The organism is Streptomyces beihaiensis (assembly GCF_026274175.1).
Classification (GTDB): Bacteria; Actinomycetota; Actinomycetes; order Streptomycetales; family Streptomycetaceae; genus Streptomyces; species Streptomyces beihaiensis.
On sequence record NZ_JAPHNL010000273.1, the window covers coordinates 1 to 43,902 of the forward strand.

Annotated in this window: 38 protein-coding genes, 7 tRNA genes and 2 pseudogenes; 23 read left to right on the forward strand and 24 right to left on the reverse strand. The window is 71.3% G+C overall.

Translation table 11 applies throughout. The annotated features are described in order from the left end of the window. A partial coding sequence (locus OFY01_RS22325; RefSeq protein ID WP_407700403.1) for a DEAD/DEAH box helicase occupies positions 1-1,991 on the reverse strand: 1,991 nt, incomplete at its 3' end. Between the two features lie 533 nt (positions 1,992-2,524). On the opposite strand from OFY01_RS22325, the gene OFY01_RS22330 reads away from it, so the two are divergent. From OFY01_RS22330 to OFY01_RS22355, 6 genes are all read left to right on the forward strand, one after another. Then, a complete protein-coding gene (locus OFY01_RS22330; protein ID WP_266602698.1) occupies positions 2,525-2,758 on the forward strand; it encodes a hypothetical protein in 234 nt (77 codons plus the stop codon). Between the two features lie 322 nt (positions 2,759-3,080). Continuing rightward, a complete protein-coding gene (locus OFY01_RS22335; RefSeq protein WP_266602700.1) occupies positions 3,081-3,431 on the forward strand; it encodes a metallopeptidase family protein in 351 nt (116 codons plus the stop codon). Between the two features lie 222 nt (positions 3,432-3,653). Continuing rightward, complete coding sequence (locus tag OFY01_RS22340) at positions 3,654-5,303, forward strand: metallophosphoesterase family protein (protein WP_266602701.1); 1,650 nt, start codon at positions 3,654-3,656, stop codon at positions 5,301-5,303. 80 nt (positions 5,304-5,383) lie between these two features. Further along, positions 5,384-5,456: transfer RNA gene (locus tag OFY01_RS22345), tRNA-Glu, on the forward strand. A 15-nt stretch (positions 5,457-5,471) separates the two neighbouring features. Further along, positions 5,472-5,546 (forward strand) — tRNA-Asp (locus tag OFY01_RS22350). A 27-nt stretch (positions 5,547-5,573) separates the two neighbouring features. After that, a tRNA-Phe gene (locus tag OFY01_RS22355) sits at positions 5,574-5,650 on the forward strand. 322 nt (positions 5,651-5,972) lie between these two features. On the opposite strand, the gene OFY01_RS22365 is transcribed toward OFY01_RS22355, so the two are convergent. Further along, complete coding sequence (locus tag OFY01_RS22365; RefSeq protein WP_266602702.1) at positions 5,973-6,581, reverse strand: rhomboid family intramembrane serine protease; 609 nt, start codon at positions 6,579-6,581, stop codon at positions 5,973-5,975. A gap of 121 nt (positions 6,582-6,702) precedes the next feature. Next, positions 6,703-7,257, reverse strand: coding sequence for an SAM-dependent methyltransferase (locus OFY01_RS22370; RefSeq protein ID WP_323135545.1), 555 nt, complete (start codon positions 7,255-7,257; stop codon positions 6,703-6,705). A 107-nt stretch (positions 7,258-7,364) separates the two neighbouring features. Here OFY01_RS22370 and OFY01_RS22375 point away from each other — a divergent pair. Beyond that, positions 7,365-7,721 (forward strand): annotated as a pseudogene (locus OFY01_RS22375) (NDP-hexose 2,3-dehydratase family protein); the annotation flags it as partial. On the opposite strand, the gene OFY01_RS22380 reads toward OFY01_RS22375, so the two are convergent. The 3 genes from OFY01_RS22380 to OFY01_RS22390 are packed head-to-tail and all read right to left on the reverse strand — an operon-like array spanning position 7,681 to position 9,859. Further along, on the reverse strand, positions 7,681-8,667 hold the full coding sequence (locus OFY01_RS22380) for an aldo/keto reductase (protein WP_266602703.1): 987 nt from the start codon (positions 8,665-8,667) through the stop codon (positions 7,681-7,683). The pseudogene OFY01_RS22375 and the gene OFY01_RS22380 overlap by 41 nt on opposite strands. Positions 8,668-8,684: 17 nt before the next feature. Further along, on the reverse strand, positions 8,685-9,491 hold the full coding sequence (locus OFY01_RS22385) for a thioesterase II family protein (RefSeq protein WP_266602704.1): 807 nt from the start codon (positions 9,489-9,491) through the stop codon (positions 8,685-8,687). Beyond that, positions 9,488-9,859, reverse strand: coding sequence for a hypothetical protein (locus OFY01_RS22390; protein WP_266602705.1), 372 nt, complete (start codon positions 9,857-9,859; stop codon positions 9,488-9,490). The genes OFY01_RS22385 and OFY01_RS22390 overlap by 4 nt, the downstream gene beginning before the upstream one ends. A 377-nt stretch (positions 9,860-10,236) precedes the next feature. Here OFY01_RS22390 and hrpA point away from each other — a divergent pair, with 377 nt between their 5' ends. The 3 genes from hrpA to OFY01_RS22405 all read left to right on the forward strand — a co-directional run bounded on the left by hrpA (position 10,237) and on the right by OFY01_RS22405 (position 14,778). Beyond that, the gene (gene hrpA / locus OFY01_RS22395) at positions 10,237-14,265 is read left to right on the forward strand and encodes an ATP-dependent RNA helicase HrpA (RefSeq protein WP_266602706.1); all 4,029 of its coding nucleotides are present in this window, start codon (positions 10,237-10,239) and stop codon (positions 14,263-14,265) included. Positions 14,266-14,361: 96 nt separating this feature from the next. Further along, positions 14,362-14,436: transfer RNA gene (locus OFY01_RS22400), tRNA-Asp, on the forward strand. Positions 14,437-14,550: 114 nt separating this feature from the next. Continuing rightward, a complete protein-coding gene (locus tag OFY01_RS22405) occupies positions 14,551-14,778 on the forward strand; it encodes a DUF6274 family protein (RefSeq protein WP_266602708.1) in 228 nt (75 codons plus the stop codon). 507 nt (positions 14,779-15,285) lie between these two features. Here the strand turns inward: OFY01_RS22405 and bldC are convergent. Further along, positions 15,286-15,492, reverse strand: coding sequence for a developmental transcriptional regulator BldC (gene bldC / locus OFY01_RS22410; protein WP_003949541.1), 207 nt, complete (start codon positions 15,490-15,492; stop codon positions 15,286-15,288). Positions 15,493-16,055: 563 nt separating this feature from the next. Beyond that, the gene (locus tag OFY01_RS22415; RefSeq protein WP_266602710.1) at positions 16,056-16,898 is read right to left on the reverse strand and encodes a hypothetical protein; all 843 of its coding nucleotides are present in this window, start codon (positions 16,896-16,898) and stop codon (positions 16,056-16,058) included. A gap of 285 nt (positions 16,899-17,183) precedes the next feature. On the opposite strand from OFY01_RS22415, the gene OFY01_RS22420 reads away from it, so the two are divergent. Both OFY01_RS22420 and OFY01_RS22425 read left to right on the forward strand, forming a co-directional pair. After that, positions 17,184-18,293: a Leu/Phe/Val dehydrogenase gene (locus OFY01_RS22420; RefSeq protein WP_266602712.1), complete on the forward strand. Its 1,110-nt coding sequence runs from the start codon at positions 17,184-17,186 to the stop codon at positions 18,291-18,293. A gap of 296 nt (positions 18,294-18,589) precedes the next feature. Further along, positions 18,590-18,847 carry a DUF3073 domain-containing protein gene (locus OFY01_RS22425; RefSeq protein WP_266602714.1) on the forward strand — a complete coding sequence of 86 codons (258 nt, stop codon included), beginning with the start codon at positions 18,590-18,592 and terminating at the stop codon, positions 18,845-18,847. A gap of 299 nt (positions 18,848-19,146) precedes the next feature. On the opposite strand, the gene purM is transcribed toward OFY01_RS22425, so the two are convergent. From purM to OFY01_RS22460, 7 genes are all read right to left on the reverse strand, one after another. Further along, positions 19,147-20,211: a phosphoribosylformylglycinamidine cyclo-ligase gene (gene purM, locus OFY01_RS22430; RefSeq protein ID WP_266602716.1), complete on the reverse strand. Its 1,065-nt coding sequence runs from the start codon at positions 20,209-20,211 to the stop codon at positions 19,147-19,149. A gap of 69 nt (positions 20,212-20,280) precedes the next feature. Continuing rightward, the gene (gene purF / locus OFY01_RS22435) at positions 20,281-21,807 is read right to left on the reverse strand and encodes an amidophosphoribosyltransferase (protein ID WP_266602717.1); all 1,527 of its coding nucleotides are present in this window, start codon (positions 21,805-21,807) and stop codon (positions 20,281-20,283) included. Between the two features lie 164 nt (positions 21,808-21,971). Beyond that, positions 21,972-22,856, reverse strand: a complete 885-nt coding sequence (locus tag OFY01_RS22440) for an META domain-containing protein (protein WP_266602719.1) — start codon at positions 22,854-22,856, stop codon at positions 21,972-21,974. A gap of 65 nt (positions 22,857-22,921) precedes the next feature. Continuing rightward, positions 22,922-23,722, reverse strand: a complete 801-nt coding sequence (locus tag OFY01_RS22445; RefSeq protein WP_266602721.1) for a maleylpyruvate isomerase family mycothiol-dependent enzyme — start codon at positions 23,720-23,722, stop codon at positions 22,922-22,924. A 9-nt stretch (positions 23,723-23,731) separates the two neighbouring features. Then, a complete protein-coding gene (locus OFY01_RS22450; protein ID WP_266602723.1) occupies positions 23,732-24,247 on the reverse strand; it encodes a GNAT family N-acetyltransferase in 516 nt (171 codons plus the stop codon). Positions 24,248-24,276: 29 nt separating this feature from the next. Next, the gene (locus OFY01_RS22455; protein ID WP_266602725.1) at positions 24,277-24,540 is read right to left on the reverse strand and encodes a DUF397 domain-containing protein; all 264 of its coding nucleotides are present in this window, start codon (positions 24,538-24,540) and stop codon (positions 24,277-24,279) included. After that, the gene (locus OFY01_RS22460; RefSeq protein WP_266602727.1) at positions 24,537-25,433 is read right to left on the reverse strand and encodes a helix-turn-helix domain-containing protein; all 897 of its coding nucleotides are present in this window, start codon (positions 25,431-25,433) and stop codon (positions 24,537-24,539) included. The genes OFY01_RS22455 and OFY01_RS22460 overlap by 4 nt, the downstream gene beginning before the upstream one ends. A gap of 67 nt (positions 25,434-25,500) precedes the next feature. Here OFY01_RS22460 and OFY01_RS22465 point away from each other — a divergent pair, with 67 nt between their 5' ends. The 3 genes from OFY01_RS22465 to OFY01_RS22475 all read left to right on the forward strand — a co-directional run bounded on the left by OFY01_RS22465 (position 25,501) and on the right by OFY01_RS22475 (position 26,735). Beyond that, complete coding sequence (locus OFY01_RS22465; protein WP_266602729.1) at positions 25,501-25,659, forward strand: hypothetical protein; 159 nt, start codon at positions 25,501-25,503, stop codon at positions 25,657-25,659. A 165-nt stretch (positions 25,660-25,824) separates the two neighbouring features. Further along, positions 25,825-26,079, forward strand: coding sequence for a hypothetical protein (locus OFY01_RS22470; protein ID WP_266602731.1), 255 nt, complete (start codon positions 25,825-25,827; stop codon positions 26,077-26,079). A gap of 71 nt (positions 26,080-26,150) precedes the next feature. Further along, on the forward strand, positions 26,151-26,735 hold the full coding sequence (locus OFY01_RS22475) for a Uma2 family endonuclease (RefSeq protein ID WP_266602733.1): 585 nt from the start codon (positions 26,151-26,153) through the stop codon (positions 26,733-26,735). A 126-nt stretch (positions 26,736-26,861) separates the two neighbouring features. On the opposite strand, the gene OFY01_RS22480 is transcribed toward OFY01_RS22475, so the two are convergent. The 4 genes from OFY01_RS22480 to purS all read right to left on the reverse strand — a co-directional run bounded on the left by OFY01_RS22480 (position 26,862) and on the right by purS (position 31,658). Beyond that, positions 26,862-28,241, reverse strand: a complete 1,380-nt coding sequence (locus OFY01_RS22480) for an FAD-binding oxidoreductase (RefSeq protein WP_266602734.1) — start codon at positions 28,239-28,241, stop codon at positions 26,862-26,864. 242 nt (positions 28,242-28,483) lie between these two features. Then, positions 28,484-30,733: a phosphoribosylformylglycinamidine synthase subunit PurL gene (gene purL / locus OFY01_RS22485; RefSeq protein WP_266602736.1), complete on the reverse strand. Its 2,250-nt coding sequence runs from the start codon at positions 30,731-30,733 to the stop codon at positions 28,484-28,486. After that, complete coding sequence (gene purQ, locus OFY01_RS22490) at positions 30,730-31,413, reverse strand: phosphoribosylformylglycinamidine synthase subunit PurQ (protein WP_266602738.1); 684 nt, start codon at positions 31,411-31,413, stop codon at positions 30,730-30,732. Before purQ ends, purL begins: the two co-directional genes overlap by 4 nt. After that, positions 31,410-31,658 carry a phosphoribosylformylglycinamidine synthase subunit PurS gene (gene purS / locus OFY01_RS22495; protein WP_266602740.1) on the reverse strand — a complete coding sequence of 83 codons (249 nt, stop codon included), beginning with the start codon at positions 31,656-31,658 and terminating at the stop codon, positions 31,410-31,412. Before purS ends, purQ begins: the two co-directional genes overlap by 4 nt. A 315-nt stretch (positions 31,659-31,973) precedes the next feature. Between purS and OFY01_RS22500 the strand changes: the two genes are divergently transcribed. From OFY01_RS22500 to OFY01_RS22535, 8 genes are all read left to right on the forward strand, one after another. Further along, the gene (locus OFY01_RS22500) at positions 31,974-32,294 is read left to right on the forward strand and encodes a histone-like nucleoid-structuring protein Lsr2 (RefSeq protein WP_266602742.1); all 321 of its coding nucleotides are present in this window, start codon (positions 31,974-31,976) and stop codon (positions 32,292-32,294) included. 119 nt (positions 32,295-32,413) lie between these two features. Continuing rightward, positions 32,414-32,485 (forward strand) — tRNA-Gly (locus tag OFY01_RS22505). A 30-nt stretch (positions 32,486-32,515) separates the two neighbouring features. Continuing rightward, a tRNA-Gly gene (locus OFY01_RS22510) sits at positions 32,516-32,591 on the forward strand. A gap of 140 nt (positions 32,592-32,731) precedes the next feature. Further along, positions 32,732-33,766, forward strand: a complete 1,035-nt coding sequence (locus tag OFY01_RS22515) for an ABC transporter ATP-binding protein (protein ID WP_266602744.1) — start codon at positions 32,732-32,734, stop codon at positions 33,764-33,766. A gap of 11 nt (positions 33,767-33,777) precedes the next feature. Continuing rightward, positions 33,778-34,593 carry an ABC transporter permease gene (locus OFY01_RS22520; protein ID WP_266602760.1) on the forward strand — a complete coding sequence of 272 codons (816 nt, stop codon included), beginning with the start codon at positions 33,778-33,780 and terminating at the stop codon, positions 34,591-34,593. Positions 34,594-34,770: 177 nt separating this feature from the next. Beyond that, entirely contained in the window at positions 34,771-36,141 is a 1,371-nt protein-coding gene (locus OFY01_RS22525) for a sensor histidine kinase (protein ID WP_266602746.1), read from the forward strand. Then, entirely contained in the window at positions 36,116-36,724 is a 609-nt protein-coding gene (locus OFY01_RS22530) for a response regulator transcription factor (RefSeq protein WP_266602748.1), read from the forward strand. Before OFY01_RS22525 ends, OFY01_RS22530 begins: the two co-directional genes overlap by 26 nt. A 41-nt stretch (positions 36,725-36,765) precedes the next feature. Then, positions 36,766-36,841, forward strand: a tRNA-Gly gene (locus OFY01_RS22535). A gap of 78 nt (positions 36,842-36,919) precedes the next feature. On the opposite strand, the gene OFY01_RS22540 is transcribed toward OFY01_RS22535, so the two are convergent. The 5 genes and pseudogenes from OFY01_RS22540 to OFY01_RS22560 all read right to left on the reverse strand — a co-directional run. Further along, on the reverse strand, positions 36,920-37,825 hold the full coding sequence (locus OFY01_RS22540) for a phosphoribosylaminoimidazolesuccinocarboxamide synthase (protein WP_266602750.1): 906 nt from the start codon (positions 37,823-37,825) through the stop codon (positions 36,920-36,922). Between the two features lie 295 nt (positions 37,826-38,120). After that, a complete protein-coding gene (locus tag OFY01_RS22545; RefSeq protein WP_407700404.1) occupies positions 38,121-39,710 on the reverse strand; it encodes a N,N-dimethylformamidase beta subunit family domain-containing protein in 1,590 nt (529 codons plus the stop codon). A gap of 374 nt (positions 39,711-40,084) precedes the next feature. Further along, positions 40,085-41,893, reverse strand: coding sequence for a hypothetical protein (locus OFY01_RS22550; RefSeq protein ID WP_266602762.1), 1,809 nt, complete (start codon positions 41,891-41,893; stop codon positions 40,085-40,087). A gap of 393 nt (positions 41,894-42,286) precedes the next feature. Next, positions 42,287-43,552 (reverse strand): phosphoribosylamine--glycine ligase, encoded by a 1,266-nt coding sequence (gene purD, locus OFY01_RS22555; RefSeq protein WP_266602754.1) that lies wholly within the window; start codon positions 43,550-43,552, stop codon positions 42,287-42,289. A 99-nt stretch (positions 43,553-43,651) separates the two neighbouring features. After that, positions 43,652-43,902: pseudogene (locus tag OFY01_RS22560) on the reverse strand (DNA polymerase III subunit gamma and tau); the annotation flags it as partial.

Consider the following 43,902-nt stretch of genomic DNA (forward strand, 5'->3'; position numbering starts at 1 on the left):
GAGCGGCCACCACGGTCGCCGTCCCGACGGAAACCACCACGGTCGTTGTCACGGCGGAAACCACCACGGTCACGGTCGCGGTCCCGGTCCCGGTTGAAGCCGCCCTCGCGGCGGTCGAAGGAGCGGCCACCACGGTCGTTGTCCCGGCGGTCGAACCCGCGGTCGCGGTCGCGGTCGCGGTTGAAGCCGCCACGGTCGTTGTCGCGGCGGTCGTCGCGGCGCTCGAAGGAGCGGCCACCACGGTCGCCGTCCCGACGGAAACCACCACGGTCGTTGTCACGGCGGAAACCACCACGGTCACGGTCCCGGTCGCGGTCCCGGTCCCGGTTGAAGCCGCCCTCGCGGCGGTCACGGCGCTCGTAGTTGCCCCGGTCGTCCCGGCGCTGGCGCGGCTCACCCGCCGACGGGCGGTCCGTGCTCTCGGCCCGCTCCTGGCTCCGCGGCGCCGCCTCGACGGCGGCCTGCTCGGCGGCGGCCTCCGCGGCGGCGGTGACCGCGGCGGCCACGCCCTCCTCGTCCTCGCCCCGCTCACGCGCGGCACGGGCGACCAGGCGGTCGGCCTCTTCGCGCAGCTCGGCGGCGCGGCGCGTGGCCCGCTCCAACTGCTTGGTCAGCTGGGTGACTTCACGCTCGGCCTGCTGCGCCGCGTTGCCGGCCGACTCGGCCTGCACCTCGGTCATGGACCGGGCTCCGGTGATCTCGGCGACCTCCGGGTCGAACGCCGCACCGCCCTGGATGACGTGGCGCGTGGCGTCGACGCCCGCGTCCTCCATCAGGCGGAAGATCTGACGGCGCTGGTGCGGCAGGGAGAGGGAGACGACGGTGCCGGTGCGGCCCGCGCGCGCCGTGCGGCCCGCACGGTGCAGGTAGTCCTTGTGGTCGCCCGCCGGGTCCACGTTCAGGACCAGGTCGATGCCGTCGACGTGGATGCCGCGCGCGGCGACGTCGGTGGCGACGAGGACGTTGACGTAACCGTCCTTGAAGTCGGCGAGGGTGCGGGTGCGCGCGCCCTGCGTCATGCCGCCGTGCAGCGCGTCGGCCTTCGCACCGGCGTCGCGCAGCTGCTCGGCGACGCGGTCGGCGCCCAGCTGCGTACGGACGAAGATGATGGTGCGGCCCTTGCGGGACGCGATGGCCGCGGTGACCGGCGCCTTGTCCTTCGGCTTCACGACGAGGATGTGGTGCGACATGGTCGTCACCGCGCCCTGGGCGGCGTCGACCTCGTGCGAGACCGGGTCGTTGAGGTAGCGGTCGACGAGCGTCTTGATCTCGTTCTCCATCGTGGCGGAGAACAGCATCCGCTGGCCGCCCGCCGGGACCTGGTCGAGCAGTTCCGTCACCTCGGGCAGGAAGCCCAGGTCGGACATCTGGTCGGCCTCGTCGAGGACCGCGACCTCGACGTCCTCCAGGGAGCAGGCGCCGCGGTTGATGATGTCGCGCAGACGGCCCGGCGTGGCGACGAGGATGTCGACGCCGCGCTCCAGGGCGTAGATCTGGTTGCCCATCGACGTACCGCCGCAGACGACCTTCATCTTCAGGCCGACCTGGTCGCCGTACGGCTGGAGCGCGTCCGCGACCTGCATCGCCAGCTCACGGGTCGGGGTGAGGATGACGGCGCGCGGGCGGTGCTTGGCGGTGCGGCCACCGGCCAGGCGGGCCATCGTCGGCAGGCCGAACGAGAGCGTCTTGCCGGAGCCGGTACGGCCGCGGCCCAGGATGTCCTTGCCGGCCAGGGCGTCCGGGATGGTCGCGGCCTGGATCGGGAACGGGGTCGTCACACCGTTCTGCGCGAGCTTGCGCACGACGGGGTCGGGCAGGCCGAGGTCGGCGAAGGTGATGGTGGGCTCGGCCGTTTCAGCCATGTCGGCCGTTTCAGCCATGTCGGCGACGTCGGCCGTCACGGCCGTTTCGGTCACCTCGGTCGCCTCGGTCTGCTCGGAGGCAGCCTGGTCGACATCGGAGATGGCCTGGTCAGCAGGGAAAATGGACATGCGAAATGCGAAACCTTCCGGAGTCTCGGCACGCGCCCGTCAACTCCGTGTATTCGCAAACTCGCAAATCGACCGCCTCAATGCGGTCCAGCCACGGCAAGGGAGAGTACGCGCCACACGGCACCCTCTTCAGCGGTGCCGGGCAAATGGGATCAAACGATCTACCACCATACGCACCCATCGCCCCTCAAGGCAAACCGACCCCGAACGGGGCCCGGCACGGGGCCCGGCACGGCCACCCCGGAGGGGCGGAGAGTGCCCGAAGACTCCGACCGGACAGAGCCCGCGGAAGCCCGGGAAACACACTCCGGGTAAGCCCGGGGCGGAGGACCCTGAACAGCCCGATGCCCTGGCCGGCCCGATGCCCTGGCCGGACCCCTGAGCCCCCACACCCCGCCCCCCACCCGCACAACCCCTGCGCCCCCCGCCACGCTCACCCCGCCGGCGCCCCGGCCTGCGGCTCCGGTTCCGGCTGCGCCGCCGACTGCGGGGCGAGCTTCTGCTCGTGCGCGGACGACGACGGCTCGGCGACCGTGGGCGACGGCGTGGGCGACGGCGTGGCGGGAGGCGGCGTCGCGGGCGCGCTCTGCGGCGGCGTGGACGGCGCCGTACTGCTCGGCGTCGGGTCGTCCGGGGTCGGCGACTGCCGGGCGCGCGAGGCCGACGGTGACGGCCCGGCCGCCTTCGCCCCGGTCGGCGAGGGCGATGCCGACGGCGTCGCCGACTCCGACGCCGACGGCGAGTCCCCCGGGCTCGCCGACTCGTGACCACGCGCCCCCGCTCCACGGCCCCCGCCGTCCGGCACCACGGCCGCCCCCTCCGGCGCCGCACCCCGGCCGTGCTCGGACACGGAGTGGCCGGGGGCGGGCGGCTTGCCGTCGTCGGCCACGCTCATACAACCGGCGGCCGCTGCGACGGCGACCGTGGTCACGGCCACGCCGCCCAGTCGGCCGCCCAAGCGAAGGGCACGAAGCGGTACGGACAACTGGCGCACGGGCGAGCACCTCCGGGCACGTGACAGGGTCACCGTCTCCAACTCCCGCGCACCACGGGAGGACACGCACGGCGCGCTCCCCCGACAATGGCGGTGTGCTGGAGATGACGCGCGAGACCTTCGAAGAGCTGGTGAGCGACGCCCTCGACCGGATCCCGCCCGAACTGACCCGGGTCATGGACAACGTGGCCGTCTTCGTGGAGGACGAGCCGCCGGCCCAGGGCCCCGAACTCCTCGGCCTCTACGAAGGCACGCCCCTCACCGAGCGCGGCGAGTGGTACGCCGGTGTCCTGCCCGACCGCATCACCGTCTACATGGGCCCCACGCTCCGCCACTGCCAGAGCCCGGACGACGTCGTCCACGAGGTGGCCGTCACGGTCGTCCACGAGGTGGCCCACCACTTCGGCATCGAGGACGCCCGCCTCCACGAACTGGGCTGGGGCTGAGGCCGAGACCAAGGCCAAGACCGAGAGCGGCCCCGAGGCCGAGACCACGCCCAAGACCGAGACCAGGCCCAAGACCAAGACCGAGACCACGCCCAAGACCAAGACCGGGGCGAAAGCCGAGCTGGGGCGAGACCGGAGCGAAGGCCGCACCATCACGTCACGCCCCTGCCTCTCTCCCCTCCTCGCCGCATATCCACCACCATTGACGGGCATACGCGCCCAATGGCCCGCCCACCCGCCGCCATACGCCGAGTCGCCCACCGCCTACGGGGCATACGCATCGCCCCGCCCGCCTTCCTGCCCGGCCGCCGACGGCCGCCGGGCCCCGGCCCCGCCCTGGAACTCGCGCGCACGTCCCGCTCCCACCCCTGGGCCCGCGCCCTCGCCCTCGTCGCCGTCGTCCTGCTCGGCGCCTGGCTCGGGCTGCTGGTCGTCGGCAGCGTGCGCGCGCCCGTCGGACCGATGGACACCCGGATGACGCTGCGCCCCTCCCTCACCGGCGGCACGAAGATCAACGTGTCGCCGCTCGGCGCCCTCGCACTCGACTCCCACACCGGCCCGCTCCGCCTCGACGTCGACGTGGACCGCCTCGACCCGGTCCGCTCCCAGGAACTGGTCGCCCACCCCGAACGCATCTCCGGCCTGCAGACCGAGATCACCCACGACGTCGAGCACGGCACCCTCGACCTGGCCGTCCGCTCCTGCGTGGCCGTCGTCTCCGGCGCCACCGCCCTCGGCCTGGTCGTCTACCGGCGTCCCCGCCGCGCCCTCGCCGCGGGCGGACTCGCCCTCACCCTGCTCATCGCCTCGGGCGCCACCGCGTACGCGACCTGGAACCCGAAGTCCGTCCTGGAACCGAAGTACTCGGGACTGCTCACCTCGGCTCCCGCGGTCGTCGGCAGCGCGCGCTCCATCGTCACCGAGTTCGACGTCTACCAGCAGGAACTGGCTCGCCTGGTCACCAACGTCACCAAGCTCTACGACGTGACCTCCACGCTCCCCGCGTACCGCCCGGACCCGTCCACCATCCGCGTCCTGCACGTCTCCGACATCCACCTCAACCCGGCGGCATGGAAGATCATCGAATCGCTCGTCGCGCAGTACAAGATCTCCGTCGTCGTCGACACCGGCGACACGATGGACCACGGCTCGGCCGCCGAGAACCGCTTCCTCGACCCGATCAAGGACCTGGGCGCACCCTACGTATGGGTCCGCGGCAACCACGACTCGAAGAACGCCACGCAGAAGTACCTCACCTCACGTACGGCCTCCGGCAAACGCTTCCCGAACGTCCACGTCCTCGACAACGGCGCCGCCGCCACCGTCGCGGGCCTGCGCTTCGCGGGGATCGGCGACCCCCAGTTCACCCCGGACCGCTCGGTCAAGGCGGAGGGCGACCCGGCCGAACGCCTGGCGGGCACCCGGCTGGCCTCGGCCGTCACCGCCCAGCGCGCCGCGGGCACCCCGGTCGACATCGCCCTCACCCACAACCCGGTCGCGGCCCGTGAGACGGACGGCACGGTGCCACTGGTCCTGGCGGGCCACATCCACCACGAGCGGATGGAGGTGCTCCCCCGGGGGACCCGCCTGCGGATCGAGGGCTCGACGGGCGGCAGCGGCCTGCGCGCGGTCGACGACAAGAACCCCGACCCCGTCGAGGCGTCGGTCCTCTACCTGGACCGTTCGACCAAGCGGCTCCAGGCCTGGGACGAGATCCACCTGGGCGGCCTCGGACTGACCACGGCCGAGGTCAGCCGCCATCTCCCCAAGGAGAACCAGCCCGGCGCGACCCCGTCCCCAAGCCTGCCCCCACTCCCTTCCCATTCGCCTTCCCAGCCGTCTTCCTCGCCCCCGCCCACGAGCCGCCACTAAACCGTTTTGGCGATACCTCCCCGCATCCCATATGCTTCTCACGTCCCCGACGCGCTGAGAAGCGCCCAGGCGGGCCGATAGCCCTCATCGTCTAGCGGCCTAGGACGCCGCCCTTTCAAGGCGGTAGCACGGGTTCGAATCCCGTTGGGGGCACGCGTTGAAAAGCTTGGTCCTGTGGAGCAGTTTGGAGTGCTCGCCACCCTGTCAAGGTGGAGGCCGCGGGTTCAAATCCCGTCAGGACCGCTTGCAGTCCACTTCGGTGGACTGCGTGGCTGGGTAGCTCAGTTGGTACGAGCGATCGCCTGAAAAGCGATAGGTCGCCGGTTCGATCCCGGCCCCAGCCACCACAAGGAAGAGCCCCGGACGGTCTGCCGCCGGGGCTCTTTCGCGTACTCCAGCCCACCGAGCCGCGCCGCGACGGAGGCGTCGGCGAGGTGGTTCCACACCGTTTCGCATCGGGGCCTGCCGCGCAGGCCGAAGCCGCGCGGTCCCCACGACTGGCCCCCCCGGACACGGCCGGATCGAGCACCACCCGGACCGCAGGCCACGCGCGCCGGCCTGTTTGTCCTGGACGAGGGGGGACACCGGGGCCGGGAGAACGGGCCGGTACCGCACAGCCCTACGGCCCGTGGCGGTGACCACGGGCCGTAGGGCTGACGGGGGAAGCTGTCAGACGCGGCGTCGGCGGCGTCTGAGGAGCGCCGCGCCGATGCCCGCGCCGACGAAGGTCGGCAGACCGTGCACGTCACGGAAGACGGTGTCGACGACGGCGCCCGCGAGCACCGCGCCGCCCCAGATCCGGACCCGGTTGAGCAGCGGGGCGGGCCAGCCGCGCTCGCCCGCCGCGAGGAACAGCCAGGCGACCAGGGCCCCGGCGAGACCGAGGTCGGCCACCGAGTTCCCGGCGCCGTGCGGCTGCCACAGGTAGCCGAGCGCCTCACCGACCGCCCCCGGCACGAGGTACAGCGCGAGCATCGCGCGCGAACCGAAGATCCGCTCGACCGGAACGCCGAGCGCGGCGATCGCCGGGACCGTGACGGCCGCCTGCCACGGCGGCGACTGCACGAGCAGCGGCGAGAGCGCCCGCCACCACTCGCCGCCGGCGAGCGCGTCCGGATCCCGGCGCAGCGCGTCGAGCACTCCGGGAAAGGCGAACTGCGCGGCGGTCGTCGCGCCCGTGACCAGGAGCACGGCGGCCGTCGCGACCGGCACCCGCCGCCCCGTTCGTGCGGCTGCCGTGGTCGGCGCAACCGATGTCTGCCGCTTGTCTGTCTCCATCTGCGACGTACTCCTGTTCCCGTCTGGGTCGGCCCGGCCCGGCGGCCGGGCGGTGCCCCGTCCTCGTGACTATGCTGCACGCCCACCTCGGGGTCGGTGGATCCGAACTCGAACAGCCTGCTCACGAGGGGCCGGACCGGCCCGCGACCTGCACACGCAGCGGAAGGCCGGGACGGGCGGTCAGCTCGGTCCCGGTCAGCCCGGCGGCGGCCGGCATCGCGCCGTACGCCTCGGTCGAGTGCAGCTCGCCGCCCGCCGTCCAGGACAGCAACAGCAGGCCGAGCAGGTGGGCGTGCGGCTCCTGCGCGGGCGACTGGTCGCCGGTGGTGAAACCGACCGTGACCGGGCGCCCGTCCGGCTTGAGCGCCCCGGCGAGGCGGCGCACCAGTTCGGCGGCGCGGTCCGGGGCGAAGTGGAAGAGCAGGTTGCCGACCACGATCAGGTCGTACGGACCGTCGAGCGGCACGTCGAAGGCGTCGCAGGGCAGCAGCCGCACCCGGTCGCGCACCCCGAGCCGTTCGGCGTTGGCCTCGGCGACGGCGAGGACGCTGGACCAGTCCTGCGCGTCGACCCGGGCCGCCGGGTGCCGCTCGGCGAGGATGCAGCCGGTGAGCCCATGACCGCAGCCCACGTCGAGCACCTTCAGTTCGGGGCGCCGGGCCGACCAGGGCTCGATGACGTCGGCACCCCGGGTGCCGGTGCGGTACGTGCCCTACAACGGGCCCGGCGCGCCGCCGGACCCGCGCCTGGCGCCGTCGCAGCGGGCGTCGGCAGCTCCAGCTCTTCCCCAGCGTGCAGGCTCACGGCAACGTCACCAAGGTGCACGGCGGCTCGGACGTGGAGGAGTACATCGAGTACTTCGCCGAGGACGCGCGGGCGCGGGACGAGGGCCCGATACTCACCGACAGCCTCCAGTCCGAACAAGGCCCCTGGTTTCCGCACAAGAGCAACCGCGACATGGCCCCGATGGGCCCGGTCCGGACACCCGGCGCGTCGCCGGCATCCGGCGTCCCGCGCTCTCCGCCCGCCTACCGCCTACCCTCGCCGCAGGACCTCATAGGCCGGGCCGGACAGCGCCCGGCCCGGCTTCACGCCCGCGTCAGTGGACGGAGTCGAGCTTCGCGCGCTGGTCCTCGGTGAGGTCGAGGTCGACCGCGCCCAGGCTGTCCTCCAGCTGAGCCACCGAGGAAGCCCCGACCAGCGGGAGAATCGGGATGTCGCCGCCCATCAGCCAGGACAGGACGACCTGGTTGACGCCGGCCCCGGTCTCGGCCGCCACCTCGCGGACCGCCTTGAGCCGCGGCTGGGTGCCCGCGTGGTCGAAGCCCGGACCGAGCGGCTTGTCGTCGCGCACGTACGCGCCCGAGATCAGCGGTGAGTACGCGACCTGGGTCAGCTCCGGGTTGGCCCGCAGGTAGCTGAGCAGGTCGCCGCTGGTCAGGCCCTGGTTGCCGTCGGGCGAGCGCAGACTCGGGATGTCGGTGCGCTGGCGCAGGTAGCTGTGGTGGTGCTGGAGCACCTCGTAGCCGGGCACACCCGCGGCCGCGGCCAGGGCGCGGGCCCGCTCGATCCGCCAGGACCAGTGGTTGCTGGCACCGAGCAGACCGGCCACGCCGCCCGCGACGACGTCGGCGAAGCCCTGGACGGTGTCCTCCAGGGGCGTGTGCTCGTCCATGATGTGCGCGTACAGCAGGTGGATCTTCTCGATGCCGAGGCGCTCGCGGCTCTCCTCCGCCGCCTCGCGGATGACCTTCGCCGACAGGCCCTCGACGTCGAGGCTGAACGTCCGCGTGGGCTGGTTGGGGCGGGCACCCAGCTTGGTGGCGATGGTGAACTCGTCGCCGACGCCGCGGGACTTGAGCCAGCGGCCGACCAGCTCCTCGCTCTCGCCGCCCCGGGTGCCGTGCACCCAGAACGCGTAGTTGTTGGAGGTGTCGATGAAGGTGCCGCCGGCCTCGGCGAACCGGTCGAGGATCGCGAAGGACGTGGCCTCGTCGACGGTGGAGCCGAAGGTCATGGCGCCGAGGCTCAGCACGCTGACCTCGCGACGGGTCTCGGGGGAGCTTCCGATGACGCGGTACTTCATGGGGGTGTCCTTTCGGATCAGGTGGGGGCCGGCAGGTCGGCGCGCAGCTCCGACACGACGGCTTCCAGGTGGGGTACGAGGAAGAAATGGCCGCCCGCGTACGTGCGCAGGCGGAAGGCACCGGTGGTGTGGGTGCGCCAGGCCCGTGCCTGCGGCTCGTCGACCCGGGGGTCGGTGTCGCCGATGAGCGCGGTGACCGGGCAGTCCAGCGGCTCGGCGCCGCGAAACCGGTAGGTCTCGGTGGCCACGTAGTCACTGCGCACGGCGGGCAGGATCGCGGCCAGCAGCTCCGGGTGGTCGAGCATCCGCTCGTCGGTGCCGCCGAGCAGCTTCATGTCCGCAATGAGACGCGTGTCGTCGGCCAGGTGCACCGAGCCCGGCGCGGGGATCGACGGCGCGCGCCGCCCCGAGACGGTCAGGGCGGCGGGCGGGTGGCCCGCGTCGCGCAGCCGGCAGGCCACCTCGAAGGCGAGGGAGGCGCCCATGCTGTGTCCGAGGACGGCGAGCGGGCGGTCGAGCAGGGCGCCCGGCGCGTTCAGGAGTTCGGACGTGATCAGGTCCGCCATGTCGTGCAGCGACTCCACGCACGGCTCCCCGAACCGCTCCTGGCGGCCGGGATACTGGACCACCAGCACGTCGGCGTACGGCTCCAGGGCCGCCGACAGCGGGAAGAAGTACGAGGCGTTGCCGCCCGCGTGCGGCAGCACCAGCAGCGGCGGGGCGCCCTGTGGGGCGCGGTGGAAGCGGCGCAGCCACCGGGAGCCGGTCGGCGGGGCGGGCGGACCGCCCCGGTTCGTGGGCCGGGGACCGGGAGCGTGTGTCATGCCGCGCTCCCCGCCCGCCCGTTGCCGCGGCGGGCACGCCGGGCAGTGATGGGGACCTGCGAGTCCCTGCGGCCGTAACTGCCCAGGTAGATCTCCTGCGCCCGGGCGACGGACTCACACAGCGTCGCGAGCGATTCCCTCTGCTCCTCGATCTCGCGCCGCATCCGGTCCATCTGCGCCCCGGCGGCGAGGCGCGGCGGGATGGGGGCGAGGCTTCCGTCCGAAGCGCGCTGCGTGAGCCCCAGGTCGAACAGGCACTGCGGGCAGTCGCTCGGAACGGGGCTCCCCCGGAGCGTGTCCGCGTAATAACGCAGACCGTCGTCGCAGATCTCGACGGACGGTTCTCGGTCACCTTCGTCCGGTTCCATGCACATTCGTCCCCCTTGCTGGTTCTCGCATTGCACATTGCAGCTTCATCCTCCTGGCCCGGCGGCCCGAGGACCGTTCGGGGGCGCATGATTTCGCACGGGGAACCACCACGGATCTTTCATGAATTCGCCGTGCCCAAGCGCCCGTTCGCACTCAGTCGCACGCACTCGCACGCACTCGCACGCACTCGCACGCAGCCGAGAAAGCGAAGGCAAGAGATGCTCCAGCACGCCCCACGCGGCGCCGGAACACCCCGTCGGGCGTGACGGCAGGTACGCGTACGGGGCCACGCTCGGCGGAGCCGCCCGTGGCGCCGTCGGCCCGGCGCCAAAACCGTTCGCCACCGATTTCCCGGAGGTGAGATCCTGGACCCCGTATGTCTACGCAGCCCGCTCCCTCCGCTGATCGGATCGCCGCCGTGGCCCGGCGCCTGTCCGACCTGTCCCTGCGCGACGCGCACCGTCTCGGCCGCAGGCTCGAAGGTGCCCGCAAGATCCGGGGGCCCGAGGCCCGCGCCGCCGTCGTCGCCGAGATCGACGCGGAGGCCGAGAAGGCCGCCGTGCGCACGGACGCGCGCCGTGAGCGCCGGGCGGCGCTCGACGTCACGTATCCCGAGCAGCTTCCGGTCAGCCAGAAGAAGGACGAGATCGCCGACGCGATCCGCGACCACCAGGTCGTGATCGTCGCAGGTGAGACCGGGTCCGGGAAGACCACCCAGATCCCGAAGATCTGTCTCGACCTCGGGCGCGGCGTGCGCGGCATGATCGGGCACACCCAGCCGCGCCGCATCGCGGCCCGTACGGTCGCCGAGCGGGTCGCCGAGGAGCTGAGCACGCCGCTGGGCGAGGCGGTGGGCTGGAAGGTGCGGTTCACCGACCAGGTCGACCAGGACGCCACGTTCGTCAAGCTCATGACGGACGGCATCCTGCTGGCCGAGATCCAGACCGACCGCGACCTGCGCGCGTACGACACGATCATCATCGACGAGGCTCACGAGCGGTCCCTCAACATCGACTTCCTGCTCGGGTATCTGGCGCAGTTGCTGCCGCGCAGGCCCGACCTCAAGGTCGTCATCACCTCCGCCACCATCGACCCCGAGCGGTTCTCGCGGCACTTCGGCGACGCGCCGATCGTCGAGGTCAGCGGGCGTACGTATCCGGTGGAGGTGCGGTACCGGCCGCTGCTCGAAGAGGACAGTGAGGACTCCGACCGGGATCAGATCACCGCGATCACCGATGCCGTGGAGGAGCTGCAGCGCGAGGGGTCGGGCGACATCCTCGTGTTCCTCTCCGGCGAGCGCGAGATCCGCGACACCGCGGACGCGCTGGAGAAGAAGAAGTACCGGAACACCGAGGTCCTTCCCCTCTACGCGCGCCTTTCGCACGCCGAGCAGCACCGTGTCTTCCAGCGGCACAGCGGGCGGCGGATCGTTCTTGCGACGAACGTCGCCGAGACCTCGCTCACCGTGCCCGGCATCAAGTACGTGATCGACCCGGGCACCGCCCGTATCTCGCGCTACTCGCACCGCACGAAGGTGCAGCGGCTGCCCATCGAGCCCGTCAGCCAGGCCAGCGCCAACCAGCGCAAGGGGCGGTGCGGGCGTACCTCGGACGGCATCTGCGTCCGGCTGTACAGCGAGGACGACTTCCTCGCCCGGCCGGAGTTCACCGATGCCGAGATCCTGCGCACCAACCTCGCCTCCGTCATCCTGCAGATGACCGCGGCCGGGCTCGGTGACATCGAGAAGTTCCCGTTCATCGACCCGCCGGACCACCGCAACATCCGTGACGGCGTCCAGCTGCTCCAGGAGCTCGGGGCGCTCGACCCGAAGCAGAAGGACGTACGCAAGCGGCTCACCCAGCAGGGCAGGAAGCTGGCGCAGCTGCCGGTCGACCCGCGGCTCGCCCGGATGGTCCTGGAGGCCGACAAGAACGGGTGCGTGCGCGAGGTCATGGTGATCGCCGCGGCGCTGTCCATCCAGGACCCGCGCGAGCGGCCGCAGGACAAGCAGGCACAGGCGGACCAGCTGCACGCCCGGTTCAAGGACGAGACCAGTGACTTCCTGGCCTTCCTGAATCTGTGGCGGTACGTGCGCGAGCAGCAGCGCGAGCTCGGTTCGTCGGCGTTCCGGCGGATGTGCAAGCGGGAGTACCTGAACTTCCTGCGGATCCGTGAGTGGCAGGACATCTACACCCAGCTGCGGACCGTGGCCAAGCAGATGGGAATTCACCTCAACGACCCGGACACACCCGCTCCCGACGACCACATCCACATCTCCCTCCTGTCCGGCCTCCTCTCCCACATCGGGATGAAGGACGTGAAGGAGTCCAAGGAGTCAAGGGAGTCCAGGGAGAAGGATCCCAAGCAGCAGCGCGAGCGGGGCGGGCGCAGTGAGTACGTGGGCGCCCGCAACGCCAAGTTCGCGATCTTCCCGGGCTCCGCGCTGTTCAGGAAGCCGCCGCGGTTCGTGATGTCCGCCGAGCTCGTGGAGACCTCCCGGCTCTGGGCGCGGGTCAACGCGAAGATCGAGCCCGAGTGGGTCGAGCCGCTCGCCGAGCACCTGCTCAAGCGCACGTACAGCGAGCCGCACTGGGAGAAGGACCAGGCGGCGGTGATGGCGTACGAGAAGGTGACCTTGTACGGTGTCCCGCTGGTCGCGCAGCGGAAGGTGAACTACGGGCGGATCGACCCGGAGGTCTCCCGCGAGCTGTTCATCCGCAACGCGCTGGTCGAGGGCGACTGGCGTACGCACCACAAGTTCTTCGCCGACAACCGCAGGCTGCTGACCGAGGTGGAGGAGCTGGAGCACCGGGCGCGGCGCCGTGACATCGTCGTCGACGACGAGACGCTCTTCGACTTCTACGACCAGCGGGTCCCGGAGCATGTCGTGTCCGGCGCCCACTTCGACTCGTGGTGGAAGCAGAAGCAGCGCGAGGAGCCGGAGCTGCTCGACTTCGAGCGGTCCATGCTCATCCGGGAGTCCGCGGAGGCCGTCACCAAGGCGGACTATCCGGACTCCTGGCGGCAGGGGCAGCTGAAGTTCCGGGTGACCTACCAGTTCGAGCCGGGGGCGGACGCGGACGGTGTGACCGTGCACATTCCGCTGCAGGTGCTCAACCAGGTGTCGGACGAAGGGTTCGACTGGCAGATCCCCGGGCTGCGCGAGGAGGTCGTCGTCGAGCTGATCCGGTCGCTGCCGAAGCCGATCCGGCGCAACTACGTGCCCGCGCCGAACTTCGCGAAGGCGTTCATGGAGCGGGCGGTGCCGTTGCGGGAGCCGCTGACGGTCACGCTCGCGCGTGAGTTGCAGCGGATGGTCGGGGTGCCGGTGTCGGCGGACGACTTCGACCTGTCCCGCGTGCCCGACCATCTGAAGATCACCTTCCGGATCGTCGACGAGCGACGCAGGCGGCTCGCCGAGGACAAGGACCTGGAGGCGCTGAAGCTGAAGCTCAGGCCGAAGGCGCGGCAGGCGATCTCCAAGGCCGCCGCGGCGACGGCCGAGCGCGCGGGCGGCCCGTCCGTCGAACGCACGGGGCTGACGGACTGGACGATCGGCACGCTCTCCCGGGTCTTCGAGACGCGGCGGGCCGGGCAGCCCGTCAAGGCGTATCCGGCGCTGGTCGACGACGGCCCGGCGGCGGGCACCGTCTCCGTACGCCTCTTCGACACCGAGGCCGAGCAGGCGCGGGCCATGTGGAAGGGCACGCGCCGGCTCATCCTGCGGAACATCCCGGTGAACCCGGGCAAGTTCGCCTCGGACAAGCTGAGCAACGCGGCGAAGCTCGCCCTGTCGGCCAACCCGCACGGTTCGGTGCAGGCCCTGTTCGAGGACTGCGCGATGGCGGCGGCGGACCGGCTGATCGCGGAGTTCGGGGGGCCGGTGTGGGACGAGGAGTCCTACCGGAAGCTCTACGACAAGGTGCGCGCCGAGATCGTCGACACGACCGTGCGGACGGTCGACCAGGTGCAGCAGGTCCTCGCGGCCTGGCAGGCGTGCGAGCGGCGCCTGAAGTCGGCGAAGAGCCCGGCGCTGCTGCCCAACCTCCAGGACGTGCGGGCGCAGTTGGACGCGCTGGTGAAGCCGGGGTTCGTCACGGCCACGGGAGTGCGCCGCCTGCCGGACCTGCTGCGCTATCTCGTCGCGGCCGACCGGCGGCTTCAGCAGATGCCGACCAACGTCCAGCGGGACACGACCCGCATGGAGAAGGTCCACGAGATGCAGGACGAGTACGCGTGGCTGCTCGAACAGATGCCGCAGGGGCGGCCGGTGCCGCGGGAGGTCCTGGACATCCGCTGGATGATCGAGGAGCTGCGGGTCAGCTACTTCGCGCACGCGCTCGGCACGGCGTATCCGGTCTCGGACAAGCGGATCGTGAAGGCGATCGACGCGCAGGTGCCGTAGCCGTCGGGTTACCCAGGGTGAATTCGACCGGCGGGCCTGCGCTGCTGTAGAGTCTCGTTTCGCAGCACGGCGCCGGGCGCCGACGCCGCGAAACCTGGTCCTGTGGAGCAGTTTGGAGTGCTCGCCACCCTGTCAAGGTGGAGGCCGCGGGTTCAAATCCCGTCAGGACCGCATCAGAAGAAGGCAGTTGAGGCTCGCACCGTTCGGTGCGGGCCTCTTCGCGTGTGTGAGACGCCTTGACTGGGGAACTCGGGCTCGGTACCCCGGAACCAGGAGGCGGAGCCCATGAACGCGACGGCACGGCGGCACGAGACGCGCGCGCTGTTGCGCGCCCACCTCGCCGCCGCGTCCGGCTATCGGCACCTCACCCGGCACTGCCCGGTCTGCCACCAGCTGCTCAGACTCGCGATGACAGCACCCCCGACCCCGGGGCCGAAGCCCCCCTCGAAGGCCCTGGACGGGCATCAGGACGGCCGCAGGGGCAATGGGGCCCAAAGTCCCTCCAAGGAGTGACCAACGGCGACCTACGCGGCCCTCAAGAGGTGGGACTCTGGAGGGAGTTCGCAGCCTCCGCCTCCATTAACGCAAGCGCGCCGCCAGCAACAAGAGTTCGAACATGTGACGGGTGTCACCGGAAGAGTTTTGGAAACACCGTTTCTTACACCCTTCCTACAACGGCTCAATTTAATATGTGCAATTGCACCACCCTGACACATCCACCGCCTAGCCCTTGGCCGACCTCTTGGCCGACCCCGAACCAGCGCCGGACCGGCCCCGCTCAGAGTCGAACAGGACCACCCACGGCTACCCGCGGGAACCCCGTCCGGCGCGCACAAAAAAGATCGCGCTGGACCCGGCGGAGTCCAGCGCGATCGACGACGCACCCGTGATGCAGTGGAGATGACGCTTCAGTGGGCGTGGGGCTGTTGGGGCAGAACCCGCGTCGTATGGAGCATGTGCTCTGGGCACGGGCGGGTTGGGGGACCCGAAGTGCCCGGTTTTACTGCGTTGTGCGGTGCCTCAGGCCTCGCTGCGCTGCTGCGGAATGCCCGCCAGCAGGGCGCGGACCTCGGCCTCGCGGTAACGGCGATGCCCGCCGAGCGTGCGGATCGACGTGAGCTTGCCGGCCTTCGCCCAGCGCGTGACCGTCTTCGGGTCGACGCGGAACATGGTGGCGACCTCGGCGGGGGTCAGCAGCGGCTCGGCATCAGGGGTGCGAGCGGTCATGAGCGGCCTCCTCGGGAGAACCGACGTTCTCGGTTCTTTCCTCTAAATTCTGCACCTTGACCCGCGTTGCCCGAAATGGCGGACGCGAGTCGAGTCGGTTATAGGACGAACGGCTTGTCCTCGGCACTACAACTACACCATCTGTCCAGCCGCGTCGGCCAAACCGATGGAATTGCCCTCCCAGGTGTTCATCAGCGACGGAAGCCGATGGACCATGCCATAGCGGACAGTCACGCGACCGTGACGATCAGTCACAGAGCGCTCAGGAGTCACCGGACCCCCCAAAGACAGTGCGATGCCGAGTGTTCCGTCCTCAGTTGGACGGAAGGAGCCCTCCCCGGACTCCTTGTCCTATTTTGGCACGAGGAGGGGTGATGGGCGCAAGGTCGGGGTAAGTGCGCTCTATCACGCTTGAGCCGTGCTTGAGTCAAACGCCCGGATCGGGACGTAGGTCCTTCGGTCCGCGGGCCGGCGGCCGGTCCGCGGGGGCCGGGTGGTCGGTACGCGGACTGGATGAGATTCGCGTACTGGTCAGTTCGCGTACCGGTCAGTTCGCGTACCGGTCAGTTCGCGTACTGGCGGTCCCGCACCGACCGCCAGCGTTCCACGAGCCGCGCGTACGCCTCGCCCGCGCCCTCGCCGTCACCGCGCCGCAGCGCCGCGATGCCCTCGGCGACGTCCGCCGCCGAGTGGTCTTCGGCCAGGAAGCCCGGCGGCAGCACGTGCACGAGTCCGCCGTAGTCCAACTCGACGTAGGAGCGCGGGTGGAACTCCTCCAGCCAGCGCCCCACGTCCACCAGGCCGTCGATCAGCGGCCCCTCGTCGATCGCGTCCCTCAGCGCCTTCAGACCCCGCGCCACCCGCCGCCTGGCCTGCACCATCGGCGTGCGGTACCGCAGCAGGGGGCCCTCCTCGGCGCCCTTGTGCTCGTAACGCCGCTCCGCGTCCGAGACGAGCACGAACCAGGACAGCGGCACCTGCCACGTCGACGTCCTGATCCAGGGCCGCGCGTCCGGGTTGAGCTCCAGCCAGCGCTCGTAGTCGTCGGCGGCCTGGCGGCGCACCACCGGCGGCAGCACCGCGTCGAGCACCGTCGGCGGCAGCCGGCCCGGCAGCTCGGCGAGCGCCTGCCAGCCCCGCAGCCGGGTGCGCCACGGGCACACGCACAGCACGCCCTCCGCCTCCAGGACGAACGCGTCGTCGCTCTCGTGCACCGGCACGGCCACCGGCGGCACCGGCACCAGGTCGGCGAGGGAGCGGCGCAGCTCGTCCTGGCAGGACGGCAGCCGCTCCCGCTTCGCGTAACGCTCCCAGTGGTCGCGCTCGCGGCGCGGGAACGCGGCCAGGGGCTCGTAGACGCGCAGATACGCCGCGTACGGGACGGTCACCGACGACACCTTGGGCACGGCTGCTCCCTCCCCCGCCCACGGTCCTGAAAACACTCCAAATCGTGCCACGTGGCTCAAGACGATCCCCGCGGGCACCCACGCACGCCCACGGACACCCACGGACACCCACGGGCACTGACGCGCGCCCGCGGACACCCACGCGAGAGAGTGATCCTCGGCACTGCGGCCATGGCGGGCCCGCCGACGCTCTAATCTCGTGCTCGCAGTACACCGAGCAGGGCGGAGTCCCGCCACCCGCACGGGGCCCGCCCGACCGCCGCTACGTACTTGGGAGTCACCACAGTGACCGATGTGACCGGCGAAACAGCAGACGTCCTCCACACACTGTTCCACTCGGACCAGGGGGGCCACGAGCAGGTCGTGCTCTGCCAGGACCGCTCCAGCGGCCTCAAGGCCGTCATCGCCATCCACTCCACCGCCCTGGGCCCGGCCCTCGGCGGCACCCGCTTCTACCCGTACGCCACCGAGGCCGAGGCCGTCGCCGACGCGCTCAACCTGGCCCGCGGCATGTCGTACAAGAACGCCCTGGCCGGCCTCGACCACGGCGGCGGCAAGGCCGTCATCATCGGCGACCCCGCCGACCGTGAGCACGGCGGCGTCAAGAGCGAGGAGCTGCTGCTCGCCTACGGACGTTTCGTGGCCTCCCTCGGCGGCCGCTACGTCACCGCGTGCGACGTCGGCACGTACGTCGCCGACATGGACGTGGTGGCGCGCGAGTGCCGCTGGACCACCGGGCGCTCCCCGGAGAACGGCGGGGCGGGCGACTCGTCCGTGCTGACCGCCTACGGCGTCTTCCAGGGCATGCGGGCCAGCGCCCAGCACCTGTGGGGCGACCCGTCGCTGCGCGACCGCAAGGTCGGCATCGCGGGTGTCGGGAAGGTGGGCCACCACCTGGTCGAGCATCTGCTCGCGGACGGCGCCGAGGTCGTGGTGACCGACGTGCGCGAGGAGTCGGTGCGGCGGGTCGTCGAACGCCACCCCGAGGTCGCGGTGGCCGCCGACACGGACGCGCTGATCCGCACGGACGGCCTGGACATCTACGCCCCGTGCGCGCTCGGCGGCGCCCTGAACGACGACTCGGTGCGGGTCCTGACCGCGAAGGTGGTGTGCGGCGCGGCCAACAACCAGCTCGCGCACCCGGGCGTCGAGAAGGACATCGCCGACCGCGGCATCCTGTACGCGCCCGACTACGTGGTGAACGCGGGCGGCGTCATCCAGGTCGCCGACGAGCTGCACGGCTTCGACTTCGACCGGTGCAAGGCCAAGGCGGCGAAGATCTTCGACACCACCCTGGGGATCTTCGCCCGCGCAAAGGCGGACGGCATCCCGCCGGCCGCGGCCGCCGACCGGATCGCCGAACAGCGCATGGCGGAGGCCCGCGCGGCGGGCTGAGAATCGCCGACCGGGGGTGCTGCGGCCCCGGCCGTAGCACCCCGAGGTAACAAGCGTCACTCCGCCCGCCGTGTCGTGCGTCAGGAAAAGGTTAAAATCGCGCCTGACCAGCGAGGAAAGGGCTTCTTGCCGGTCCTGCGCCCCGGCACGTGCTGTGGGCGACGTACCGTATGGGCGCGGGCTCAGGTACCGTGGAAGCCCTACGGACCGGTCTCCTTGTAGGGAGTCCGTTCCAGATCATGAACGCGTGTCAAGACTCTGGGGCCGTCGAGCCCCGTCACCGAGGGGGTCGAGCCATGGGGCGCGGCCGGGCCAAGGCCAAGCAGACGAAGGTCGCCCGCCAGCTGAAGTACAACAGCGGTGGGACTGACCTGTCGCGTCTGGCCAACGAGCTGGGCGCTTCGAATTCGCCGCAGCGGCCGTCGAACGGCGAGCCGCAAGAAGGCGACGAGGACGACCTGTACGCCCGTTACGCGGATTTGTACAGCAGTGACGACGAGGACGACGAGGACTCGGACGAGTCCGGTCCCTCGTCGCAGCGCCGCGGCGCTTGACCTCGTAAGGCGTCCGCAACCGCATACAGCACCTCACCCGGTCCGGGGTGGCGATACGCCGGACCGGGTGAGGTGCTGTCCGCATAGCCGGGGCTTGCGCGATCCGTACGAGCGATCCGTACGAGCGATCCGTGCAAACCATCCGTACGAGCCATCCGTACGCATCCGTACGAGCCATCCGTACGCATCCGTACGAGCCGTCCGTACAAGCAGAAAGCCGCTGCCCGGACACCCGGACAGTGGCTCTCGTGGTTCTCTCGGCTTTCGTTGGTCTCTCGGCTCTCTGGCCTCTTCGGCGGTTACTTCGCGTAGTCGCCCGTCAGCTCGGCGCCGGTCGTGTGGTCGCCGCGGTCGGTGATCTCGCCGGCCACCCAGGCGTCCACGCCCCGGTCCGCGAGCGTCGCGAGTGCGACGTCGACCGCCTCCTGCGGCACGATCGCCATCATGCCGACGCCCATGTTGAGCGTCTTCTCCAGCTCCAGGCGCTCCACCTGCCCGGCCCGGCCGACCAGGTCGAAGACGGCGCCCGGCGTCCACGTGGAGCGGTCCACGGCGGCGTGCAGGCCGTCCGGGACGACACGGGCGAGGTTGGCGGCGAGGCCGCCGCCCGTGATGTGGCTGAAGGCGTGCACGGGGGCCGTGGAGGTCAGGGCGAGGCAGTCGAGCGAGTAGATCTTCGTGGGCTCCAGGAGCTCGGCTCCCAGCGTCCTGCCGAGCTCGTCGACGTGCTGGTCCAGGGACATGCCCGCGCGGTCCAGGAGGACGTGACGGACGAGCGAGTACCCGTTCGAGTGAAGGCCGGACGACGCCATGGCGATCACCGCGTCACCCGTACGGATACGATCCGGGCCCAGCAGGTTGTCGTACTCCACGACGCCCGTACCGGCGCCCGCGACGTCGAAGTCGTCCGGGCCGAGCAGGCCCGGGTGCTCGGCCGTCTCGCCGCCGACCAGGGCGCAGCCCGCGAGGACGCAGCCCTCGGCGATGCCCTTCACGATCGCGGCGACACGCTCGGGGTGGACCTTGCCGACGCAGATGTAGTCGGTCATGAACAGCGGCTCGGCGCCGCACACCACGATGTCGTCCATGACCATCGCGACGAGGTCGTGGCCGATCGTGTCGTAGGCGCCGAGCTGCCGGGCGATGTCGACCTTGGTGCCGACGCCGTCGGTGGCGGAGGCGAGCAGCGGCCGCTCGTACTTCTTGAGCGCGGAGGCGTCGAAGAGGCCCGCGAAGCCGCCGAGGCCGCCGAGCACCTCGGGGCGCTTGGTCTTCTTCACCCACTCCTTCATCAGCTCGACGGCGCGGTCGCCCGCTTCGATGTCGACACCTGCGGACGCGTAACTGGCGCCAGTCTCAGACATTGCCTGGGATCTTTCGGGTTGGTGAAGGTGGTTACGAGGCCGCCGCCACGCCCATTCGGGATGACGGGCTTACGGGCGGCGGATCGCGTCGGACGCGGCCGTGGACGCGGGGCCCGCGGCCAGTTCCGTCTCCAGGAGCTGCTTGCCGAGCAGCTCGGGGTCGGGAAGCTCCATCGGGTACTCGCCGTCGAAGCAGGCACGGCACAGGTTCGGCTTGTCGATGGTGGTGGCCTCGATCATGCCGTCGATGGAGATGTAGGAGAGCGAGTCGGCGCCGAGCGACGTGCCGATCTCCTCGACCGACATGCCGTTGGCGATCAGTTCCGCGCGGGTGGCGAAGTCGATGCCGAAGAAGCAGGGCCACTTGATGGGCGGCGAGGAGATCCGGATGTGGATCTCGGCGGCGCCCGCCTCGCGGAGCATGCGGACCAGGGCGCGCTGGGTGTTGCCGCGCACGATCGAGTCGTCGACGACGACCAGGCGCTTGCCCTTGATGACTTCCTTGAGCGGGTTCAGCTTCAGGCGGATGCCGAGCTGACGGATCGTCTGGGACGGCTGGATGAAGGTGCGGCCGACGTAGGCGTTCTTCACCAGGCCGCTGCCGAACGGGATGCCGGATGCCTCCGCGTAGCCGATCGCGGCGGGGGTGCCGGACTCCGGGGTCGCTATGACGAGGTCGGCCTCGACGGGCGCCTCCTTCGCCAGGCGGCGGCCCATCTCGACGCGGGACAGGTACACGTTCCGGCCCGCGATGTCCGTGTCAGGGCGGGCCAGGTACACGTACTCGAAGACGCAGCCCTTGGGCTTTGCTTCAGCGAATCGGGACGTTCGCAGGCCGTTCTCGTCGATGGCGACGAACTCGCCCGGCTCGATCTCGCGGACGAAGCTGGCGCCGCAGATGTCGAGCGCGGCGGTCTCGGAGGCGACGACCCAGCCGCGCTCCAGGCGGCCCAGGACCAGCGGGCGGATGCCCTGCGGGTCGCGGGCGGCGTACAGGGTGTGCTCGTCCATGAAGACGAGCGAGAAGGCGCCACGCACCTGGGGCAGCACCGTGTGTGCGGCGTCCTCGATGGTCAGCGGCTTGCCCTCGGCGTCGACCTGGGCCGCGAGGAGCGCGGTGAGCAGGTCGGTGTCGTTGGTGGCGGCCACCCGGGTCGAGCGGCCGTTGGTGTCCTTCGGCAGGTCCGCCACGAGTTCGGCGAGGTGTGCCGTGTTGACCAGGTTGCCGTTGTGGCCGAGCGCGATCGAACCGTGCGCCGTGGCACGGAACGTCGGCTGGGCGTTCTCCCACACCGAGGCACCGGTGGTGGAGTAGCGGGCGTGTCCGACCGCGATGTGGCCCTGGAGGGAGCCGAGAGAGGTCTCGTCGAAGACCTGGGAGACCAGTCCCATGTCCTTGAAGACGAGGATCTGGGAGCCGTTGCTGACCGCGATTCCCGCGGATTCCTGGCCCCGATGCTGGAGGGCGTAGAGCCCGAAGTACGTGAGCTTTGCGACCTCTTCGCCGGGAGCCCAGACACCGAAGACGCCACAAGCGTCCTGGGGGCCTTTCTCTCCGGGGAGCAGGTCGTGATTGAGTCGACCGTCACCGCGCACATAAGAACTGTACCCGGAGAACAGGGATCACCCGTACGGGCTACGAGGCCGGTCAGGCGGCCGGACCGCCGCTTCCCGCTGTTTTCGGGGGTTTGTGGTTTCGCACCATGACGGGTATCACGTCGGGTTCGTTTTTCGTCCGATCATATGAATGCGCCATACGGTCACTTGGCGGCGGTCAGTCCGAGCCCCGTCCCGTCCGGGGCCGTCAGAGTGAGGCTGTCGCCCTGGATGTCGTAGCTCAGCTTCTGCCCCAGGACGTGGAGGACGGCCTCCTCGCCGCCGGTGATCGCCATGCAGTGCATGCCGGGCGAGGTGATCCGGCCGATGGTGAGGTGACCGTTCGCGATGGTGACCGTGGCGCGGCCGCTCTTGCAGCCGAGGCTCACGTCGACGTGGACGGCGCCCTGGCTGTCCTTGGTGAAGACGAGTCCCGGTGTGGCACGGGAGGCGCCGGGCTCCTCCACGGGCGCCGACGGCGCGGCGAACGGCTGGGCGGCGCCGTGGGAGTAGAGGGTCGTGACGCTCCACTTGGTGCCGATGAGCTTGGCGTCGCGCTGCTTGACGAGGTCGATGGTGTCGCCGCCGCTCGGGCCGGTGAGGGTGAGGCGGTCGTGGTCCGCGCCGCCCACGCTGATCTTGTTCTTCTCGCCGAGGGCGTGCGCGAAGGTCTTCTCGAAGGTGCGCTGCTTGCTGTCGACGCACGCCCTGTCGGTGGACTTCGCCGTGCCCACGTGGACGCTGTCCCCGTTGATCGGCGCGGCGGCGTCGAAGTCGTTGCAGCCGTCGTTGCCGCGCACCCGGCCACCGGAGAACTCCAGGTAGGCGCGGCCGGACGACGTCAGGGTCCGCCCGTCGGCGGTGACGCTCCGCACGGTCCACCGCACGCCGTCGACCGACGCGGACACCGTGCCCGCCTTGCCGGAGCCGGGCGCCTGCTGGGTGCCGCACGCCGCGAGGGCGGGGAGCGCGGCCAGGGGCAGGGCGACGGCGAGCAGAGCGCGGGCACGGGTGCCGACGCGGGGGCGTGTGCTGCGTTGCGTGGACATGCCCATGGGACGGGGGAGGCACCCGATCGGTTCCACCGGCCGCACGCACACGCACACGCTCACACTCACGCCATGATCGGCAAGAGCCCTTCCAGGTCGGCCCGTTCCCCGCTGGCGCTGACCAGAGCCTCGTGGACGGCCTCCGCCCACCGGGTCCGCCCTGTGGCGAGCCGCACCCAGGTCAGCGGGTCCGTCTCGACGACGTTGGGCGGGGTGCCGCGCGTGTGCCGGGGCCCCGCCACGCACTGGACGACCGCGAACGGCGGAATCCGCACCTCGGTCGACGCGCCCGGCGCCTTCGCGGCGAGCGCGTCGGCGAACACGCGCGTACAGGCGGCCAGGGCCTGCCGCTCGTACGGAAGGTCGAGGCCGGGCAGCGCGCCATCGAGGTCGTCGCTGTGCACGACGACCTCGATGGCGCGGGTGACCATCAGGTCGGCGTACGTCATGGCCCCGATCCGGGTGGCGACGGGCCGGTCACCCGGAATGCCCGGCACCAGGTTCTCGGCGATGCGCTCGCTCGTCCGCGCGAACAGCTCGTCGAGCGTCGCGCTCGCCGCGAGCCGGGGCACGGCCTCCGCGACGGCAGGGGCCCCCTTCGCGGAGAGCCCGAAGTAGTCGAGGAACCCGAAGTCGGCGACGGTCGGGGCGGGTTCGGCCACGGCGCGGCACGCGAAGTCCATGGCCATGGTGAAGTGCGCGGCGAGATCCCGAACGGTCCACTCCCCGAGCCGCGTCGGCGCCGCGAGCTGCTCGGGCGTGAGCCCCGCGACCGCCTTCCGCACGGCCTCGAACTGCGCCACGACGGCGGCCGTGACCTTGTCGGCGTCGTAGGAACGGGTGCGTTTCTTTGTTGCGGGCGGCATGGGGTGAGCCTATGACTTCGGCAGGTCGGAACGGGGGCTGATCACCCAGTGGTTGCTGTGGATGACACGGTCGGCGAAGTCCACGTCGACTCGGCCGAGGAGGCGGAAGCCGAGGGATCCGCAGATGCCGTTCGAGGGGGCGTTGCCCGTCGCTGGGAAGGCGTGGACGTCTCCCCAGCGGTCCTCGTCCCTGGCCTGTTCGAGGAGCGTGCGCGCCGCGAGCTTGCCGAGGCCGCGGCCCTGGTACTCGGGCAGGATCATCCACCCGATCTCCGACACCTGCTCCCCGCCCTCGTCGTGCGACCAGATGACGACCGAACCGGCGACGACCTCAGGGATACGGGGATCGGGGACGATCATCTTGATCCAGGAGGCGTCGGCGGAGGCCGCCTCGGCGTCCCGGCGGACCTTGTCCTTGATGCCGTCGCGGGGCAACGGTCCCCCGAGATCCTTCATCATCACCGGATCGCAACGCATCCGGAGGTAGGCGTCGACGTCGTCCGTGGTGACGTTCCGCAAGTACACCAGGTCCTCCTTCCCGCGCACGGTGACCGCTACGGCCTGCGCCTGCGGCCCACATGCCCGACGAACGCGGCGAACGCCTCCGGCGGGAGGGCGAGGACGGGGCCGTCGGGGCGCTTGGAGTCGCGGACGGCGATGTGGGCGTGGGTGCGGGCGAGGTCGGCCACCTCGACGCAGTTGCCGCCGGCGTCGCTGCTGTAGGAGAACTTGAACCAGAGATTGGCCACCTCGACGCAGCTGCCACCCGTCTGGTCGCTGTAGGAGGACTTGAACCAGGCTTCTTCGGGGATGTTCATGACCGTTCCAACTCTCGTGCTGCTCGTTTCAGGTACTCGCGTGTTTCCCTCGGCCCGGCGGCCTCGGCCCGCATGGCGTCGAACCGGCGCCGGTAGGACCAGATTTCCGCGTCCTTGTCGGTGACATTCACCGAGGCGAAGCTGTCGACGCTCACCATGCTTGGCAGCGGCGACTCGAACTCCATGAGGATGAAGTTCTGGCCAGCCCGATAGACCGGCTGGCTCATCGGCAGAATCTGCACCGTGACATGATCCAGCGTGGCCAGTTCCCTCAGGTGTTCGTACTGCTCCCGCATCACGTCCGGCCCGCCGTACACACGTCGCAGGACGGCCTCGTCGAGAATCGCGTGAATCTCCACCGGGTGCACACTGCGTGTGATGGCCTCCTTGCGGCGCATCCGGATCTCAACGTTCCGCTCGACGAACTCGGTGGTGCGCTCATCGACCGGCTTGGCGCTCTCGAACATGGCCCGCGCGTACGCCGAGGTCTGGAACCACCCGAACACGACGTCCGGCTGGTAGACACGGAGAATCTTGGCGTCGCCCTCAAGGCCCACGCTGAGGTTGAACCCAGAGGGCATGAAGGTGCGGTACGGCGACCACCAGCCCCGGTTCAGCGAGTTCTTGTGCACGTCCAGGAGGAAGTCCACGTCGTCCGGATCGGTGACGCCGTATCGGTCGAGCAACTGCCGGAGCTGCTCCACCTTGGGGAGACTGGTAACCCCCTTCTCTACCCGGTGCAGTTGCGAGTCGGAGACGCTGGTCCCCTTGACCGCCTGCACCCGCGTCAACCCGCGCCCCGTGCCGTCCTCCCTCTCCGCCTGCTCACGCAGTCGCCGTAGTTCCTGCCCGAGTTGCATACGCCGGATCGTCGGCCCTGTCTTCGCTGCCACCGTGTCCGTTCCTCCTGCGGGCATGCCCGCCAATCGTACGTAACGCCCCGAGTCCTTCGAGGGCGTCGTGGTCCAGGTCGGCTCCGGTTACCCGGACGTGGACGCCGAGCACGCCTTCCTGTGGACCCGCCTCGCCGACCACACCGAGCGGCAGTCGCTCGCCGAGGAGACGGAACGGGTCACGCACGGTCCGGAGTCGCAGTCAGGGCCGGGGTCCGAGTCGTGATCGCACGGCTCCGGCGTCTGCTGGGCCGGACGCCCCGGCGCCGCCGCACGTCCGCTCCCCCGCCCCCGTGCCCTCCGGCACACGAGTCGCGAGCGCCGCGCCCGTTGCCGGGGTGGGGCGTATCCGGGCCGTGCGTGTCGCGCGGCAGTGAGGGGAGTGTGGGCCATGGCCGGACCGAGTGACGCCCTGTGCGACATCTGCGGGGTCGGGCGGGCACCGTTCCTGCGCTACGGCACCGTCGAGCGTACGGGACGCATGTGCCGCGAGTGCCTGCACCGGACCCGTATCTGCGGCCACTGCCAACAGCCGACCACCGAGCCCGTGGACCTGCGCGTCGTGCACGCCGGCACAGGGCCCGGCTGGACGGAGTACGTCTGCCGGGACTGCGCACCTCGGGGCGAGGGCCACCCGTGCGTGTGATCAATCGAGAAGCAGCACACCTGACGGCCTCGGCCAGTCGACACCGGCCTCCACCTGGAAGGAGGAGCACCATGGCGGTCATGACCGTGCACAAGGCGCAGATGACGGTGGAGGAGTTCGAAACGATCGCCTCCGCCGCTCCCGAGACCGTCACGTTGGAGTTCATCAACGGACGGATCGGGGTCAAGAAGGGGGCAGACGGAGACCGCGGCACCGTCGTGACCTGGTTGGCCCGGCGCTGTATGCAGGCCCGGCCCGATCTGGACCTGTATCAGGGGCAAGGGCTCCAGGTCGAGACGTACCGGCAGGGCAGGGCGAGGCCGGACGCGGTGATCACGCCCGAGGCCCACTTCGCGGGACACGGTGAGTGGGCCGACCCGGACGGGGCGCTGACGGTCGTCGAGGTCACCTCGTACGACTCGGACACCGACCGGCGGGACCGCCGCGAGAAGGCGGCCGCGTACGGCCAGTCCGGCATCCCCCCGTACCTCCTGATCGACCGGGACTCCCGCACGGTCACCGTGCACAGCAACCCGGACCGGGAGGTCGGCGGCTACCGCGACGCCCGCACCTCGAAGTTCGGCGAGAAGGTGACCGTCCCCGACCCGATGGGCATCGAGCTCGACACGGAGATCCTCCAGAACTACGTCCGTTAGTCCGCCAGCCCAGGCCGCTCGCTACCGCCGGACGCTCGGACAACTCCACCCCTCCCCGAAAAGTGTCGCAGTTCTACGTACAACTGCGACACTCTCCAGACCGGGCCCCCACCCCGCCCCGCGCCCTCACCGCGCCGGCACGACGTTCTGCGTCGCGTGGAACACGTTGTCCGGGTCGTACGTGGCCTTGATGCGGGCGAGCCGGTCGTAGTGGTCGCGGTAGGTGGTGCGGACCCGGTCCTGTCCTTCGTCGGGGCCGAGGAAGTTCACGTAGGCGCCGCCCATCGAGTACGGATGCGCCTCCTCCCAGTAGTCGACGGCCCACTGCTTGACGGTCTCCGCGTTGGCGGGGTCCGGGTCGATGCCGCCGAAGATGCCGGACCAGACGGCGTCCCGGTAGGCGAAGGCGGTGTCGTCGCGGCCGACGCGGTGGGCGGCGCCGTCGACCGGGTAGAGGTGCAGGGTCGACAGGTCGGAGGGGACGTTCGAGCCGTACTTGACGTGCACGTCGATCGCGTCGTCCGTGATCCGGTCGAAGAAGTCGCCGCGCCAGTACCACTGCAGGCCCTTGGGGATCAGCGGGTCCAACAGGGTCTGCAACGCCGGGTAGGGCATCGGCGCCGCGAAGTGGAAGGCCGGAACACCGGGCTCGCCGACCGGGGCGAAGACCTCCTCCAGGCGGTCGAGGTCGCCGGTGTAGCACCACACGACCGCGCACGTGTTGCGACCGTGGATCTCCTCCGGGAAGGGCGGCACCGGCGGGACGATCATGAACGCGAAGAAGCCGCTCAGGTCCTCGCTCGCAGCGGGCAGGAAATCGCGGTACCAGCGCAGCACCTCCGGGGTGTGCTCGACCGGCCACAAGGTCATGGCCACCCCGACCGTGTGCACGGGATGGAGGCGGAACGTGAACGAGGTGACCACGCCGAAGTTGCCGCCACCGCCGCGCAGCGCCCAGAACAGGTCCTCGTTGCGCGACTCGCTCGCGGTGACGTAACTGCCGTCGGCCAGTACGACATCGGCCGCCAGCAGGTTGTCCACGGTCAGGCCGTACTTACGGGTGAGGTGACCGTGGCCGCCGCCGAGGGTGAGGCCGCCCACGCCCGTGGTGGACATGATGCCCGCGGGGGTGGCGAGGCCGAAGGCGTGCGTGGCGTGGTCGAGGTCGGCGAGCCGGCAGCCGCCGCCCACCTGGGCCGTGCGCGCCTCCGGGTCCACCCGCACCCAGCGCATCGGCGACAGGTCGAGCGTCACGCCGTCATTGAGCAGGCACAGGCCCGGGCCGCTGTGGCCGCCGCCCATGACGGCGACCTCCAGGCCACGCTCGCGTACGAAACCGAGCGCGTCGATCACGTCCGCGGCGTCCGCGCACCGCACGAACGCCGCGGGATGCTTGTCGATCATGGAGTTGTAGATCGAGCGGGCCTCGTCGTAGCCGGGGTCCTGCGAGCCGATGACCGGGCCGCGCAACGCGGTCCGCATCGCTTCTGTGGTCGCGGTGTCCATGGCGATCTTCCTTTCACCATCACCATCACCGTCGCCGCCGTCGTCGTCCTCGTGGCCCCCCACACGTACGGCGTCCCCATAACCCCATCGTGCCCCTGTCGCAAGCCGTGCGCGAACCCGCACGCGCACCAAGACGAGCACCAGGACGAGCAGCAACGAGGGGCCCGCCCCAGACAGTTGAATCGTCTACTGTCCGGAACGGGCCCCTCGGGGCCTGGCCTCGGGCCCCCGGCCCGGGGCGGTCAGCCGAACAGCCCCGGCAGCACCGCCTCGTGCGCCTCGCGCAGTTCGTCCAGGGAGAGCGCGAACTCGCCCTGCACGTCCACCGCGTCGCCGTCGACCACGCCGATCCGCGTGACCGGCAGGCCGCGCGCACCGCACATGTCGGTGAAGCGGAGCTCCTCGCTGCGCGGCACGGACACGACCGCGCGGCCCGCCGACTCGGAGAAGAGGAACGTGAAGGCGTCCAGGCCGTCGGGCACGACAAGGCGTGCGCCCTTGCCGCCGAGCAGCGCCGACTCGACCACGGCCTGGATCAGGCCGCCGTCGGACAGGTCGTGCGCGGCGTCGATCATGCCGTCGCGCGACGCGGAGATCAGGATCTCGGCCAGGAGGCGCTCGCGCTCCAGGTCCACCTTCGGGGGCAGGCCGCCGAGGTGGTCGTGGATCACCTGCGACCAGGCCGAACCGCCGAACTCCTCGCGGGTGTCGCCGAGGAGGTAGAGCAGCTGGCCGTCCTCCTGGAAGGCGACCGGGGTGCGGCGGGCCACGTCGTCGATGACGCCGAGCACGGCGACGACCGGCGTCGGGTGGATGGCCGCCTCGCCCGTCTGGTTGTAGAGCGAGACGTTTCCGCCGGTCACCGGCGTGCCGAGCTGCTGGCAGCCGTCGGCGAGGCCGCGGATGGCCTCCGCGAACTGCCACATCACCGCCGGGTCCTCGGGCGAGCCGAAGTTCAGGCAGTCGGAGACGGCGAGCGGCTTTGCGCCCGTCGTCGCCACGTTCCGGTACGCCTCCGCGAGAGCCAGCTGCGCGCCCGTGTACGGGTCGAGCTTGGCATAGCGGCCGTTGCCGTCCGTGGCGATGGCGACGCCGAGGCCGGAGGTGTCGTCGATGCGGATCATGCCGCTGTCCTCGGGCTGGGCGAGGACGGTGTTGCCCTGCACGAAGTGGTCGTACTGCTGGGTGATCCACTTCTTGGACGCCTGGTTCGGCGAACCGACGAGCGCCAGGACCTGCTCCTTGAGCTCGGCCGCGTTCGCCGGCCGGGCCAGCTTGCCCGCGTCGTCGGCCTGGAGCGCGTCCTGCCAGTCGGGGCGGGCGAGCGGGCGCTCGTAGACCGGGCCCTCGTGGGCGACGGTGCGCGGGTCGACGTCGACGATCTTCTCGCCGTGCCAGAAGATCTCCAGACGGTCGCCGTCCGTCACCTCGCCGATGACGGTGGCGATGACGTCCCACTTGGCGCAGATCTCCAGGAACCGCTCGACCTTCGAAGGCTCGACCACGGCGCACATGCGTTCCTGCGACTCGCTCATGAGGATCTCCTCGGGCGAGAGCGTGGAGTCGCGCAACGGCACGTCGTCGAGGTCGACCCGCATGCCGCCGGAGCCGTTCGACGCCAGCTCGCTGGTGGCGCAGGAGATGCCGGCGGCGCCCAGGTCCTGGATGCCGACGACGAGCTTCTCGGCGAACGCCTCCAGGGTGCACTCGATGAGCAGCTTCTCCTGGAACGGGTCACCGACCTGGACGGCGGGCCGCTTCGACGGCTTCGCGTCGTCGAAGGTCTCCGAGGCGAGGATGGAGGCGCCGCCGATGCCGTCGCCGCCGGTCCTGGCCCCGTACATGATGACCTTGTTGCCCGTGCCCGATGCCTTGGCGAGGTGGATGTCCTCGTGCCGCATGACGCCGATGGCACCGGCGTTGACCAGCGGGTTCCCCTGGTAGCAGGAGTCGAAGACGACCTCGCCGCCGATGTTGGGCAGGCCCAGGCAGTTGCCGTAGCCGCCGATACCGGCGACGACACCCGGCAGGACGCGCTTGGTGTCGGGGTGGTCGGCGGCGCCGAAGCGCAGCGGATCGACGACGGCGACCGGGCGGGCGCCCATGGCGATGATGTCGCGGACGATGCCGCCCACGCCGGTGGCCGCGCCCTGGTAGGGCTCGACGTAGGACGGGTGGTTGTGGGACTCCACCTTGAAGGTGACGGCGTAGCCCTGGCCGACGTCGACGACACCGGCGTTCTCACCGATGCCGACGAGCATGGCATCGCTCTGCGGGGCCTTCTCGCCGAACTGGCGCAGGTGCACCTTGGACGACTTGTACGAGCAGTGCTCGGACCACATGACCGAGTACATGGCGAGCTCGGCGCCGGTCGGGCGGCGGCCGAGGATCTCGACCACGCGCTCGTACTCGTCCTTCTTCAGGCCGAGTTCGGCCCACGGCAGCTCGACATCGGGGGTCTTGGCGGCGTTCTCTACGGTGTCGAGGCTCATGAGGCGGCAACCAGCTTCTTGAGGATCGAGGTGAAGAAGGGGAGACCGTCGGTGCGGCCGGTGCCGATCAGCGGCTCCACGGCGTGCTCCGGGTGGGGCATCAGGCCGACGACGTTGCCCGCCGCGTTGGTGATGCCGGCGATGTCGCGGAGCGAGCCGTTCGGGTTCCGGTCCAGGTACCGGAAGGCGACCCGCCCCTCGGCCTCCAGCATGTCGAGGGTGCGCTCGTCGGCGACGTACCGCCCGTCCATGTTCTTCAGCGGGATGTGGATCTCCTGCCCGCCGACGTAGTCGGACGTCCAGGCCGTCTCCGCGTTCTCGACGCGCAGCTTCTGGTCGCGGCAGATGAAGTGCAGGTGGTCGTTGCCGAGCATCGCGCCGGGCAGCAGGTGAGCCTCGGTGAGGACCTGGAAGCCGTTGCAGATGCCGAGGACGGGCAGGCCCGCCTTCGCCTGGTCGATGAGGGTCTCCATCACCGGCGAGAAGCGGGAGATGGCGCCCGCGCGCAGGTAGTCGCCGTAGGAGAAGCCGCCGGGCAGGACGACCGCGTCGACCTGCTTCAGATCCTTGTCCTTGTGCCACAGGGCGACCGGCTCGGCACCGGCCAGACGGATCGCGCGCTGGGTGTCCCGGTCGTCGAGGGACCCCGGAAAGGTGACGACGCCAATACGAGCGGTCACTTTTCTTCCACCTTCACGGTGAAGTTCTCGATCACGGTGTTGGCGAGGAAGGTTTCGGCGAGATCGTGGATACGGGCGAGCGCGGCGTCATCGACCGGCCCGTCCACTTCGAGCTCGAAACGCTTTCCCTGACGTACGTCGGAGATGCCGTCGAAACCGAGGCGCGGCAGCGCACGCTGCACCGCCTGGCCCTGAGGGTCGAGGATCTCCGGCTTGAGCATGACGTCGACTACGACGCGTGCCACTGGCACTCCCGGTGTGTGGTGCTGAGCTGGTTCGTTCAGCCTACCCGCCCAAAACTTCTACTCGTGTAGACCGTAGGAATCTACGAGACCCGGGTCACATTACGGCAACGACACGGCACCGCCGGGAAAAGTCGATGAAAAAAGCTCGCCCATATCTTCGCTCATCTCCCCGGATGGACACGCGGAGATTTTCAAATGGTCTTCCCACCGCAATGCCCGGCAGGGTAAAAAGGAATTGACACTTACCGGCAACTGACAGGTGGCCGACATCGCCGCACGTCAAAGCGGGGGTGTCGGGTGAAGGGACCGATATTCGTGGCGCAGCGTGTCGTGGTCACCCTCTTTGACGACATCGACGGCTCAGAAGCGGCGGAAACGGTCGTCTTCGGTCTGGACGGCAGGTCGTACGAGATCGACCTCAACGAGGCCAATGCCGAAAAGCTCCGCAAGGCCCTCGCCCCGTACCTGGAGGCCGGCCGCAAGCACGCCGTCCGCACCGGCAAGCCGTACAAGCACACCACCCTGAGCCCCGACCCGGCGGCCGTGCGGGCCTGGGCCCGCTCGCACGGTTTCGAGGTCCCGCCGCGCGGCCGCATCCCCAAGCGGGTGTACGAGGAGTTCGCCGCGGCCAACTGAGGCACCGACGGCCATCAGGAGCCCCTCGGCACAGCCGACTTGCGTGACACCCCCGCCCGTCCGCTAGAGTCTGGAGCACGCCGAGGGGCGAGGCCGAGGGGCCGGTTCCCACGGACGATGCGGGTGTAGTTCAGTAGCAGAACATCCCCCTTCCAGGGGGAAGGCGCAGTGTGCAATTCCTGTCACCCGCTCTGCATCGCGTACGGTAGGCTGATGCACATGCGAACGTAGCTCAGTTGGTAGAGCGCAACCTTGCCAAGGTTGAGGTCGCCGGTTCGAGACCGGTCGTTCGCTCCACAGGGCAGAAGGCCCCGGTCCAGGACCGGGGCCTTCTGCGTGCGACCTCTTCGCCTTCGCCCTCCCCTTCTGACATTTGTCATGCGCGCCGATGACACCGTGCACTGCCGCCGCGCCCGCACGGCCGGAACGCTGGACGCATGACCAACAACGAGCGTGTGATCGACGTCACCGATCTGCGCCGCGTGTACGGGGACGAGAAACGGGGTTCCTTCGAGGCGGTGCGGTCCGTCACCTTCTCCGTGGACCGCGGCGAGCTCTTCGCCCTCCTCGGCACCAACGGCGCGGGCAAGACCTCCACCGTCGAGCTCCTCGAAGGGCTCGCCGCCCCCGCCGCAGGACGCGTCCGAGTCCTCGGGCACGACCCGTACACCGAGCGGGGGCGGGTGCGGCCGCGGATCGGCGTGATGCTGCAGGAGGGCGGGTTCCCGCCCGAGCTCACCGCCGCCGAGACGGTACGCATGTGGGCCGGATGCACCAGCGGGTCGCGGGGGATGGACGAGGCCCTGGAGATGGTGGGGCTCGCGCGGCGCCGCGACGTACGCGTCAAGCAGCTGTCCGGCGGCGAGAAGCGCCGGCTCGACCTGGCACTCGCCCTTCTCGGACGCCCCGAGGTCCTCTTCCTCGACGAACCGACGACCGGCCTCGACGCCGAAGGGCGCCGCGCCACCTGGGAGTTGGTGCGACACCTGCGCGACGGCGGCACGACCGTGCTGCTCACCACGCACTACCTGGAGGAGGCCGAGGAGCTCGCCGACCGGCTCGCCATCCTGCACGAGGGGCGGATCGCGGCGTCGGGGCGGGTCGCGGACGTCGTCGCCACGCAGCCCTCGCGGATCTCCTTCGAGCTGCCCGACGGTTACGTACTCGGCGACCTGCCGCCCCTGCCGGAGCTCGGGGTGAGCGGGCACGAGGTGGACGGGCCCACCGTCCGGCTGCGTACGGACACCCTCCAACGGGCGGCGACCGGGCTGCTCGTCTGGGCCAGGGACGAGGGCGTCGAGCTGCGCCGCCTCGACGTACGGGGCGCGTCCCTCGAGGAGGCGTTCCTGCAGATCGCGCAGGACGCGAAGGGGCAGAGCCCCCAGGGGCGGGCGCAAGGTCGAGGGCAGGGGCAGCGGCAGGGGCAGGCGCAGGGTCAGGGGCAGGGGCAGGCGAAGGAGATGGTCGCGTGAGCGCGGCGACGATGACCAAGGGCGGGCCCACCAACGGGCCCACCAACGCGGCCACGAACGCGGCCACGACCACCGGCGGGCGGCTCAAGGCCCTCGCCCGAGCCGAGCTGACGCTCATCGGCCGGAGCAAGGGGGTGCTGTTCACGGCGGTGTTCGTGCCGCTGGTGATGCCGTTCGCCACGCGCTCGTCGATGCACGACGTCGACCTGAAGCGCACCGGGCTCACGCTCGGCGCGACGGTACTGGCGTCGGCGATCGGGTTCTCCCTGCTGTTCGCCGTGTATTCGACGATGGTGAGCGTGTACGCGGCCCGACGCGAGGACCTCGTCCTGAAACGGCTGCGCACCGGGGAGCTGCGGGACGCCGAGATCCTCGCCGGGACGGCGCTGCCCGCCGTGTGCATGGGGCTCGCCCAGGCCGTCGGGCTCGCCGCGGTCTGCGCGGTCGTCCTGCACGCGGGCGCCCCCGCCGCGCCCCACCTGGTCGTGCTCGGGGTGCTGCTCGGCCTGCCGCTGTGTGTCGTACTGGCCGCGCTGACCACGGTGTTCAGCCGCAGCGTGGAGAGCGCGCAGGTGGCGGCGATGCCGTTGCTGCTCGTGACGATGTTCGGCTCCGGCGCGGTCGTCCCGCTGGAGGTCATGCCGGACAAGCTGGCCAACCTGTGCGCGTTGCTGCCGCTCACGCCGACGCTGACGCTGGTGCGGGAGGGCTGGACCGGCGGCATGGCGGCCGGGGACGCTGTGAAGGACGTGATGACGGCGGTGGCCTGGTTCGTCGTCGCCGTGTTTGCTGTACGGCGGCGGTTCCGCTGGGAACCGCGACGCTGAGCGTGCCGGTCCGACGGCCAGGACCGGTGAACAGGGCCGGTGAGCGGGCCCGGTGAACAGGGCCGGTGAGCGGGGCGAGTGAGCTCGGCGGGGCGTACGGGAGAAGGCGGGAGAGCTGTGCGGGCACGGAGCGGCGGGATACGGGCGCGCTGGCGCGCGCGGAGCAAGATCGAACGGGTGGAGTGGCAGAGCCGGATCACATACCGGTCGATCACCTGGTTCTTCTGCGCCGCCTGGTCGGCCACGGCCGTCGGCCCGGCCCTCTCCCACGGCCGCACGGTCCAGGTGGCCCTGGCCGCCGCGCTCGGCACGGTCAACGTCGCGCAGTGCGCCGTCGCCCACGTCCACGTGATCGCCGCGCTCGACCAGCACCTCGGGCGGGGGGCGGTGCCGCGCGGGTGGCACCGGGCGGCCGGGGCGCTGGCCGTGGTGGCGGTCGGCCTGGTCGTCACGGTCATGGCCACCGGGAGCGCCGGGGGCGGCTCGACCGCCGTGAAGGAGGGCTCGGTCGCCACGCTGTTGATGTTCGCACCGATGCCGTTCGCGGGCGCGTACGTGCTGATGGTGCCGCCGCGACGGTTCCTACGGCACAGTCTCCTGGCCGGTACGGCGACGCTGGCGGTGTTCGCCGCGACGGGCTCCGGCCTCGTTCAACTCGGGGCGCTGGCCTTCGTGTTGACGCTCTGCTCCGTGCTGACGCTGGTGACGTGGCGGTGCGGCGCGTGGAGCCTGTCCGTCATGTGGGACGCCGAGCGGGCGCGGGAGGAATCGGAGCGGGCCAGGGAGATCTCCGAGCGGGCGCGGGACGTGGAGGCGCGCCTCGCCGTCGCGGAGGAGCGGCTGCGGTTCGCGCGTGACCTGCACGACGTGATGGGCCGCAACCTGTCCGTGGTCGCACTCAAGAGCGAGCTCGCGGTCCAGCTGGCCCGGCGCGGGAGGAGCGAGGACGCGGTGGCGCAGATGACCGAGGTGCAGCGCATCGCGCGGGAGTCGCAAAAGGAGGTACGGGACGTCGTACGGGGGTACCGCGCGGCCGACCTCGGCGCCGAACTGGCCGGGGCGCACGGCGTGTTGACGGCGGCCGGGATCGACTGCACGGTGACCGGCGCGGATTCGGCCGACGAGCTGTCGGCGGAGGTGCAGTCGGCGCTCGGGTGGGTGGTCCGTGAAGCCACGACGAATGTACTGCGGCACGGGGACGCGCGGCGCTGCGAGGTGTCGCTGCGGACCGAGGCAGGGGCGGGGCCCGGCGCCGGGGCGGCGGCCGTCCTGACCGTGGAGAACGACGGTGCCGAGGCCGCCGCACCGACCACCCCGCCACCGGGCCGCGGATCCGGCCTCGCGGGGCTGCGGGAGCGGTTGGCCGTGGTGGAGGGCACGCTGGAGGCTGGTGTCCGGGGCGGCGACAGCTTCCGGGTGACCGCGACAGTGCCCGACGCGGCACGGAAGAGCGACACGGCGCAAAAGGGCGACACGGCGCAAAAGGGCGACGCGGCGCGAACAGTTGAGGAGGTGGAGGCCGATGGTGTTGCGCGTGTTGCTCGCTGACGACGAGCACCTCATCCGGGGTGCGCTCGCCGCGCTGCTCGCCCTCGAGGACGACCTGGTCGTCGTCGCGGAGGCGGCCACCGGCCCCGAGGCGCTCGCCATGGCGCGGGCCCACACCCCGGACGTGGCCGTGCTCGATCTGCAGATGCCAGGCGCCGACGGTGTGAGTGTCGCCACAGCGCTGCGCACCGAGGTACCCGGCTGCCGCACCATGATCGTGACCGGGCATGGGCGACCCGGCCACCTCAAACGGGCCCTCGCCGCGGGCGTGCGCGGCTTCGTCCCGAAGACCGTGAGCGCTCAACGACTCGCCGAGATCATCCGGACCGTACACATCGGAAACCGTTACGTGGACCCGGAGTTGGCCGCCGACGCGATCTCCGCCGGGGACTCGCCGCTCACCGCGCGCGAGGCCGAGGTGCTTGAGCTCGCGGCCGACGGCGCGCCCGTCGCGGAGATCGCCGAGCGGGCCGCGCTCTCCCAGGGGACGGTCCGGAACTACCTCTCCTCGGCCGTCTCGAAGCTCGGTGCCGACAACCGGCACGCGGCAGTGCGTCTCGCACGCGAGCGAGGTTGGGTATAGTAGGCGTCGCGCTTCGGCCGAACGGTCGGAGAGCGACTCTTGCGAACGTAGCTCAGTTGGTAGAGCGCAACCTTGCCAAGGTTGAGGTCGCCGGTTCGAGACCGGTCGTTCGCTCCAGTTCAGAAGGCCCCGGTCAGTGACCGGGGCCTTCTGCCGTGCCCGGCGTACCTGCCGTGCCCGGCGTACCCGGACGGTTCACGCCCAGCTCGTGCCGGTCAGCCGCTCGTACGCCTCCACGTACTTCGCCCGCGTCGCCGCCACCACGTCCTCGGGCAGCGCGGGCGGCGGCTGCTCGCTCGTCCGGTCCCAGCCGGAGGCCGACGACGTCAGCCAGTCCCGTACGAACTGCTTGTCGAACGACGGCTGCGCCCGGCCCGGCTCCCACTGGTCGGCGGGCCAGAACCGGGACGAGTCCGGCGTGAGCACCTCGTCCGCGAGGATCAGCGAACCGTCCTCCTTGGCGTGACCGAACTCGAACTTCGTGTCCGCGAGCACGATCCCCCGGTCGCGCGCGATGTTTCGGGCCCGCCCGTACACGGCGAGGGTCGCCTGACGCAGTTCGGCGGCCGTCTCCGCGCCGACGCGCCGCGCCACCTCCTCGTACGACACGTTCTCGTCGTGCTCGCCGACCTCCGCCTTCGTAGCGGGCGTGAAGATCGGCGCGGGCAGTTCGGAGCCGTCCCGCAGCCCCTCGGGGAGGGCGAGGCCGCAGACGGTGCGCGATTCGTTGTACTCGGCCAGGCCCGAACCGGTCAGGTAGCCGCGCGCCACGCACTCCACCGGGATCATCCGCAGGGACCGGCAGATCAGCGTGCGGCCCGCCCAGTCGTCGGGCGCTCCGGCCGGCAGTTCGGTCGACAGGACGTGGTTGGGGATCAGGTCCGCGAGCTGGTCGAACCACCACAGGGAGAGCTGGGTGAGGACCCGCCCCTTGTCGGGGATCGGGGTGGGCAGGACCCAGTCGTAGGCGGACATGCGGTCGGTGGCGACCATGACCAGGTCACCCGCCTCGTTCTGGTACAAGTCGCGCACCTTGCCGGTGTGCAGATGCACCAGGCCCGGTACCTGAACTGGCTCGGGCTTTTCGACGAATCCGGACACGGTTCCTCCCCGTGGTTCTGTACGAGTGGCTCGTGCCGTCGATTGTCCCGTACGCGGGGACGAGTTCCGGCCACGGGGCCGCCGCGGGAACGTCGCAGCACCACCGCGGACCGCCCGTGCGGCCACCGCGGACGGCCGTGGGCCGTCACGGGACCGGTCGTCGGGCCGTCACGGGAGCGGTCGAGCGGCCGTCGCGGCTGCGGTCGCCGGGCGGTCACGGGGACGGCCGCGGTCCCCGGCACTTCTGCCGACTCGCGGCCGCGGGCGCTTCTGCCGAGTCCCGTTCGTCACGGATTCAGTCTCGTTTGCAGATGCGGTCGAGCAGATTGGCCGTCGCGCGCTGGATCCTGGGGTCGACGTGGCCCGGTCGGTCCAGAGCCGGGGACCAGGCGAACGTCCCGGACGCGAAGACGAGCGCGCCCGACGGCGCCCGGTACAGCGACGTCTCCTGGTGGCGGCGGGTCCCCTCGCCGTCCGGGTACGGGGAGTGGGCGAGCAGCACGCGCTCGGTGTGCTCGGGCAGGGCCGTGCGCGGGAAGTAGCGGTCGGCCTCGCCCGCGACCAGGCCGTCTATCGTGTCGCCCTCGTGCGCGCCGGTCGCCTCCCACAGCCAGTGGTCCGCGTTCCGCACCACCAGGGGGTGTGGATCGGGGACACGGCCCGCGTACTGGACGCCGATGAGCTGCTGCTCCGGCGTGTCGACCTCCCGCCACAGCACCGGCCTCCCCGGACCTTGCCGCTTGCGGCAGGTCAGCAGCCGGTCCGGCACGCCGGACGGGGACGGGCCGAGCTCCACCTGCCAGTACATGGTGTTGGCGGAGAGGAAGACGAGCGAGGTGCCCTGCTCGCGGGCCAGCTCGGTGGTGCGGCGCATCGACGCCGACCAGTACTCGTCGTGTCCCGGGAAGACCAGGCCCCGGTAGCGGGTGGGGTCGATCCGGCCCGCGTGCAGGTCGCGGGTGTCGGCGTACGCGAGGTCGTACCCGTACCGCTCCGCCCAGCGGATGAAATCGTAGGCGTGGCCGACATGGAGGGGGAGACCCGCGCCCGCGTACGGGCGGTCGAACGAGACGGTGACGGCAGCCTCGCTCTCTCCGAGCAGCCGGCCCTCGTCGTCCCAGGCGTGGTAGAGGCTGGCACCGGTCCGGCCGTCCTCCGGGTACAGGTTGTACGCCTGCCAGGTGATGTCAGGGAGGAGCAGGAGCAGGTCGGCGGGGCGGGAGTCGCGGACGGTGAACGGGATGTGCGAGCGGTACCCGTCGACCGTCGTGAGCACGGCCACGTACGCGCCCACGCTCCAGTACGACGGGATCTGCAGCCGCCACGACAGCCACCAGTGGTGACAGGAGACCGTACGGTCGGCGGCGAGCGGGGCGGGCTGGACGATGCCGGAGAGCCGTGGACTGGTGGTGATCTTGCTGGCGCCGTCGCCTCCGTAGTGCCCGATGCGGTAGATGTCGACGCCGAACTGCTGGGGCGGGTCGACGGTGATGTGGAAGTCGATCGACTCGCCGGGCGCGGCGGCACCGGTCGTGGTGAAGCCCTTGATCTGGCAGTTCACGTCGTCGGCGGTGCGCGGCCCGCCGGTACGCGGGGAGGGGACGGCTCCCAGGGCCCCGCCGGGACCTCCGTGGCCGCCCTGGCCGCCCTGGCCTCCGTGGCCGCCCTGGGCGCCGGAGCCCGTGGCCAAGGCGGCGTCGGGGTCGACGTACCAGGGGACGGCCTTGCCCGTGTCGTCCAGGTACTGCTCGCTGCCGCGCAGCCACGGCAGCGGGCCCTGGCCGAACGGGTCGGTGACCGCGTGCGCCATCGCTCCGGACTCCCAGCGGGGAGTGCGCGGACGCGTCCGGCTCTCCGGGCCCTGCCCTGCGCTGTCCGGCCCCATGCCGTTCCCCTCCCTCGCTCCCCCGAGTCGACCGTCGCGGCCCGTGCCCACGACCGGTCCCAGCACATCACATTACGCACGCACTCCGTCACCGTTCGTCGTGAATCGACGAGAACGGAACGTTTCCCTCCGGGGCGCACACCGCCACGACGGGGTCACACCGGGCCTACGAGGCGCGCACACCAGGCGTGCGGGGCGTGTCGGCTACAGCCTTGCGGACCCGCGTACAGCGGTCGTCGATCGGCAGTCGGTGATCGGCGGTCGTCGTACATCGGTCGGCAGTCGGCGGGCGGCGGTCGGCGGGCGGCGGGCGGCGGGCGGCGGGCGGCGGGCGTACGGAAGTCTCACAGCAGCCATACGGGCCAGGGGCGCGCTCACAGCAGCCGTACGGGCTTCTCCGGGCGTATGCCGAGCCGGGTCAGCCAGAGCCGCAGTGGCTCCGGATCGCCGTCCTCCACGAGGCTCAGGACGCGCGGAGCGAGGTCGGTGGCGCGCTCGCCGTCGACCAGCAGCGACGGCCCGTCCAGCCAGTCCAGACCCGGCGCCGCGGCGGTCGTGTCCACGGCGGCGCAGCACACCATCGCCGTCACGTGGTCGGCCAGCAGCTCCCGCCCGCTGCGCGGCGGCTGCAACGGGAACAGGGGCAGCGCCCCTTCGTCCCACAACGCCCCGTCCGGCCCCTGCCCGGCGGCCACCGGCGCCACCGGCCGTGCCCGCTCCTCCCGCTCCATCTCCGCCGCAAGTCCCGCGGCGAGCTCCTCTGCGGCGGGCGTCGCGGAGGGGCCGTCCGGCTCCGGCGCGATGGCGAGCTCGTCCGCGGCGGACGGGGTGGGCAGGGCGGGCGAGCCCGACAGGGTGGGCCGAGTGGGCGGGGTGGCGTCCGCCGGGTCCCCGGAGAGGAAGGGGCGGACGGAGAGGCGGGTCAGGACGCGGGCGAGGGTGGGCCCCTGCGGCTGCGGGGCGGCCGAGCCGCTGTCGGGCTCGGCGAACGTGTCCAGGACGCGGTACAGGCGCGCCGCGTCCGTGCGCCACTTCCGGTCCACCACCTCGTCCGGATACCGCTGCCAGTCCACCGGCGCCCAGTCCGGTCCCGGCTCGGCCGGACCGCCGTGGAAAAGTCGGGCGGCGAGCAGCGACGCCGCCTCGTCGACGGCGCCCGGCTCCTCCAGCAGGTCACAGGCCGGTCGCTCGCCGAGCCGCGAGGCGAACGCCCCGTCCTGAGCGGCGAGCCGGTCGCGGCGCGACAGCTCGGTCAGGGCCGAGACCACGCCCACGTCGAGCCGGGAGGGCCAGCGGCCCATCCGCCAGGCGGGCAGCGCGACCCGGGTGAGCAGCCGGTCCCAGCCCGCGTAGGCGAGGCCCACCTGCTCCTGCGCGACGATCCTGAGCCCGTAATCCACAGCCTGTGCGCGCTCGGCCGCCGCCGCGGCGACCCCTCGCTCCATCTCCGCCGCGTGCACCCGGCAGCCGTCGAGCAGCCGCCTGGCCACCCGGCCGACTCCGGCGAGCACAACCCTGGCGGGAGCGGCGCGACCGGGGGCCGAAGCCACCGCGACGGCCGCGTCAAGGCCCCGTACGTACCGCCGGGCCGCGGCTATCTCGGGGTCCGCCGACGGCCCCGTGCCCGCCACGACGGGGGCGAGCACGGCCCGCAGTTCCGCCACCCGCATCCACCACATGAAGGGAGATCCGATGACCAGGACGGGAGCGACGGGGGCCGCCGCCGCGGCGGATATCTTCCCGGCACCTGTCTTCCGGGACGCGGTGGGCGGCGGTCCGTGCGCGGGGTGGGCACGGTCCTCCAGCCAGCTGTCGCAGTCCGGAGTGAGGGCTATCGCCGACGGCGCGGGCACGTCGAGCCGGTCGGCCAGATCACGCACGAGCCGGTACAGGTCGGGCGCGGTCTCCTCGGCGATCGGAACGGTCGGGCTGACGGCGGGCCGCGCGCGGGCCACGACGAGCGCCACGGCCGCCGCCGCGAGCAGCACGACCACCGCGACCGCGGAGACGACCACCCGCGCGATGTCCCAACCACCGCCCGCCAGGCGTCCGGTGGCGCCGCCCACGAGGAGCACCACGGAGACGGCCGCGGGCAGCAGCGCCAGCGCCGTCGCCCTGCCACGGATACGCAGCACGGCGACGGCCCGCGCATGCGCTGCCCGCGCACCCGCCCGGGCGTCCATTCCGATACCGGACACGATCGATGTCACCCCCTGCTGCCTGGGCCTTCTGCCCGGCCGGGGGGCGAGGCCCCTGGCAGGACACTGGTGGCGTTGCTCACTCCCCCACTGTGGCACCCACCACTGACATCGCAATGCCGGTGGTCCGTCCGGTGCCCGAACTCCGTGCGCCGCACCCTAGTTGGGCCCCGGCGCCCCGTCAGCCGTATGGGCCAGCGGTCACCCGATGGAATGGCTTTGGGCAAAGGTGGCTGACAAAAAGAGGCCGGGCGGGAGAGGGTGGCACCGCTCCCGCCCGGCGCACGTCAGGCTCCGGACCTCGTCCCCAACGCCCGCCGACGCGTCGGCCGTCAGGCGTCAGGCGTGTCAGGCGTCAGGCGTCAGGCGTGTCAGACGTCAGGCGTCCGCCGCGGCCTTCGCGGCGATGTCCGTACGGTGCTGGGACCCGTCGAGCCGGATACGTCCCACGGCCGCGTACGCGCGCTCGCGGGCCTGCGCGAGGTCACCGCCGGTCGCCGTCACCGACAGCACCCGGCCACCCGAGCTGAGCACCGGCCCGCCCTCCCCGTCACCCTCCCGCTTCGTCCCGGCGTGCAGGACGTACGCGTACGGGGCATCCTGGGCGGCCACCTCGTCGAGCCCGGTGATCGGGTCGCCGGTGCGCGGGGTGCCGGGGTAGTTGTGCGAGGCGACGACGACCGTGACGGCCGCGTCGTCGCTCCAGCGCAGCGGTTCGAGGTCGGCGAGCGTGCCGTTGGCCGCGGCCAGCAGGAGCCCGGCGAGCGGCGTCCTGAGGCGGGCGAGGACGACCTGCGTCTCGGGGTCCCCGAACCGCGCGTTGAACTCGATGACGCGCACGCCGCGGCTGGTGAGGGCCAGTCCCGCGTACAGCAGTCCGGAGAACGGGGTGCCGCGGCGCGCCATCTCCTCGACCGTCGGCCGCAGCACGGTGCGCAGCACCTCGTCGACCAGGGCGGGGTCGGCCCACGGCAGCGGCGAGTAGGCGCCCATGCCGCCGGTGTTCGGGCCCTCGTCGCCGTCGAGCGCGCGCTTGAAGTCCTGGGCGGGCTGGAGCGGGACCACGGTCGTGCCGTCGGTGACGGCGAAGAGCGAGACCTCGGGGCCGTCGAGGAACTCCTCGATGACGACGCGCTCGCACGCGTGCGCGTGCGCACGGGCGACCTCGATGTCGTCGGTGACGACGACGCCCTTGCCCGCGGCGAGACCGTCGTCCTTGACGACGTAGGGGGCGCCGAAGGAGTCCAGCGCGGCATCGACCTCGTCCGAGGTGGCGCACACGTAGGACCGGGCGGTGGGTACGCCCGCCGCCGCCATCACGTCCTTGGCGAACGCCTTGGACCCCTCGAGCTGCGCGGCCGCGCCGGACGGGCCGAAGACCGGGATTCCGGCGGCGCGGACGGCGTCGGCGACCCCGGCGACCAGGGGCGCCTCCGGGCCGACCACGACCAGGTCGGCGGCGAGACGCTGCGCGAGGGCCGTCACCGCGGCGCCGTCGAGCGCGTCGACGGTGTGCAGCTCGGCGACCTCCGCGATGCCCGCGTTGCCGGGGGCGCAGTGCACGGCCGAGACGTCGGGGTCGAGGGACAGGGAGCGGCACAGGGCGTGTTCGCGGGCACCGCCGCCGATGACAAGGACCTTCACGCCTGCCAGCCTAGCCGCCGCGAGGTTGTGCTCTTGTACGGGCTTCCCAAAGCGGCCCGCCCTCTTGCTTGTAGCTTCCTCCCAGCCCCGGCCCGCCGCTCACTCGTTGGTGAACTCCTCGACGACGGTCGCGCCCAGTTCGCGGACGATCAGCTCGTGGCCGGAGAGCGCGGACTCGTCCAGGTCCGGGTCGTCCTCCTCCGGGGTGTCGTCCTCGATGGAGACCGGCGGCCGCGCCACCGGCCCCGCCGGAGGCTGGTACGAGGGCGCGGCCGGGGCGGCCCCCTGAGCCGGAGCGGGACCCTGACCAGGCCCGGGCCCACGCTCAGGCCCCTGGGGCTGCCCCTGCG

What these genes read in the sequence shown, in the direction of transcription:
- OFY01_RS22340 (WP_266602701.1), top strand. Translation starts at nt 3,654, where the DNA reads ATGGCCCGCCCACCCGCCGCCATACGCCGAGTCGCCCACCGCCTACGG.
- OFY01_RS22365 (WP_266602702.1), bottom strand. Translation starts at nt 6,581, where the DNA reads ATGGAGACAGACAAGCGGCAGACATCGGTTGCGCCGACCACGGCAGCC.
- OFY01_RS22380 (WP_266602703.1), bottom strand. Translation starts at nt 8,667, where the DNA reads ATGAAGTACCGCGTCATCGGAAGCTCCCCCGAGACCCGTCGCGAGGTC.
- OFY01_RS22385 (WP_266602704.1), bottom strand. Translation starts at nt 9,491, where the DNA reads ATGACACACGCTCCCGGTCCCCGGCCCACGAACCGGGGCGGTCCGCCC.
- OFY01_RS22390 (WP_266602705.1), bottom strand. Translation starts at nt 9,859, where the DNA reads ATGGAACCGGACGAAGGTGACCGAGAACCGTCCGTCGAGATCTGCGAC.
- hrpA (WP_266602706.1), top strand. Translation starts at nt 10,237, where the DNA reads ATGTCTACGCAGCCCGCTCCCTCCGCTGATCGGATCGCCGCCGTGGCC.
- OFY01_RS22405 (WP_266602708.1), top strand. Translation starts at nt 14,551, where the DNA reads ATGAACGCGACGGCACGGCGGCACGAGACGCGCGCGCTGTTGCGCGCC.
- bldC (WP_003949541.1), bottom strand. Translation starts at nt 15,492, where the DNA reads ATGACCGCTCGCACCCCTGATGCCGAGCCGCTGCTGACCCCCGCCGAG.
- OFY01_RS22425 (WP_266602714.1), top strand. Translation starts at nt 18,590, where the DNA reads ATGGGGCGCGGCCGGGCCAAGGCCAAGCAGACGAAGGTCGCCCGCCAG.
- purM (WP_266602716.1), bottom strand. Translation starts at nt 20,211, where the DNA reads ATGTCTGAGACTGGCGCCAGTTACGCGTCCGCAGGTGTCGACATCGAA.
- OFY01_RS22440 (WP_266602719.1), bottom strand. Translation starts at nt 22,856, where the DNA reads ATGTCCACGCAACGCAGCACACGCCCCCGCGTCGGCACCCGTGCCCGC.
- OFY01_RS22445 (WP_266602721.1), bottom strand. Translation starts at nt 23,722, where the DNA reads ATGCCGCCCGCAACAAAGAAACGCACCCGTTCCTACGACGCCGACAAG.
- OFY01_RS22455 (WP_266602725.1), bottom strand. Translation starts at nt 24,540, where the DNA reads ATGAACATCCCCGAAGAAGCCTGGTTCAAGTCCTCCTACAGCGACCAG.
- OFY01_RS22470 (WP_266602731.1), top strand. Translation starts at nt 25,825, where the DNA reads ATGGCCGGACCGAGTGACGCCCTGTGCGACATCTGCGGGGTCGGGCGG.
- OFY01_RS22475 (WP_266602733.1), top strand. Translation starts at nt 26,151, where the DNA reads ATGGCGGTCATGACCGTGCACAAGGCGCAGATGACGGTGGAGGAGTTC.
- OFY01_RS22480 (WP_266602734.1), bottom strand. Translation starts at nt 28,241, where the DNA reads ATGGACACCGCGACCACAGAAGCGATGCGGACCGCGTTGCGCGGCCCG.
- purL (WP_266602736.1), bottom strand. Translation starts at nt 30,733, where the DNA reads ATGAGCCTCGACACCGTAGAGAACGCCGCCAAGACCCCCGATGTCGAG.
- OFY01_RS22515 (WP_266602744.1), top strand. Translation starts at nt 32,732, where the DNA reads ATGACCAACAACGAGCGTGTGATCGACGTCACCGATCTGCGCCGCGTG.
- OFY01_RS22520 (WP_266602760.1), top strand. Translation starts at nt 33,778, where the DNA reads ATGACCAAGGGCGGGCCCACCAACGGGCCCACCAACGCGGCCACGAAC.
- OFY01_RS22530 (WP_266602748.1), top strand. Translation starts at nt 36,116, where the DNA reads ATGGTGTTGCGCGTGTTGCTCGCTGACGACGAGCACCTCATCCGGGGT.
- OFY01_RS22545 (WP_407700404.1), bottom strand. Translation starts at nt 39,710, where the DNA reads ATGGGGCCGGACAGCGCAGGGCAGGGCCCGGAGAGCCGGACGCGTCCG.
- OFY01_RS22550 (WP_266602762.1), bottom strand. Translation starts at nt 41,893, where the DNA reads ATGGACGCCCGGGCGGGTGCGCGGGCAGCGCATGCGCGGGCCGTCGCC.